Origin of the sequence: Thalassospira sp. GO-4, assembly GCF_023588965.1 — a bacterium.
In the GTDB taxonomy this organism is placed as follows: domain Bacteria; phylum Pseudomonadota; class Alphaproteobacteria; order Rhodospirillales; family Thalassospiraceae; genus Thalassospira; species Thalassospira povalilytica.
This window is the reverse complement of sequence record NZ_CP097807.1, coordinates 1,094,626-1,152,296: the sequence shown is the minus strand read 5'-3', so window position 1 is coordinate 1,152,296 and position 57,671 is coordinate 1,094,626. Positions and strand designations below refer to the sequence as shown.

Sequence of the window (57,671 nt, the reverse complement as noted above, 5' to 3'; positions counted from 1 at the left end):
TTCTGTTGCTTGATGAATTTTCTGATCTATTTGCGCGCACCGGCATGACCGCGGTTTATGTCACCCACAATCTGAACGAGGCGGTGCGTCTGGCCCATCGGGTGGTGGCGCTGCGCCGCCGTCCGGGCACGATCAAGGAAATCCACAGCATCGATATCCCGATCAGCGACCGGGCTGAGGGCATGGCCGAACTTGTTGCCCATGAACAGGCGCTTTGGAACCTGATCCGGGATGAGGCGATTGCCGCGGACAAGGAGCTTGAAAATGTCGCATGAGGTCGCAAACAGCACTTCTGATGGCGCGGATAACAAGGTCCGTTTTCGCGCCACCGGCTTTAATCCCAAGGCCAACCCGGTTGCCGCATGGGCAAGCTTTGTGGTGGTGATTGCCCTTTGGCAATTGGGATCAAGCACCGGGTTTATTTCCGAACTGGCAATGCCAAGCCCGGTCGCGGTGGCCCAGGCACTTTGGCAATTGATTGTGTCAGGTGATCTTTGGCGCCATCTGGCGGCATCGCTTCAGCGCCTTGTTGGCGGCTGGGTGATGGGGACGGTTGCGGGCCTGATCGTCGGGTTTATGGTCGGCATGTTTACCTGGGCGCGTTCGCCCGGTGTGGCATTGGTATCCGCCCTGTTCCCGATCCCGAAAATCGCGCTTTTGCCGCTGTTTATCATCTGGTTTGGCATTGGCGAGCCGTCAAAATTTGCCACCATTGCCTTTGGCGTGTTTTTCCCGACCGTGATCAACACCTTTGGCGGGGTCGATAACGTCCAGCGAAATCTGATCCGCATGGGGCAAAGCTTTGACATGCCGATGTGGTCGGTGATCCGCAAGATCATCCTGCCCGGTGCATTGCCAACCATCCTGTCGGGGTTTCGTATTTCCTCCTCGATCGCGATTATCCTTCTGATCGCAGCCGAGATGATTGGGGCACAATACGGGATTGGTGCACTTATTCTTGCGGCAGGCAACCTGTACCAAACCGATCAGCTGATTGCCGGTGTGGTGGTTTTGTCGCTGCTGGGATTGTGCGTATCCTGGCTGCTGGGGCGGCTGGATCGCTGGTTGCTTGGCTGGCGCTAGGTCCTTCACAAAACACAGAAAAGCCGGACAATTGTAACGATTGTCCGGCTTTTTTTATCTGTGATCGGCCCGGAACCTGGCCGGCGGCATGCCGGCCTTTTTGGCAAAGAAACGCGAAAAATATCCGGCATCGCGAAAGCCGAGTTCACCGGCGATTTGTTGAACCGCGATGTCGGTATAGATCAGGGTGCGCTTGGCCTCCAGCATCAGGCGGTTTTGCAACACCTCGCTTGCGGTCATGCCATAGATATCCTTGGCAATGCGGTTGAGCTGGGTGGTGGTGACGCCGATTTCGCGGGCATAGAATTCAAGCGGTTTGTGATGTTTGTAAAACCGTTCGACCAGCATCTGGAATTTGCGAAATTTCGCGGTTTTCTGTTCCTGACGCGACAGATGGGCCGGATCACCTTGTGGCGCGATCCGCCCGACATCAAGCAACAGCAATCCCAGAATATGACGAAGCGCAAACAGACGCCCGGTATTGTGGCTGTAATATTCGCGCGCCAACTGTGAAATCAGGAAATCAACCGGCCCGGATGGCTGGTTCTGATCGGGGTCAAGATTGGTATCAACACAGATCGCCTGATCAAGCCGGGCGAGCAGTTTGGGGGCCGGGGCCAGAATTTCCTGAAGATGATGATCGGTCAGGGAAATGACCCAGCCATCAATATCATCACTGAATTTGAAACCATGCACCGTGCCCGGCGGGACAGTAATCAGCTGCCCGGCCTGCATGGTCAGGTTCTGGTCATCAAAGCTGATTTCGGCTGTGCCCCGGGTGATGTAAAGCAACTGAAACAGATTGGTGTGACGGTGCGGCTTGATGTGTAAATCATGCAGGCGCGACCGTTCCGGGATGCTTTCAAGATGAAAGAATTCCGGTTCGGTGATCGGTTGCTGTTCGCTGGTTTCCGCGCCATCGGGAAAATCATCGGCGAAACCATCGGACACATCCCGGTCAAACGCGTCGATTGGCGATTGCGCGCGATGGGCGTCGCGTTCGCCATACAGTTTGTAAATCGGAATGCTGTTGCGCATGGGGATCCTGATGGAGTTCCAGACGATGGTGATCGGGCTTGAATGAAGTCTATCCGGTTTCAGACAGGACCAAAAGGGACCAAAAATGCCCAAAAGAAAAGCCCGCCACAGGGGTGTGGCGGGCTTTTATGATCAGTAATGTTTCGGCTATCCGCCCAGTATCGATGGGACGAACAATGTCAGGACCGGCACAAAGATCAAAAGCAGAATACGAATGATCTCGGCCCCGAAGAACGGCATCACCCCGCGGAAGGTCTGGCTCATGGGGACACCCTTGGCCAGCGCGTTGATGATAAAGACGTTCAGTCCGACCGGCGGGGTTATCAACCCCAGCTCCACGACAATGAGTGCAAGGATACCGAACCAGATTTTAAGGTCCTCGGTCCCCATGCCATAGGCCGCGGTCGCCGCCGTTGCCCAGTCGCCACCATTGATATCAACAAGGGCAGGCCAGAAGAACGGGATCACAACCACAATCATGGAAAGACTTTCCATGAAGCAGCCAAGCAGGATCAGCGCCATCAGCATCAGAACCATGATCAGCCACGGGTCAAGGCCACTGGTTGCGGCTGCTTCTGCCATATAGGCCGGAAGGTTGGCACGGCTGAAAAAGCCCTTGAGGATTTCCGCACCCAGCAGGATGAAGAAAATCATCGAAGATGTGATCGCCGTATCCTTAAGCGATTGGCGCAGGCCTTCCCATGACAGGCCGCCTTTGCCGCGCCAGCGCATATAGGCGCCGTAAACCAGGATCGCGAACACACCCACACCGGCGGCCGGGGTCGGCGTGAACAGACCGGCACCAAGACCCAGAATGATGGATCCGAAAATCACCATGACCGGGATCAGACGCAGCAACGCTTCCTTGCGTTCGGCGGGCGGCATCGGTTCGGGTTTCGGGGCCAGCGACGGGTTCAGACGGACCTGAATGGCGATTACGGCCATAAAGAACACAACGGCAATCAAACCCGGAATGATCGCGGCCTGGAACATCTGAATGATCGATGCTTCGACCGTGACCGCATAAATCACCAATGCGACCGATGGCGGGATCAGAATGCCAAGCGTGCCGCCAGCCGCCAGCGTGCCGGTTGCCAGACGCGGTGAATATTTCAGACGATCAAGTTCCGGAAGGGCAACCTTGCCCATGGTCGATGCGGTGGCAAGCGATGATCCGCATACCGCACCAAAACCGGCACAGGCCCCGATGGCTGCCATGGCAACACCACCACGGAACCGGCCCAGAATGGCATTCACCCCCTGGAACAGATCGCGTGACAGATTGGCCTGACTTGCCAGATATCCCATCAGAACAAACAGCGGAACGACCGACAATTCATAGTTCGACACAATCCCGTACAGCAGCGATTTGAACTGCTGAAGATAGGGGTCGAAACGCAGGAACGGGAAAAACAGGCTCAGCACATAGTTGCCGCCAATGCCAACGCCAACCATGGCAAGGCCGACGGGAACACGCAAAGCCAGAACGAAAAAGAGAACAGCAAGGCCACCAAGGCCGATCAATTCGCGCTCAGACATCGGCCTCTCTTTCGAAAATCTGACTTCCGGCAATGGCCGCCCACAGGAACATCGAAACGATGCCCGGGACATAGAACGGCCAGATGGTCCAGCCGAGAATTGCCGAAAGGGTATTGTCGCCACGAACCTCGATCAGGCCATTGACCATCATATAACCAAGGAACAGCGCCAGTCCGGTCATGAGAATGCTTGAAACCACGTCAATTACGCGGGCAAACCCGTCCGGGAACATTTTGATGAACACATCAACGGCAACGTGACCGCGATGTGCCTGGCAGTAGGGGAAGAACATCAGGGCAGCCGAGCTGACAATCATGCTGACGAAATCTTCATAGCCGATAATGGCCGGAAAGTTCGCGTCAAACAGCCGGGCGATCTTGTCCAGACCAAAGGCGGTAACGTTGACAATCGTTACAACGGCAATCAGCAGGGCAAGCAGGCCACCGATAACGGCGAACCATGATGCAGCCTTGTAGAGCACGTTTTTCATATGTCTTACAATCTAGAGGGCAATCTAGCGGGAAAAACAGGGTCACGCATCGGTATGATACGTGACCCCACAAGATTTTCCAGTAACTTGATATCGTTACTTGGTATGGGCCAGAACGGCTGCTTTTGCGTCTTCGACGAGTTTCGCGCCGTCGATGCCGTTGGATTTGGATTCTTCGATCCAGCGATCAACGACCGAGGCAGCGGCATCATCGAAGGTCGCTTTTTCAGCGGCAGTCAGTTTGACAACCTGACCCTTGCCTTCGTTGATCATTTTCTTGCCGACTTCTTCAACATTGTTGAAGACATCGCCAATTTCGGCTGCGAAGTCGCGGCCGGAGTTGCGATCGATGATTTCCTTGAGATCATCCGGAAGGCTTTCGTAACGATCCTTGTTCATTGCAAACAGGAAGGTCGAGGTGCCAAAGCGCGAATTCACGCCTTCGCCTTCAACAGAATAGGAAATCAGTTCAGCCAGTTTCAGCGGCGGAACAACTTCGAACGGAACCAGACCGCCATCGACCACGCCAAGCGACAGTGCCTGCGGCAGGGCCGGGACCGGCATGCCAACCGGCTCTGCGCCCCAGGATTCAATAACCCAGGAACCGGTACGGGTCGGGGTACGCAGTTTCAGACCTTTGACGTCATCAACCGTGCGGACTTCCTTTTCCGTCAGATGGATGGCCTGACCGGCATGGACGTGAACCGCCAGCGGGTGGATGTCTTTAAGGTCTTCGGCGAATTCGTCCTTGAGATCCCACATCGCAAGGTTGGTTGCGCGCGCGTCACCAAGATGCACGCCCGGCAGTTCGAAAACTTCGATGCGCGGGAATACGCCCGGGGTGTAACCCGGAAGGGTCCAGACGATGTCTGCAACGCCGTCACGAACCTGACGGTACAATTCCGGCGGGTTGCCGCCAAGCGACATGGACGGGAAGATTTCAAACTTGATACGGCCGTTTGATTCTTCTTCGATTTTCTTTGCCCACGGCTCAATCATTTTGGACTGTGCCGGTGCCTTCGGACCAAGGAAATGGTGGATCGTAAGCGTGACTTCCTGTGCGTGTGCGCCGAACGACACCATGGTCGCAACAGCTGCACCCGCAAGCAATTTGGTGATGTGTTTCATTCTTCCTCCTTTGAACGTCTTGTCGCGGTCATGACGCCGACAAACGTTTCAGCCATGATGCGCATCTAGCGTGCGAAGTTTTCCAAGATACTTGGTTGTTGTTTTTATTATTATTTTTGGAATGGCCTGCGTTTGGTGCAATTCTGCCATACCGAATTGGAACCAATCTAATGGGCACGTGATGGTTATGTATAATGATATGTCCGCACATTTGCATAACCAAACGATTATGTATTAAGGCCTGAATGGGTTGCGTGATGCAGTGCCGCTTCTTCGCGCACAGCATTGATCAGCATCTCGACAGGCGGTGAAATCGGCGAGTCAATCCGGGTCGTCAACCCGACGGGTCCAAAAGTGTCACTGGTATCTATCGGTAATTCAACAAGATGGCCCTCGGCGATGTCAGATGCAACAGCCCCGTTCGAGATGATCCAGATCGCATCGGTTTCGCGCGTAAAGGCGCGCCCGAACGATGTTGAAACCGTTTCGATCCGGTCGGGAAGGGCACCGATGCCATGGGCAATCAGCATTTTGTCGACCGTCGGATGAATGATCGCATGTTTGGGCGGCACCAGAACGGTGAATTCGCGGATACGCGTAATGTCGGGATTTTCATCGGTCAGCAACGGATGCCCCGGACGCGCCACCAGCGAAATATGTTCCGAATATAAATGTATGAATGACAGGCCCGACATCTGATCGGGTTCGGCCAGTCGTCCAACCACAAGATCAAGTTCACCAACGCGCAATTGTCCCATCAGCATCACGTTCGGCCCGGCAACCACCTTGACCGTTGTGTCGGGACTAAGGGATTTGAACCGGCGGATGGCATTGGGCATGACGCTGGCGGCAACGGTCGGCAATACACCAAGATTGATCGAAAGACCGCCCTGCATGCGGACCTGGCTGATGCTGTCGACACCCTGGCGAAGGGCGGTGACGCTGGCCCCAGCATATCGCAGGAAAACCTTGCCGAAATCGGTCAGGGTCACGCCGCGTTTGGACCGGTCAAACAGCCGCGCATCAAGATGTTCTTCAAGTTCGCGGATGGTCTTGGAAACGGCGGGCTGGGTGATGGACAGGGTGTCGGCGGCCTTGACAACGCTGCGCTGACGCGCGACTTCCAGAAAACAGGTCAGATGACGGAATTTAATGCGTTGATCAAGCATGTGTGCCTACGTCGCGTCGTTGTAGAATAAAGTAATCAGAACACAATGCATAATTATATAGTTATGCAAAATACGCAATTCCTCATTTTACATAACCAAAACCATCTGCGAAATTGTGCGCAAATAAGCAGGGTGGAAACGACATGAGTCTACAAGTCGCCCCGATCAACGGGACACATATCCATTACAGCCAGTCCGGGCCGAAAGACGCGCCTGTGCTGGTGTTTTCGAACTCGCTTGGTACCGATCTGCGCATCTGGGATGATGTTGTTGCGGCATTGTCTGACCGTTTCAATATTGTGACCTATGACAAGCGCGGTCATGGATTGTCAGGCATCGGTGATGCGCCATATGACATTGCGCTGCATGCCAATGACCTGATCGGGCTGCTTGATCATCTTGGCCTTGGCAAGGTGATCATTTGCGGTCTTTCGGTTGGCGGACTGATTGCCCAGAAAGTCACGCAAGTGCAGCCCGAACGCGTTCGCGGCCTGATCCTTTGTGATACCGCCCCCAAGCTTGGTGATTATAACGGCTGGAATACCCGGATCGAAGCCATCAAGGCTGACGGGATTGATGTTCTGGGCGATGCGATCATGGAACGCTGGTTGTCGCCGACGTTCCGCAAGGACCGTCCGCTTGAAACCGCGATGTATCGCGACATGCTCGTGCGCACGACAGAGGCCGGCTATATCGGCACCTGTGTGGCGCTGCGCGACGGTGATCTGCGCGAAGCCGCGGGCAAGATTGCGGTTCCGACCTTATGTATCTGTGGATCGGATGACCTGGCGACACCGCCCGATGTGGTGCGCGAAATGGCGACCATGATCCCGAATGCCGAATTTGAATTGATTGACGGGGTCGGGCATTTGCCCTGCATCGAAACCCCGGAATTGCTGACCCGGTTGATCGACCGATTTACCAAGGAGAAGAACCTTGTCTGAGAGCCGGTATGACATTGGCATGAAAACCCGCCGTTCCGTTCTGGGCGATGCGCATGTGGATCGTGCGTCAAAAAACATCACCGAAATTGATGAAGGTTTTCAGCGCTATATCACTGAAAATGTCTGGAATGGTGTCTGGACCAGCGACACATTCACCAAACGCGAACGGTCCATCGTTACCATCGCCCTTCTTGCGGGGCTTGGTCACGAAGAAGAACTCGCCATGCATATCCGGGCGACCCTGAATACCGGGGCGACACGCGATGATATCCGTGAAACCCTGATGCATGTTGCGGTCTATGCCGGCGTTCCCGCCGCCAATACGGCATTCCGCATCGCCAAACAAGCCTATGCCGAGATCGACGCGGCATCCAAGGGAGAGTAAGTTAAATGTCCGTTTTCAAACCGCGTGACTGGGGATCCCACGCCCCGTTCATTGCTCCGGGCTACAAGTCCACCATTCTGCGTGGCCCGTCGCGCCCGCCGCTGGCGATCAAGTCCGGCCTGACCGAAGGCACCGGACCGCGTTTTGCCCCGGCCAGTGTGCGTGCACTTGATTTTGATCTGACCAAAAACGGGATCACCAACGGCGAACCGCTTGGCGAACGCATTGTGGTGCATGGCCGTGTCATGGATACCGATGGTCGCCCGCAGCCGAACATTCTTGTCGAAATCTGGCAGGCGAACGCGGCAGGACGTTACGTGCACAAGGTTGATCAGCACGAAGCGCCGCTTGATCCGAACTTCCGCGGTTCGGGACGCTGCATGACCGATGAAAACGGAAATTACAAATTCTATACCATCAAGCCGGGCGCCTATCCGTGGGGCAACCATTTCAATGCCTGGCGTCCGAACCATATTCACCTGTCGCTGTTTGGTCCGGGCTTTGCCACCCGTCTGGTGACCCAGATGTATTTCCCGGGTGATCCGCTGCTTGAACTTGATCCGATTTTCCTGGGCACCGAAGACCCGGTCGCACGCGAACGTCTGATTGCCAAATTCTCGATCGACAAGACCGAGGAAAGCTTTGCGCTGGGTTATCAGTTTGACATTGTCCTGCGCGGACGCAACGGCACCCCGATGGAGAATTAAATCATGGCATATGGTGAAACCCCTTCACAGACGGTTGGTCCGTATTTCGCCTATGGCCTGACAGCAGGTCAGTATGGCTATGATTTTACCGATATCGCCGACCCGGTTGTTGCCGGTCCGGATGCCAAAGGTGAACATATCCGCATCACCGGCACTGTGTTCGATGCCGAAGGCAACCCGGTCAATGACGCGATGATCGAAATCTGGCAGGCCGATGCCGACGGCGTTTACAGCGAAAAGCCGGTCGATGTTGCTGATGCCGGTTTCCGTGGTCTTGGCCGGTGCGGCACGGGTACGGATGCCAAAAACCGTTTCTGGTTTGATACGGTCAAGCCGGGCGTCGTTGCCGATGCCCAGGCCCCGTTTGTCAATGTGATCGTGTTTATGCGCGGCATGCTTGTTCACGCCTTTACCCGTTTTTACTTCGACGACGAAGCTGAACTGAATGCCAGGGACACCGTCCTGCAATCGGTTCCGGCAGATCGTCGCGACACCTTGATCGCCAAGCGTGTCGAAACCCCAAGCGGGATCGAATACCGGATCGACATCCACATGCAGGGGGACGCGGAAACCGTGTTCTTCGACGTGTAGGCCGATCTGGTCCGATGGCTGCGTCCGCTGCTTTGGGGAAAGCCGGCGGTCGCAGCCATCGATCCGATTTCCCGCATGATGCGGGGCAGTTGCCCCGAATTTGTTTTGTTCTGTTTTGGTTTGATACCACAGGAGTTTTACCGTGGTTGCACGTTTCATGTCGCTTAAAGAGGCTGTCGCGTCCTGCGTTAAGGATGGCGACACCATTTCGATGGAAGGCTTCACCCATCTTATCCCGCATGCTGCCGGGCACGAGATCATCCGTCAGGGGATCAAGGATCTGACCCTGATCCGCATGACGCCCGATATGATCTATGATCAGCTGATCGGTGCCGGCTGTGCCAAAAAACTGATCTTCTCCTGGGGCGGTAACCCGGGTGTTGGTTCGCTGCATCGTTTGCGCGAAGCGGTTCAGGAAAGCTGGCCGCACAAGCTTGAGATCGAAGAACATTCCCACGCGGCGATGGCCAATGCCTATGACGCCGGTGCGGCCGGTCTGCCCTGTGCGGTGTTCAAGGGATATCGTGGTGCGGAACTGCCGCGCGTGAACCCGAACATCAAGTTCATCAAATGCCCGTTCACCGGCGAAAGCCTGGCTGCGGTTCCGTCGATCCGCCCGGATGTGACGGTTGTTCACGCCCAGAAAGCCAACAAAAAGGGCGATGTCCTGTTTGAAGGCATCGTTGGTGTTCAGAAAGAAGCGGTTCTGGCCGCCAAGAAATCCATCGTGACGGTCGAAGAGATCGTTGATGATTTCGGCGATATCTCGTCAAACGCTGTGATGCTGCCGAACTGGGCAGTTACCGCGATTGTTGAAATCCCGGGTGGGGCGCATCCGTCCTACGCACAGGGGTACTACAAGCGCGACAACGCGTTTTACAAGGCATGGGATCCGATTGCCCGCGATCGGGAGGCCTTCCTGGCCTGGATCGAAGAACATGTCATGAATGGCGGTCCCGAAGATTTCGCGGCCAAGCGTGAAGCAAACAAAGGCTAAGCGGAGAAAAGATCATGGTTGAATATACCCCGACTGAAATGATGACGGTATCCGCCGCACGCGCGCTTAAAAACGACGATGTGTGCTTTGTTGGTATCGGTATGCCGTCTGCGGCCTGTAACCTGGCCCGTCTGACCCATGCACCTGACATCACCCTGATTTATGAAAGTGGCACGATTGGCACCAAGCCGGACGTTCTGCCGCTGTCGATCGGTGATGGCGAACTGTGCGAAACCGCTGTGAACACGGTTCCGGTGCCCGAAATGTTCCGCTACTGGCTTCAGGGCGGCAAGATTTCGGTTGGTTTCCTTGGTGCAGCCCAGCTTGATAAATATGGCAACATCAACACCACCGTGATTGGTGATTACGACAATCCCAAAGTCCGTCTTCCGGGCGGTGGCGGTGCGCCGGAAATCGCAACCAGCTGTGGCGAAGTTTTCCTGGTGATGAAACAAAGCAAGCGTGGCTTTGTTGAAAAGATCGATTTCGTGACGTCGCTTGGTCATGGCAAGGGCGGTGATGACCGCGCGTCCTATGGTGTGGATACCAAAGGCCCGTCGCGTCTGATTACCGATCTTTGCATCATGGAACCGCATCCGGTCGGCAAACAGTTCATCGTGACGTCGATCCATCCGGGCGTAACCCGCGAAGAAATCATCGAAAATACCGGTTGGGATGTTGAGTTTGCCGACGAAGTCGCCGAAACTGCGATCCCGTCCGAGAAAGAATTGCAGGTTCTTCGTGAACTGCATGCTCGTACCGCCAAGGCCCATGCGGGTCAGCAGTAAGAGTAATAACAAGGATCTTAGAAATGGCTGACGCATATATTTGCGATTACATCCGTACCCCGATTGGCCGCTTTGGTGGCAGCCTGTCACAGGTACGTGCCGACGATCTTGGCGCGGTGCCGCTCAAGGCACTGGTTGAACGCAATCCCGATCTTGATTTTGGTGCTGTTGACGATGTGGTCTTTGGCTGTGCCAACCAGGCAGGTGAAGACAACCGCAACGTTGCACGCATGTCATCGCTTCTGGCCGGATTGCCCGAAACCGTGACCGGAACCACGGTCAACCGTCTGTGCGGTTCGGGCATGGATGCGATCATCATTGCCGCACGCGCGATCAAGGCGGGCGAAGCCGACCTGATGATTGCCGGTGGCGTTGAAAGCATGTCACGCGCACCGTTCGTTATGCCCAAGGCAACGTCGGCGTTTTCGCGCAATGCGGAAATCTATGACACCACCATTGGCTGGCGGTTCGTCAATCCGGTGATGAAAAAGCAGTACGGTGTGGATTCCATGCCCGAAACCGGTGAAAACGTTGCCGAAGATTTCAACATTTCGCGCGGGGATCAGGATGCCTTTGCCGTGCGCTCACAGGAAAAGGCCGTCGCTGCCCAGCAGAACGGGACCCTTGCCCAGGAAATCACCCCGGTGACCATTCCCCAGCGCAAAGGCGATCCGGTTGTGGTGGATACCGATGAACATCCGCGTGCGGGTACCACGGTTGAAACCCTTGCCAAATTGCCGACCCCGTTCCGCGAAGGCGGTTCGGTAACGGCGGGTAACGCATCGGGCGTCAATGACGGGGCGGCTGCCCTGATCGTGGCATCCGAAGCCGCGGTCAAGAAATATGGCCTGAAACCGATTGCCAAGGTTGTCGGCGGTGCGACGGCGGGTGTTGCCCCTCGTATCATGGGCTTTGGCCCGGCACCGGCATCGAAAAAGCTTCTGGCACGTCTGGGCTGGACCACTGATCAGCTTGATGTCATCGAACTGAACGAAGCATTCGCATCCCAGGGTCTTGCGACCCTTCGTGATCTTGGCATTGCCGATGATGACGCGCGTGTGAACCCGAATGGTGGGGCGATTGCCCTTGGTCATCCGTTGGGCATGTCGGGTGCACGTATTGCCGGTACGGCGGCCCTTCAGCTGAAACGCACGGGTGGCAAATACGCACTGGCGACCATGTGCATTGGTGTCGGTCAGGGGATTGCGATTGCGCTTGAAGCAGTCTGATCCCGGGAATGATTTGCCAATGAGTTGAAAGACGCCCCTGTGCGCTCAGATGTTTCTGAACGGGCAGGGGCTTCTTTTTGCGTTGTTGACCAACCCGTTGCACAGCGCGACACTATGAATTCGCACCTGATTACCATGGTGGATTTGACCTGATGACGATTTCGCCTTTTGACTCGGCCCTGCTTGGCGGGCTGTTTTCCGATCCGGAAATTGCGGCCCTGTTTGATGACCGGGCACAGATTGCCTCGATGTTGCTGTTTGAATCTGCCCTTGCCGCGGCAGAAGCCCGCGCAGGCGTCATTCCGGGGGAAAGTGCTGCACGGATTGCCGAAGTTTGCCGCGATTTCAATCCGGATCCGGCGTCGTTGGCGGCGGGAACGGCAAGTGCCGGTGTGCCGGTCCCGGCCCTGGTCAAGGCATTAAAGGCCGAAATTGGCGGTGAAGATGCCCGGTTCGCCCATTTCGGTGCCACCAGTCAGGATGTGGTTGATACCGCACTGGTATTGCGGTTGCGCGATGCAATCGGCATCATCCGTCGGCGCATTCGCAAACTGGCCAGATCGCTTGCGGCCCATGCAGATGCACATCGCAAGACCGTGATGATCGGGCGCACCCGTTCACAACAGGCTGTTCCGACAACATTCGGCCTGAAGGCAGCCGGTTGGCTGGCTCCGCTGGTGCGGATCGACCGGCGGATCGACAGCTTGGCGGCGGATTTGTTGCGGCTGTCCTTTGGCGGGGCGGCGGGCACGCTGGCATCAATCGGGGCAAAGGCCGCCGATGTCGAAAGCAACCTGGCCGAAGAACTTGATCTTCCGGCATCTGATATGCCCTGGCATGCGCAGCGTGATGTGCTGGTGGACTTCGCAAGCCAGTTAACAGCGTTAACCGGCGCGCTTGGCAAAATGGGTCAGGATCTTGTTTTGCTGGCGCAATCGGAAATCGCCGAAGTCCAGCCGGGCAAGGGCGGTGGGTCATCTACCATGCCCCATAAATCCAACCCGGTGCAGGCCGAAATGCTTGTGACACTGGCACGCTTCAATGCCGGGCAACTTGGCGTTTTCAGCCAGTCACAGCTTCATGATCATGAACGTTGCGGGTCAAGCTGGCTTTTGGAATGGCTGACCTTGCCGCAGATCATTATTGCGGCGGGAACGGCATTGGCGCAGGCCGTCGATATGGTGCCGGACCTTAAAATCAATACCGGGCGCATGGCCGAAAACCTTGAATTGTCGCGCGGGGCGATGCTGGCAGAAGCCGCGACCTTTGCCCTTGCCGACCATATCGGGCGTGATGCCGCGGACAAGCTGGTCAAGGACGCCATTGCCAAATCATCGGCAAACGGGTCGAACCTGTTTGATGAATTGCCCAAATTGACCGACGCGCCGGTAAACTGGGCACAGGTCGGTGATCCTGCAAACTATGTCGGGCAGGCGGATTTGTTCATCGATCGTGTTTTGGGGACAGCCAAACGCGGATTGCGCGACTGATCAAACCGGGCTCAAATTCAAAAGGCTGCCAGCGTTGGACCGTTGGCAGCCTTTTTTATGCGGGTTGGCCCGGTTTGCGCAGGCGCTTTTCAACAGCATAATTGTGGATCGGAACACCATTGATTTCAAAGTCGCGCCGCTCGACCACGGAAAACCCCTGTTTAAGCAGGAAGGATTTGGCAAGTTCGCTGGCCTCGGAATAGAGCTTGCCGATATTTTGCGCATTGGCGGCGTTTTCAAGTTCACCATAAAGGCTGGCAACCACCCCGGTTCCTGCCACATCGGGGCTGGCATATAAAAATCCGATATGGCCATCGGGTTCAACATCGCCAAAGGCAACCGCACGATCATTCTGATCAACCGCGACCAGGCAGTAACGCCCGTCGGTCATCAGTTTTTTGAACTGATCGGGATTTGGTTGCAGGCTGGCCCAGATCGCCACCTGTTCCGGGCCATATGATTTCGGGCCGAGTTCGGCGACCGCCCGGGTATATATGTCGGTCATTGTCGCGGCATCTTCGTCGCGAAACCGGCGAATGGTGATCATTGCGCTGATCCCCACGCGGTGTCAAAGAACCGGACTTCAAGTTCCGTTGCCCGCGCAAAGAACGAAAGGCAGCCGTTGCGGTCCGATGCCGACAGGGTGGGGCCAACCTGATCAAGCTGATCATTCAGATAGCCAACCACACTTTCAAAATACGCACCGACATGAAGATCAAGCCATTCGGCATACCAGAAATCCTTGGGACGTTCTGTCAGGGACCGGTTGACCCGGTCCGCCCAGCCAAGATAGGTGCCTTCGGCCACGGCAAGTACAGCCAGCATATCGGCATAGCTGGTGCCGTTGGCGGCATCGGCCATCAATTGTTTGAAATCGCTGGTGGCAGGCCAGTCGGGCTGTGTTGCACGGGCCTCATCGGTAACGCCAAGTGCGACAAAGCATCGCTCGAAATAGGTGTTTTCAGCCCCGGTCAGAAGAGCCAGAAACTGGCAGCCGGGAATGCGGTCCTTCAATGTCGGGGCGCGCGATACCGCAGCAGCCAGAAGGGCAACAAACCGGTCGATAAAGCGATGATCCTGAATAAGATAGTTTTCAAGATTGCGTTTGGGGATTGCCGCCTGACCCCAGGCATCCGTGAAGGGATGATGCGTGACGCGATGCCAGTTTTCAGCAACCGATGCCTTGAGCCAATCTGAAAATCTGCCGTCCGGGTTGGCGTGCTTCCATTCGGGATAATCCGGGGCGGATGAAGCCGCAGCAGGCTGGGGGATATCGATCGTCACGGCACGGTTCCTGATGTGTTTTGATGTGTTTTGATTTTTCCCCTTTTTACATGCTGCTCATATAAGGGCAATAATCCAAATCACATGTCTTCGAATTAGCCGCCAATTGATCATTATCAATGTAAATCAATACATAATGATATAATGATTGTGTGATCTTACAGCGACGGCCCAAGGAGGATGTCATGGCAAATGTCGGGATGATTGATCGCGTATTGCGTGCCTGTGTCGGTGCGTTTCTGATTGCCTTGCCGCTGATTATGGCAACACCCGAACAGGGGATGGTGGCCTATGGGACATTCGGCTGGGTGATGGTTGCCGCCGGGATTGTCATGTTATTGACGGCGGCCTTCCGGTTTTGCCCGCTTTATCTGTTGCTGGGTGTTCGGACCTGTCCGCTTTCGAAATAACGTGCGGGTTGCTGTCAGTCGTCTGCACATGACAATTTTCTGTTCAAGCGGTTGCAACGACCGCGCTATAGTGGCATCCGTATCAGTTAAGGTGTTCTGCGCATGTCCGTTTTGACGGGCAGATTGCGGTACGCCATCGGCAAGACATAACGGAACAGAAAAATGAAACGCCTGAGCGACGACCTGACGGTATCCCCGCAATTGCCACTTGATGCGATCAACGAGATTGCCAAGGCCGGTTACAAGACCATCATCTGTAACCGCCCGGATAATGAAGATCCGGGCCAGCCATCCTTTGCCGAGATTGCCGCCAAGGCCGAAGCCGCCGGCATCAAGGCAATTTTCCAGCCGGTCGCAAGCGGCAATGTCTCGGACGCCGATGCCGACGCATTTGCCGCCAATCTTGCCGCGGCGGAAAAGCCGATCTTTGCCTATTGCCGGACCGGCACGCGTTGCACGATCCTGTGGTCGCTGGCCAATGCCGGAAATCTGCCGGTTCAGGACATTATCAAATCGGCATCCGATGCCGGTTATGACATGTCGCCGCTATTGCCGCGCATTGCTGCGCGCGCCTAAGTGCGGCTGTCCGTTTATTGACCTTTATGCGATGGGAACGGTCCCCATCGCATAAATGCGCGGCACGCCTGCCAAAATTGCACTATCGCATTTTTGCAAATCATGTCGATATGACAGGACGGTATGATACCGTGTGTCAGATTTTCTGCTGTGGGTGTGACTTTGAATACGCGTGAAAAGGCCAAAATTGATATCCGGTTGGCCGTGCCTGGCGACATTGATGCGCTGTGCGAAATTGAAGATCAATCCTTTGAAATTGACCGGCTGAACCGGCGCGCATTCAAACGCTTTGTCGGAAGCGAAACCGCGCGTCTGTGCGTTGCCTGCACCGATGACGGCGTGGTTGGCTATGCGCTGGTGATTTTCCGGCGCAATGTCGCGCTTGCGCGTCTTTATTCCCTGGCGGTATCGCCGCACTGGCGCGGGCAGGGGATCGGGCAGCAATTGATCACCCGGGCCGAAGAACTCAGCCTTGATTTCGGTGCGCCAATCCTGCGTCTGGAAGTCAGTCAGAAAAATGATCGCGCCATTTCGCTGTTTCATGCGGCGGGCTACACTGAGTTTGCGCTTTATCCGGATTATTACCCCGATCATTCCGACGCGTTGCGCATGGAAAAGGTATTGGTGCCCAATGCCCTGCGTCTGCCATCCCCCATTCATTTCTATCACCAGACATTGCCATTCACCTGCGGCCCGGCGGCCCTGATGATGGCGATGAATGCGCTTGATCCGTCACTTGAACTTGATCGCAATCTGGAAATTGCCTTGTGGCGCGAAGCAACCACCGTGTTCATGACATCGGGCCACGGCGGATGTGGTCCGCTGGGACTGGCATTGGCGGCCAATCGTCGCGGATTTGGTGCCGAGGTGCTAAGCAGCCGCGACGGGCCGCTTTTTGTTGATACGGTGCGCAAACCCAAAAACCGCGAAGTGGTCGAACTGGTGCATTATGATTTTGCCCGTCAGGCCCAGGATGCCGGCATTGCCGTGACGACTGGACCGTTTGGTGTGGCCGAAATCGAAGAACGCGCCAAACAGGGCAAGATGGCGCTGGTCCTGATCAGCCAGTACCGCATTTACGGTGACAAGATCCCGCATTGGGTCGTGGTGTCGGGCTTTGACGACCGGTTTGTCTATGTGAGTGATCCCGATATCGGCGATGATCACGAACCGTTTAATGGCAGTGATTGTTTGTCGGTGCCGATCCTGCGCAACGAATTTGATCTGATGGCAAGATACGGGCGCGACAAACTGCAAGCCGCCGTCTTCATAGACAAAAAGGCCGGGTAAACCCGGCCTTTTTTTATTCTGCGATTGCGAATTCAGGGGCGGGCAATCTTGCCCAGAAGATGCGCAATGATGCGGCGATATAGCTCCATGCCCAGAACCACGTCCTCGACCCCGGCATCGACATTGGGGTTGTCATTCACCTCGATCACCATCGGGCCATGCGGGGTTTCCTTGACGTCCACACCATAAAGGCCATCGCCCATCAGGCGGGCCGCGGCAAGGGCGGTTGCAACGATATCGGCAGGCGCATCTTCAACCGCAAGCGTTTCAAACCCGCCTTCCTCGAAGCTTTTGCCGTCATCTTCATGTTTGACGATCTGCCAGTGGCCCGGCGCCATGAAATAGCGGCTGGCAAAGATCGGCTCGCCGCCCAAAACACCGATACGCCAGTCAAATGTCGTTTCGACATATTCCTGAATGACCAGAAGTTCCGAGTTCTTGAACATCTCGGTCGCGACTTCATTAAGATGTTCGGGTGATTTCACCTTGCGCACCCCGCGCGAGAAGCAGCCATCCGGCACTTTAAGAACCGACGGGAAGCTGAATTGCTGACCGATTTCGGCAATGCGGCGTTTGTCAAAAATCGCACTTTTCGGGGCCGGGATACGATGGGTGCGCAGCAACTCGGCCAGATAAACCTTGTTGGTACAACGCAGCATCGAGTCCGGATCATCAATCACCGGAATGCCTTCCTTTACCGCGCGTTTGGCAAATCGATAGGTATGGTGATCAAGGGCCGTTGTCTCGCGGATCAAAAGTGCATCAAATTCCGAAAGATGATGGAAATCCTTGGCCGTGATCAGTTCGGCCTTGGCACCAAGATCGGATGCGGCCTGAACAAAGTTTGCCAATGCTTTCTTGTCAGACGGCGGCAAAACTTCGTCCGGGTCATGCAGGATCGCGACCAGTGCGGTCGGCGGGGTGACGTTGCCCTGCTTGCGCACACGTCCGCGCAAATAGGCGCGAAGGGCTGCTTCAAATTCGGCAAGGTTGCTGTCATCAAGCTGACCCAGGGACGGGGCTTCGATTTCGCGCAAAATCTTGCGGTCCTGCTTGTTCAGATGCAGGCGCAGGATCGGGCAGCGGAACTGGTCAAACGCCCGTTCGGCGATCTGGCGGAACCGTTTGTCGGCTGTGCGTCCGAAATAAACGTCAATATGATCCGGTGCCTGTTCCGGGCCATGGCCGGATTTTGCAAGGGCATCAATGATCTGCGGGCTGAGTTCCGAACGCGCGGTTTTCTGAAGACGCTTCCAGTTAAGGTCCAGAAGCACATCGGCCTCGGGAATGACACGTTCGGCACGCGCAGCAGCCAGAAGACTGCAATAATAGCCGCGCGACAGATATTCATAGGATTGGCACAGGTTGATCACACGGCGGTTGCGCACCCCGTGATCAAGCGCAAGATAGTCACGCACCCGCATGACGCGCGCACCCGAAACAGCAAAACGCTGATCGGACAGGCGATCAACAAGGATCAGCGGCGCACCGGTGGCAACCGCCGGGGTAACATCGGTCTGACCGTCATAGAGCGCATGTTCAAGGCGAATGCCATCACCGCCATCTTCGTAATAGCCCGGAAGATCGGCAACCTTCTGATAGCCGTGGCGCTCATACAGATTGCGCGCGGTGTCGTTTTGAACCCGCACTTCAAGGCGCATACGATGGCAACCGGCATCCATTGCCAGATTCTCGAGCCCCGCCAGAAGCTGTGTGCCAAGACCTTTGCCGCGCCATTCCTGTGAAATCGCAAGCGAGTAAATCCGGGCGACGACCGCATTGGCCCGCAACAGCAGCAATCCGTATCCGACAATGGCCGGCTTGTCGGCATCGCCGGCATCCGCAACAAGCAGACGCGCAGATGCCTGACGCAAGAAGCGCGAAAAAGAGGCGCGCGAAATCAGGTCGCTTTGAAAATTGGCGGTCTCAAGGGCGCAAAGCCCATCAAGGTCGGCACGTACTGCGTTGCGAATAATGACGGTATTGGTCTGGGTCGAAGCCACGAGACGGACCTCCTGCGATTGGATGTGATGCATATGTTGCGCGCAACTCCCGGTACGCTCAAACCAAAAAGCTCACAAGTGCGAATATTGTTCACAGCCATGCCATTTTTTCATGGGAAGTGGCACAGGTGACACTCGACCTGTAAGATGAATGAAAATATGGTGTTTTCAGTTCGCTGTTTTGAAAATAACAACAATTCTGTTTGCAACAATCCCTGATGGGATCAAAGGGTATAAAAGAACGCCAAACGATGTTAACTGGCGTCACCTGACCGGACACAAAGCACAAGGGATATGACGTTTGACAAGCCGCATCCGCCGCAAATTTGGATCATATGGGCGATCTGCTGCGATCGTTCCGCTATTGATGGCGGGAACGATGCTGGCTGCGTGCTCATCTGACGAAGGAATTGGCGGGCTGGATTTCGGGTTTGGCAATGGCGAATCACAAGCCCCGGCTGATCTGCGCACCACCATCCCCTATGAGGTGGAACTGACCGGCATTGACGATCATGAAGAACAGCTGATCGAGGCATTGAACGCGGTCAGTACCGCGCGCCGGTTACAGTCACGCCCGACCGCATCGCGTGCCGGACTGCAACGCCGGGCCGAAGATGATGTTGAACGGTTCCAGGCGGTTCTGCGATCCAACGGATTCTATGACGGACAGATCACGTTCGAGATCACCGAAAAAACCGGTGATGACGCGCCCGTCGAAGAAAACGGCAATCCGGCGGGCAGCGAGAATAATGAAAATGACGATGTCACCGCAAATGACACGGTGAATGGCACCGCATCGCAAGACACGGTTGATGAAGCTGATAACCGCGACAATGGTGCAAACGGTGATAACGGTAATAATGGTGAGAATGGCGATGGCGCACCCACACCGCTTGTTCTGACCTATATGATTGATACCGGTGCGCCATATCTGATTGCGTCGGTTGACCTGGTGATTGTGCGCCCGGACGAAGTCGTCGAACGCCCGGCAACCGATGCCGAACTTGAAAGAACCCGCCTGCAAATCGGTCAGCGCGCCACGGCAGAACCGATCATTCTTGGTGAACAATTCGGTGTCGATATCCTGCGTGATCAGGGCTATCCGCTGGTCAAGGCGACCAAGCGCACGGTGATGGCCGATACCGCACAGAAAACCATTTCGATCAAATATGCCTTTGAAACCGGGCCAAAGGCCAATTTCGGCGCGGTCACGGTCAATGGTGCCGACGAGGTCGATCAGGATTTCATCGCGGGATATCGCAGCTGGCGGGCCGGCGAACAATACAGTCCCGAACGGGTGCGCGAAACGCGGCGCGATCTGGCGCAGACCAACCTGTTTGACAGTGTGATCGTCAAGGTCGCGGGCCCGGTAGGCGAAAGCGGCGAGATCCCGGTTGAAATCAATGTGGTCGAACGCAAAATGCGGTCAATCGGCGGCGGGGTTGATTTTTCGACTGCGGATGGCCCGGGCGCCAACGCATTCTGGGAACATCGAAATCTGTTCGGTGCCGGTGAACGGTTGCGGCTTGGTGCCGATGCCTCAAGCCTTGAACAGGGTCTAAGTGCGGAATTCAAAAAACCGCAATTCCTGCAACGCAAACAGGCCCTGGTGGCCGAGGCGAATGCAAAAAACAATGATACCGATGCCTATCAGGGTGCAACGGTTGACAGTTTTGTCGGTGTCGAACGCCCGCTTGGTGAAAACTGGTCGACGACCCTTGGCGTGACGGCGGAATATTCCGACCTGACCGGATCGGATTCCCCGAACGAGGAATTCTACCTTGCCGGTTTGCGCGGTATCCTGCGCCATGACAATACGGACAATCCGCTTGATCCAACGCGCGGAACGCGGTTTGAAATCAATGTGTCGCCCTATATGGGGCTGACCGATCATGATACCAATTTCACATCGGTGTCGCTGTCCGGGTCGCAATATCTTTCGATTGATGATGACGGGGATTATGTTTTGGCCGCAAGGGCGCGGACCGGGACAATCATTGGCGAGGAACGCGGCAATTTGCCGTCGAACAAACGCTATTATTCCGGTGGCGGCGGGTCGATCCGTGGTTATGAATATCAGAAAGTCGGCCCCCTTGATGATGATCATGATCCGCTTGGCGGGCGTTCGGTTCTTGAACTCGGTTTTGAATTCCGGGCCCGGGTCACCAAAAGTTTCGGCGTTGTGCCGTTTGTCGAAGGCGGCAATGTCTATGCGCGCAGCGAACCCGAAGACATTTCCCTGTTATGGGCGGCCGGTCTCGGTTTCCGGTATTACACCGCCGTCGGGCCATTGCGCTTTGACGTTGCCGTGCCACTTGATAAGCGTGAAAACGTCGATGATGACTATCAATTCTACATCAGTCTGGGGCAGGCATTTTGACCAGGTCTGAACTTCCGTCAGAGAATAAGCCGCATGAACATGAACGCCGTAAACCAGCCCTGAAATGGGCGCGTTACGGTGCGTTTGGTGTTGGCGGCACCGTCCTTGCGGTGGCTGCTGTTGTCGGGATTGCCGGGACCGGCCCGGTATTGCGCGCATTGACGCCGATGATCAATGAAACGGTTTCGGCTGCGACTGACAGTTCATTTGAGCTTGGCCGGATCGAGGGCAGCTTGTGGACCGGGCTGACACTTGACGGCCTGCGAATGGAACGCGCGGCAGACGGCTTTCACCTGGATCTTGACCAGGTCGATTTTGACTGGTCGCCACTGGCCCTTTTGGGCGGGAAATTGCAAATCAATCACGTCGGTTTGCAAACGGCCAGCATCGTGCTTCCTGATGGCAGTCTTCCCGATACCCCCGATGACGAAACCCCAGATGACGGTGGCGGGTTCAGTTTGCCGCTTGCTGTGTCGGTTGATGCGATTGATCTTCGCGAAATTGCGCTGGTTGATCCGGTTTCGGGCAAGGGATTTTTATACAGCCTTAAGGCCAATGGCGCGATCGGCACCAATCTTTCGGCGACAGCTGCGCTGAATTTGCAGCCACTTGATGGTGGCAGCGATCAGCTTGATGTCGATCTTGATTTTGATGGCCCCAAACAGCGACTGTCGGCCAGAATTGACGGGGAACTGGGCCGCGAAGGTGTGGTCATGACCTTTGCGGGGGTGACGCCCGATATTGCACCCGATGTGCGCATCAAGCTTGCCGGGGATGGCCCGGCCGATGACTGGAATGGTAAGCTTGAACTGACCGCAGGCGGTTATGCGGCGCTGACCAGCGATGTCGGTGTGCAATTGTCATCCGATATTCTGGCCTTTTCGCTGGATGGCGGGGTTCAGACATTTGACCGTATTTCCGGTGATTTGCCCGAACCGCTAAGGGGGGATATTGCCCTTGGCATTGGCGGGGCATTCAATGCGGATGATCAAAAACTTGCCTTTGATCGCATCACGGTTGCGATGGCAGATGTGCTTGATCTGTCGGCAAGTGCACATCTTGATCTGGCTGAAAATCTGATTGCCGCACGGCTGGATGGTGATATCGATCCGGCCTTGTCCGGGCTGCTTGATGATGCGGTACGCTGGGGGCAGGTTGCGCTGTCGGTCGAGGTCAATGGCGATCTTGCCATGCCCGGTCTTGTCGTTGCGATTGATGGTCAGGATGTTGCAACACCGGTTTCGACGATCGCACGCATGCAAGTGCGCGCCAATATGCCGGCATCTGATGGGGACGGGCCGGTTGCGGCAAGCCTTGATGCATCGACATCGGGCACCGTCTGGCAGGACAGCGACCTTGGCGCATTTTTGGGTGCGGATCAGGAACTTTCGCTCAATGCGCTGGTAAACCCGGATTTTTCGAGGATATCGGTCGGCAAACTGGTGCTGACTGCGCCGCAAATGGCGGTTAACGGGGCTGCTGAAATTGATGACACATTGTCGCTTAACGGCGCCAAGCTGGTCGGTGATGTTGCCGATCTGTCGATCTTTGCGCCGATTTCCGGTCTTGATCTTGGCGGGCAGGGGCAGGTTACGCTTGATAATCTAAGCTGGTCGGAACAGGACGGCATGAAAAGTGATGTGACGGTTTCGGGCACACAAACCGTGTTCGGGATTTCCGATCTTGACCGGATTGTCGGACCGTCCCCCACGATTTCGGGCAAGGTTGCACTTCTGCCCAACCTTGATCTGGCGGTTGATCTGGATGCGGTAAATGCGGCAACGCTCAAAGGACCGGTCAAAGTCGACATCACAAACGAATTCGAACGTCTTGCTGTTACGGCCGATTTTGATGTCGCGCCGGGTACGGTGCCACCCGATATCGGGGTGGCGATTGCACCGGCAAAGCTTTCGGTGCGTCTGGACGGGGATATTGCCGCCCCGCCCGGTCAGATCGACTTGCGGGTGCCAAATGTCAAAGCCGGCGGACAACGCATTGACAATGTGGTGTTATCGAGCCGCATGTCATGGTCTGATCAGGCGGTATTGGCGCTGCGCAATAGCGGTTCGTTCAATCTGGGCAAGCATGCCTATGACATCGCGGCGAATGTGCGCCTGCCGGAAAATGATCTGTTGATCAGCGACATTCTGTTGCGCGGTGAATTTCTGGATCTGGGCGGCGAACTTGTTCTGCCGGGGTATGCCGTCCCGATGAAGGGCAGTCTTGAGCTAACCAAGCTTGATGCCGAAATGTTTGGCGATTTCGGGGTGCCCTTTGCCAATGGAACGATCAGCGGCGATATCGGCTTTGTGCCGGAAGACGGGCGCCAAACCGTCACGCTGTCGGCCTTGGCCAAAGGGTTGCGTATTGATCAGCAGCCCGATGGCAATCCGGCAATGATCGAGAATGTGAATATTGCCGCGACAATCCGTGATGCCTTTGCCCAGCCCGATATCAAGGCCGATATTGATGGCAAGGATATCGTCTTTTCACCCATCGCCATTGATGACGTTACCATCGGGATTATGGGTGGGCTGGATGCCTTTGACGTCACGATGAACACGACCGGATTTTATCAGGGCAATGTTCCGATGTCGGCGGATTTGGCTGCGAATATCGGGTTGGGGGATGATATCCGTGTGGTCGCGGACAAGTTCGACTTTGCGCTTAGTGACCAGACCATCAAGCTGCGCAGTCCGTTGCAATTTGTCATGGCAGCAAACGGTCAGCAAAATCTGGATGCTGATATAACCGTCGGGTCCGGTCGTCTGGTGGCAACGGTTGCGCAGGAAGCAGGTCAGAAATCGATTGCCGGTGACCTCTCGCTTGATGATGTCGATCTGGGGCCATGGGGCCGAATTGCCGGGTATGACGGGCTAAGCGGTGTTGCAAATCTGTCGGCCAGCTTGCGCGAGACCAAGGGCGCTTTGCCCGTGGCTGCAGTCAAAGGCCGGATCAGTGGCATTACCGCAAACACGGTCAAGGATATGGAGCCGTTCGAAATGGTTCTTAACCTTGATCTTGCCAAGGGGATCCTTAACGGGACGGCCAATCTTGGCAATCGCGATGTCAAAATCCTGTCGGCGCAGGGAACAGTCCCGCTTGCGGTTTCGGTCCTTGCGCAGAATTTCAGTCCTGATCTTGCCGCACCGGTATCGGCAAGTGTGCGGATGAATGGCGAAATTGCCGAATTCTGGCCCTATGTGCCGGCGCCGGATCATCAGGTATCGGGCACGATTAATCTGGAACTTGATGTTGCCGGAACACTTGATGATATCGGCTGGAAAGGCAATCTCGGCCTGTCTGACGGGCATTACGAGAACCTTGTTTATGGTACGATCCTTGAACAGGTTACGCTTGCGGGCGAATTTGATCAGAACGGGCTTTCGATCCCGTCAATCACCGCAACTGATGGCGGCAACGGCAAACTTGATGCATCGGTTGACCTGACGATGAAGGATGGCGGCGAGGCGGCCTATGACGTAACCGCCACCTTGCGCAATTTCGCCCTGTCGCGGGTCGATGAATTGCAATTCTGGGCCGATGTTGACACCAAGGTTACCGGCAATCAGGAAAGTGCCGATATCGAAAGCACGGTTACCGTTCAGCGTGGCGAGGTGGATTTGTCGCTCGCGCTGCCGGAATCCGTTCCGACGATCGAAGTCGCCAATCTGCCCGACGAGGAAGAAAAGGAAGAAGCCCGCAAGGCAGCTGAAAAGGATAACGGTTTTTCCGGCAATCTTGACGTGACCGTTGATATTCCCGGCCGCCTGTTTGTGCGCGGCAAGGGGCTTGACTCCGAATGGGGCGGGCGCCTTGAAATTTCGGGCACCACCGATGACCCCAGCATTGTCGGTCAATTGTCCGCCTTGCGCGGGCAGCTTGATATCATCGGCAAGACATTCGTCATCAAGGATTCCAAAATCACCTTCGCCGGTGGATCACCACCCGATCCGATGCTTGATATCAAAGGCGTCTATACCACGGCCGATCTGGAAGTCACCGCCGGGTTCCAGGGGCCGTCAAGCGATCCGGAACTGGTTCTGACGTCGGTGCCGTCCTTGCCCGAAGATGAAATTCTGTCCCAGGTCCTGTTTGGCAAATCCCAGGGCAGCCTGAGTGCTGTCGAAGCCGTGCAGCTGGCCAGTGCCGTGAACGAGCTTTCAGGCGGGGGCAGTGGGCTTGATGTGGTCGGAAGTGTCCGGCGCTTTATCGGTGCCGATGTACTTCAGGTCGGTGGTGGTGAAAACGGGCCCGAGGTCAAGGTCGGCAAATACCTGACCGAGGGGGTCTATGTCGGCACCAAGGCCGGATCAACACCGGGATCAAGCGGGGTTGAAGTCGAAATTGAAGTCACGCCAAATATCAGCGTGACCAGCGAAACCACTGAAATCGACAGCAAGGCGGGTGTTCAGTACCGGCTGGATTACTAGGTCGGGGCGAACTTAGCCGAATTTCAGGTCGCTGATATCAACCAGCGCCCCGTGGCGGCAAATCACCATTCCTGCGACCTTTTGGGCGACGGCAATGGCGTTTTCGATGCTGTTGCCGTGTGACCGTGCTGCCAGAAACGCCCCGTTAAAGGAATCACCGGCCGATGTTGTATCGACAATGTCGGTGATCACGGGCGGGGTCACAAAGTCCGACTGTCCGTCACTATTGCACCAATAGGTCGGCGCACCGCCCGATTTGACCACAACTTCGCGCAGACCGGCATCAAGCCATCTTTGGCCCGTCTGTTGCGCGGATATATCCCCGAAAAGGGCAGCATCATCGTCAAAGGTCGGAAGTACTGTGTCACAATATGGCGCAATCGCCTGATAGATCTCGATTGCGGTTTTGGCATCAGGCCAAAGGCGTGGGCGATGGTTGGTATCAAAGTAAACCTTACCACCCTGATCGGCATATTCGGCGACAAGCCTGATCATGTTCTGGCGGTCAGCAGGCGACAGGATCGCAAGAGTGATCCCCGAAAGATAAAACCCGTCAAAGCGCGCAAAAGCATTTTTGATGGTCTGGTCATGTCCGCCCGCCAGAACCTGTTTGGCAGCGGCCTGATCGCGCCAATAGGAAAAGCTTCGTTCGCCGGTCGCATCGGTCTGGATGGTGTAAAGACCGGGCAGGGCGCCGTCGATCTGGCGGACAAGATCGGTCGCAATGCCATCGGCCTGCCAGGCTGCAATCATCGCATTGCTATAGGCATCGCGACCAAGTGCCGTGATATAGGCAGCCGACCCCGATTGTGCCGGATCAAGAAGGCGGCTGGTGTGCGCCATATAGGTCGCGGCATTTAACGTATCCCCGGCAAAGCCAAGCTTTGCAGCGCCGAAAACAGACCCGGGCTGTGCCCCGGAAAGTTCAAGCATACATTCACCGATAAATGCGATCTGGGGCATGGGGTAACCTTTGTGCGGGGCAAATAAATTTGGTAGGCGCGCCTAGTCCCCAATGGGCTGGCGCCCGGTCGGCAGATTGACCGTCAGAAGGGACGATCTGATACGGCGCAGCTTTTCTTTTGCCTGATCTGGCATGCGGCGCGCAACAGCGGTGGCAATGACATCGATGGTGGCCAGAAACGCATGGCGCGTTGCCGTGGGTTTATAGATATCGGGGTTTTCAGGCATCTCGATCCCGATGACAAGATCGCTTTCCGCAGCAAGCGGGCTGTCAGGATTGGTCAGCGAGATGACCTTGGCACCATATTGCCGGGCGATGGCGGCGGAATGGATCAGCTCGGTCGGGCGACCGCTGGTCGAAATGGCGAAAACCACATCGTCCGGTCCCAACGTTGACGACAGCATGCGTTGCAAATAGCCGTCACTTTGCGATTGTGCCGGAATGCCCAGACGGAAAAACCGGTTGGCAGCATCAAACGCCACCGTGGTCGAACCACCCCCGACGCCGAAAAACGCAATCTGGCGGGCCTTGACCAGAATATCGGCGGCCTGATCGACCTGGCTTGATGAAATCTGTTCGCGCAGAAGACGCAAATTGTCGATGATAACGCCCAGAACGTGACTTGAAAGAACGTCTGCATCTGTTGTGTCATCCGAAATGTCCTCGGATGTCAGATACTGCATACTGACCGCAAGGTTCTGCGCCAGACGCATTTTGAAATCACGGAACCCGTCGCAACCCAGTGTCCGGCAAAAACGAATGACCGTCGGTTCGCTGACGCCAACATTGTTGGCAAGATCGGAAAGGGCAATCGTGGTAACCGCTTCCAGATTTTCGCTGACATAATTGGCAACCAGCTGTTCCCGGTTGGGGAATTCACCCGACTGGTTACGCAGCAAACTGATAATGTCGGCCGTCGGTTGCATGGGTCTTGTCCGGTTCTGTTTCAAAGGTCGGGCAGGGGTGCCAAAATTGGCACCCCTTTGGGAAATATCACTTTTCCGGTTTGTAGGCGATAGCTTCAATTTCAATCTTTGCGTCAACCATCATCTGGGACTGTACCGTGGAACGTGCAGGACGCTCACCCGGGAAGAATTCGGCATAAACGCGGTTAAAGGTCCAGAAATCGCGGGTATCAGCCAGCCAGACATTGATCTTGAAGACATCATCAAGCGTGCAATCGGCCAGTGCCAGTGCGGCCTTGACGTTTTCCATGGTCAGACGGGTCTGGTCTTCGATACCGCCATAGGCGATTTCACCATTTTCCTTCATTGCGACCTGACCGGAAATATAGACGTAGTCGCCTGCGCGAACTGCGGGTGAAAACGGCAATTTCTGTCCGCCGGCACCGCTGCGTTCATTGCCATAATGTTTGATCGCCATTGAAAACTCCCTGCTTTGGCTGATGGATCGTTGTAAAAACAATATCCTGTTTAAAATGTAGTTTAACTACCTAAATCAGTTTCAAATTTCGGTCAATAGCCGAAAAATTGTGCTTTTAATGTCAAAAATGTGTAGACAAGCTACAAAATGATACTCAATATGTAGAAAAAATACACAAAAGATTCATCAGCGGAGAGTTTGGCGAAGATGGCATTACGCCGTGTTGAAACCATTGCAGCAATGTTAAGCCGTGGCCTGAACTGGGGTGTTGAACGCGTGATCGCGGTTCTGATGCTGGTTCTGGTTCTTGATGTGTGGCTTGGGGTTATTGACCGATACATTTTCCATTGGCAATTGCCATGGCCCGAAGAACTTGCCCGTTATCTGATGATCTGGGCGGCACTTCTGGCGATTTCGGCCGGGATTGCGCGCCGCGAACATATCGGGATCGGCATGTTTGTCTTAAGCCTGCCAATGCCGATCCAGCGCACCATCCTGTTTCTTGTCGATCTGATTGCGCTTGCAGCCTTCCTGTATCTGGCGATCTACGGATTTGGTTTTGCCGAAGGCGGCATGCGCCGACAGGCGATGATTTTCGGCATGTCGCTGGCACTTCCCTATGCCGCAGTGCCTGTTTCGGCACTTCTGGCAGCCATCCAGCTTCTTCTTGTTGCCTTGCGTGATCAGGGCCGTTTCATCCCGGTTGATCTTGCGGAGGGCGCAGAATGATCGTCGCCATTATCTTTGTTATTCTGATGGTTCTGGGCATGCCGATCGGCTTTGCCCTTGGTGTGGCGGGCGTTGTCGGCCTGTTTGACATGGGCGGGGGGATGTTCCTGTCCCAGGGCCCAAGTAAGGTATTTAACGGTCTGAACGTATTCCCGTTCCTTGCCATGCCGTTCTTTATTCTGGCTGGCGAAATCATGAACCATATCGGCATTACCAGCCGTCTGGTCAAATTCGCACAGGCCCTTGTCGGGCATATGCGCGGTGGTCTTGCCCATACCAACATGCTGGCATCCGTCTTTTTTGCCGGTCTGACCGGGGCGGCGACCGCGGATGCGGCGGCCTTTGGCAAGACGCTTGTGCCTGCGATGGTTGAACGCGGATATCGCCGCGACTATGCCTGTGCGGTTACTGCGGCCGGATCAATCATCGGCCCGACCATTCCGCCGTCAGGCCTGATGGTGGTTTATGGGTCGCTGATGGGGGTTTCGATCGGTGGTCTGTTTGCCGCAGGAATCTTGCCCGGTCTGATGATCTGTCTGATCTGCATGACCGTGATTGCCGTGACTGCGCGTGCCAAGAACCTGCCGAAAAATGAACGCCGGGCGACACTTCTGGAAATCTGGCAGATTTTCAAATCATCGATTACCGCCCTGATCATGCCGCTGATCATTCTTGGCGGCATTCTTGGCGGGGTTGTCACACCGACCGAGGCGGCATCGGTTGCTGTCGGCTATGCGCTGTTCATCGGGGTGTTCATCTATCGCGCGCTCAGCTTTGCGGATTTCTTCAAGATGCTGGTGCGCACGGCACGTGTGACCGGGGTGATCTTTGTGATCATTGCCTTTGCGTCGATTCTTGGCTGGTGGCTGAGTTTCAACCGCATCCCGCAAGAAGTCGCAAGCCTCGTTCTGGGCGTCTCGGAAAACCCCTATATCGTGATCTTTATGATTGTCGGGCTGCTTTTGATGATCGGCATGGTGATGGATATCAATGCCATTCTGATCATTCTGGCGCCGGTTCTGGTTCCGCTGACCCTTCAGATCGGGATGGACCCGATCCATGCCGGGATCATCTTTGTCCTTGCACTCAATATCTCGCTGATGACGCCGCCCGTCGGGGCCTGTCTGTTCGTGCTGTCATCAGTGACGGGTGAAAAGCTTGAAAAAATTGCAGCACAGCTTTGGCCGTTCCTTCTGGCCGAGTTGGGCGTGTTGTTCCTGTTTGCCTTCTGGTCGGATCTGGCACTCGCGATACCGCGACTGCTTGGCTTCCGCTAGGCCAGCAGGTTGAAGACAGCCCCGGTCAGTCCGGGCCGGGGCGCGCACCAAAACAAGATGCCGGACACCATAAAGTCGTTACATCAAGGAGAGGTAAGAATGAAAACCGTAAAGCGTTTGGGCGCTGCTGCCCTGGCCACTGCGATGCTGATGGGCAGCACCTCGATGGCGTTTGCCGAAACCAAGGTTCTGAAATTCGCGCATGACAACAAGGCCGACCCGTTTGAAAACCCGGCCCATGCCTGCACCGCGGTTTTTGCCAATATTGTCGAAGCTGACACCAATGGCGAAATCAAGGTCGAAGTCTATCCGTCCAACCAGCTTGGTTCGGCTGCCGAACATGTTCAGATGGTGCGCGATGACCTGATTCAGGCGACGCTGACCTCGACCGGTGCGCTGGCATCCTATTATCCGCGCATTGATGTTCTGAACCTTGCATTCGCGTTCGACAGCAACGCATCGACCTATGATGTGTTTGACGGTCCGTTCGGTTCGGCACTTGCATCGGATATCGAAGGCACCCTTGGTGACGTCAAGGTTCTTGGCTTCCCCGATACCGGCGGGTTCTTTGCGGTGACCAACTCCAAGCATTCCATCGCGACGCTTGAAGATTTCAAAGGCATCCGTATCCGTACCATGTCGCTGCCGTCGCATCAGAAAATCATGCAGGCGCTGGGTGCAGAAGCATACCCGATGGCCTGGGGTGAAGTTTATGCCGGCCTTCAGACCGGTGTGATCGATGGCCAGATGAACCCGGTTCCGACTGTGACCTTTGCCAAGTTCAACGAAGTCCAGGGCTACCTGACACTGACCAACCACCTGTTCTCGCCTTACACCATGATGCTGTCGAAAACCTTCTGGGATGGCCTGACCGCCGATCAGCAGAAAATCATCCGTTACGCTGCGCAGTCTTGCGTTGTTGCAAGCCGTGGTGTTTCGCGCGTGATCGAGGCATCTGATCGTGGCCTTGCCGGTCTTAAGGACAAAATGGAAATCACCGCACTGTCGGCTGAAGACCGTGAAAAGTTCAAAGAAGCAACCCAGCCGGTCGTGGTCAAACACGTTCAGGAAAGCCTCGGTGACGAAGGCGTCAAGCTTCTGAACCTGTTCCAGCAGGAAGTCGATAAGGCCAACGCCAGCCGTTACATGGAATAAGCCGTTCCATCTGCCGAAGGGGCAGGGTTCTGCCCCTTCGGATTCCATTTTCCAATTTCATAAGACCAATAACAAAGGCACGGGCCATGCGGATTTTTTGCGCCTCGATTGCAACCGAGACCAATACATTTTCCCCTTTAAGAACTGATTTTTCTGATTTTCAGGAAAGCTTTTATGCACCTCCCGGCCAACATCCGGTCACACCGACGCTGTGCAGTGCCGTCTTTACCGAAGGCCGTCTTCGCGCTGCCAAGGAAGGCTGGGAATTGATCGAAGGAACCGCAACCTGGGCCGAACCGGGCGGGTTGGTCAGCCGCGAGACATATGAACAGCTCCGTGACGAGGTTCTTGGTCAGTTGCGCGCGGCCATGCCGGTGGATGGCGTGATCCTTGGCCTGCACGGGGCAATGGTGGCGCAGGATTATCTTGATTGCGAAGGTGACCTGATTTCGCGCATTCGCGATCTGGTCGGTCCGGATGTCGTGATCGGCACCAGTTTCGATCCGCATAGTCATTTGACAGCACTTCGGGTCGACAATGCCGACATTATCGTGGCGTTCAAGGAATTCCCCCATACCGATTTTGTCGAAACCGGCCGGGCGGTTGTTGATCTTGTCCTGCGCACATTGCGTGGTGAAATCACCCCGACCAAGGCAGTGTTCGATTGCCACATGATCGAAGTTCTGCCGACATCGCGCGAACCGATGCGGTCCTTTATCGACCGGGCAAAGGATATGGAAGGCACGGGCGATATCCTGTCGATATCGTTCATTCACGGATTTATGGCCGGTGACGTTCCTGATCTTGGGGCCAAGGTCGTTGTCACCACCAACAATAACCCTGCGGAAGCCAAACAGATAGCACGAGACCTGGGGGTTGAGTTGTTTGGTTTCCGTGGGGCCACCCGTCCGACATTCCTTAAACCCGAAGTCGCCCTTGATCAGGCACTGGCATCCGATGCACAGCCGATTGTACTGACCGATGTCTGGGACAATCCGGGCGGCGGTGTTCCGGGCGACAGCACGATTTTGCTGCGTGCAGTGATGGAACGCGGGCTTTCCGATTATGCCTTTGGCACGCTTTGGGATCCGATGGCGGTAAAGACCTGTTTCTCGGCTGGCGAGGGCGCGACATTGCCGCTGCGCTTTGGCGGAAAAACCGGGGCTCATGCGGGCGCACCCATTGATGCCGAGGTGGTGGTCAAAAAGCTTGAACGCGATGCCTGGCAGTATTTCGGCCAAAGCATCGTGCCGCTTGGCGATTGCGCGGTGATTGAACTTCCGGGCGGCGGCCAGGTCATCTTGAACACCAACCGGTCACAAAGTTTCGATCCCAGCCTGTTTTCCAATATGGGCATCGATCCGAAATCAAAAAAATATCTGTTTATCAAATCGACCAATCACTTCTACGATGCCTTCGCCAAGATCGCGGGCGAGATCATCTATATCGATGTGCATGGTCCTTATCCGTCGGATCCGAAAACCAACGGATACCGTCATGTCAAACGTCCGCTTTGGCCAATTGTCGATGATCCGTTTGCCCAAAAGGCAGGCTGATTGTCGATTGCCACTGCACCCTTCGCGTCACCACCGAATATCAAAGGACGTTTTTCATGACCCGTTCACCGCAATATCCCGAACTTGATACGCCTTGTGCGGTGGTCAATCTTGATACGGTAGATCGGAATATCGATGCCTATCAGGCCTATTGCGACAAGCATGGGATTGCGCTGCGCCCTCATATCAAAACCCACAAACTTCCGGCCTTTGCCAAACAGCAACTTGATGCCGGGGCCAAGGGGATTACCTGTCAGAAAATCGGCGAAGCCGAAGTCATGGCCGATGCCGGCATGGATGACATTCTTCTGACCTATAACGTGTTGGGGGATCGCAAGCTTGCCCGTCTGCGGGCTTTGTTTGACCGGGTCAAAACCCTTCGCGTGGTGGCCGATAACCTGCCGGTGATCAATGGTCTGTCGCGTGCCTTTGCCGATAGTGCCAAGCCGCTTGAAATCCTGATTGAATGCGATACCGGTGGTGGGCGTTGCGGCGTTCAGACCCCGCAGGCGGCCCTGGAACTTGCGCAAAAGATCAAAGCCCTTCCGGGCATATCATTTGCCGGTCTGATGACCTATCCGGCGGCCGGGGGCGGTGACAAGGTTGCCGCATTCTTTGGGGATGCGATGACCAAACTTGCGGCCGCAGGCATTGACTGCCCGATCAGAAGTTCCGGCGGAACTCCGGACATGTGGAAGGCCCACGAGGTCGCCAATATCACCGAATACCGTATCGGCACCTATATCTATAATGACCGGTCGCTGATGGCGCGTGGTGTGTGTGCGGAAGATGATTGTGCGCTTCGTGTTTTGACCGAAATCGTGTCACTTCCGGCCCCGGGCCGCGCGATCATTGATGCCGGGTCCAAGGTTCTGACATCTGATCTTCTGGGGCTTGACGGGTATGGCTATGTCGTTGGTCATCCCGATGTTGCGGTGGTCGGGCTTTCCGAAGAACACGGCATTTTGCATTTTGACGCGGGTCTGACCCCGTTTGAAATTGGCGAACGGATTGAAATCATCCCCAACCATGTCTGCGTGGTCAGCAATATGCTTGATCAGGTGCATCTGGTACGCGGTGATGCAATCCAAACCGTCGATGTGGAAGCGCGCGGCAAGGTTCTGTAATCAAACGAAAATATGTTGGATGAACCCGGAACTTACGCCGGGTCATGGTTGGGCAGATAGCCGGTAAACCCGGTAATCAGCCATTTTCCATCCGGCTGCTTTTCGCAGTAATAATGGGTTTTCCAAAGCAGACGGTCTTCTGTGCCGTCTGCTTTTTTGATGCGCCCGTTGAAATGTTTGCGCACCAGTGCCCGGTTGCCGGTGATGTCGATCTTTTCCAGTCATCGGGATTATCGGATTTGCAGGCATCAATCGCGTAAAACCCGTCTGCCTTGAAATCATCCTCGACCATTGACCAGTCGGCGGCGACAAAGGCCGCAATATCACGCAAAACCAGCATTTCCCAGATACGGGTGCGGTCGGTATCCGTGGACGGAAACGGGCAGGAACGGGGCAGGGACATGGGGTGTTATCCGGTTGATATAAAAATTGTTTCCAGCAGTTTCGCATTCCGGTCCCGACCAATCAATCATCGGGTATGAAAACGCGTAAAAATACGCATCCCTTATGCGAAGTGATTGCAAACAGGGTAAAATTGAAGAAAGATCGAAACAGGACGTCAATTCCTGTGGCGTTCAGTCCCGCAATGTCCGAGGTGCCGATGGCTTGGGGTGGTTTCACATCTGCTGAACTTGAATGGCAATATAATCCGCGCGAAACCGTGCCGGAATTCATGACCCATTTCGAACGGTTTGTGAAACTGTCCGATGAAACGCGTGCCCAGCTTGGCGGCAAGATCGATGTCCGCTTTGGCGATGGTCCCAAGGAAACCATGGATGTTTTCATGGCATCGGAACCAGGGGCACCGGTTCATGTGTTTTTCCATGGCGGATATTGGCGCAGCCAGGACAAAAAGGATTACGCCTTTGTCGCCCGTGATCTGGTGGCGGCCGGGTTTACCGTGATTTGCCCGAATTATGATCTGTGCCCGGATGTGACGGTGGCTGATATCACCGACGAAGCCGTGCGCTGCATTGATTATATCTATCGCCATATCGAAGACTTTAACGGTGATCGCGACCGCATTTCGATTTCCGGCCATTCGGCGGGTGGTCAAATTGTTGCCCGTCTTGCCACCCATGACTGGGAAGAAACGCTTGGCGATCCGGCACCATTTTCCGCCGTTGTTCCGATATCGGGTGTGTTTGATCTCGAACCGGTCCGTCACACGACGCTGAATGAGGATATCCGACTTGATGCGGCGTCTGCGGCCGATAACTCGCCGATGCTTGATGCGGTGCCGGTGGATGTGCGGATGATGGTGATTGTCGGCGGCAATGAAAGCCCGGAATTCGTTCGTCAAAGTGATGCCTATGGCGCCTATTGCGGCAGTGCCGGGCACAAGGTCCCGGTCTATAAGGCATGGGGGGCAAACCACTTTACCGTGCTTGAAGAAGTCTTTTTGGGCACGGGGTCACTGTTTGGGCATCTCAAGCGGTTTCTGCTGCCCTAAACGACGGCAATTTCCATAAAAAACAGCATAAAAAACCGGTGCTCATCCTGTGACGGGGCGGTCCTGACGTGGTATAAAAAACGTCCGCTACCAAACTGAAATCAAAAATAATTCTACAGGAAGGCACATGCGTTTCATCACTGCTGAAGATATCGACAAATTTGTATCGCCCCGGGATCTGGTCGAAGCCCTGCGCAACGGATTTGCCCAAGGGTGCGAAGCCCCACTGCGCAGCCATTTCAACATGGAACGCAGCAACGAGGATGATGCGACTTTCCTGATCATGCCGGCCTGGCAAAAGGACGGGGCCGCGGGGGTGAAAATCGCCGCCGTGGTGCCGGGGAATTCGGCGCGCAATCTTCCGGCGGTTTCGGGGACCTATGTTCTTCTTGATACCGTAACCGGTCAGCCATCCGCCGTGATTGATGGCACCAAGCTGACCACGCGTCGCACGGCCGCGGCATCGGCCCTGGCGGCGGATTATCTGGCGCGCAAGGATGCGACTGACATGGTCATGGTCGGATCGGGTGCGATGGCCCCGCAATTGATCAAGGCCCATGCATCGGTGCGCCCGATCAAAAATATCACGATCTGGAACCGCAATGCCGATAAGGCGACAAAGCTTGCCGCGGAAATTGCCGAACTTGGTTTCAATGCGTCGGGTACAGATGATCTTGAAGCGGCCTGTAAGTCCGCAGACCTGATTTCATGCGCCACCCTTTCGACCGAACCGCTTGTGCGCGGTGACTGGCTGCGCGACGGCACCCATGTTGATCTGGTCGGTGCCTTCAAACCAACCATGCGCGAAACCGATGATGGCGTGATGGCAAAATGCCGGATCTTTGTCGACAGCTTCGAAGGGGCCAGCGCCGAAGGCGGCGATGTGGTTCAGGCGATCAATAGTGGTGCGATTGCAAAAACCGATATTCTGGGCGATCTGTTCGGTCTGACCCGCGGTGACGTTTCCGGACGCCAAAGCGACGGGGAATGCACCGTTTTCAAATCGGTCGGTCATTCGCTTGAAGATTTCTTTGCCGCCGTGGCCGTGGTAAAGGCGGTCGAAAAATGATCAGTGCCGATCTGTTCGCCCCGGAACCGCTCGAAGCGTTTCGCGGTAAAATCAAACCGGAATGGATTGATTTCAACGGCCATATGAATGTCGGCTATTACGTCGTTGCCTTTGATCTGGGATCAATGGCGTTTCTTGATGCGGTGGGGATGGGATATACCTATCCCGAACGGCGCGGCGGGTCGACTTTCGGGCTTGAAATGCATGTGACCTATGATCGGGAAATTCATCAGGATGACCCGTTCGTCATCTATACAAGGGTGCTTGATTGCGATCAGAAACGCATTCACATGTATCATGAAATGCGCCATGGTACCGAAGGCTGGCTGGCCTCGACCAACGAAATCATCACCATGCATATCAATATGGCGGAACGCCGGTCGGCCCCGTTTCCCGATGATATCATGACGACCCTTAACCGGATCCGCGAAGCCCATGCCGATCTTCCGATCCCGTCCGGGGTCGGACGCAAAATTGGCATTCGCCGCAAGTAAAATGGAAAACCCCGCAGTCATCGATGCGGGGTTTTCTTTTGGGCCTATGGGCGGGTTGCCATATAAAGCCGGCACATCTCACCCGACAGATTGACATCCTGATCACGCAGGAATGTCAGGCCAAGCTTTTCAAGCATGTGAATGGATGGGCCGTTGTCAGGCAGGCAATATCCGTAAACCTTGTCAAAGCCATAGACGTTCCAGCCATGATCAAGCAGGGCAGAACAAACTTCATAGGCATATCCCTTGCCCTGATGGGCCTCGGTCACGGCATAGCCGATATCAGGTGCATCAAGAGTATCGCGTTTGACAAAACCGATCAGTCCAATCGGGCTTTGAGTATCCTTTTCAACGGCAACACACATCCCGAAGCCAAGCTTTTCATAATTCTCGCGAAAGCGCAGATCGATGTAATCGCGCGCAGCGGCAAGATCATGGATATCGCGATCGCCGATAAACCGGATCCATCCCGGTTCGTTCAGAAGTTGCAGGATGAACGGGGCATCGTCATGGGTGGCTTCGCGCAGGATGGTACGCGGTGTTTCAAGAATGGTCATGATGTGGGGCGCTTGTTATGGTGGAAACTGTCGATCAAAACTGTAGCGTGAATTCCATGTAATCAAAGCCGTTTTTCGTTTGCAAATGCGGAGGAATCAATGCCGGTCAAGCCCATCAAACTGACATTCGAAGGTGCCCATGGCGCGCAACTGGCCGCAAGGCTTGATTTGCCGGTCGGGCCGGTGCGGGCCTATGCGCTGTTTGCCCATTGCTTTACCTGTAGCAAGGATTTGACTGCGGCGCGTAAAATTGCCCAGTCCCTGACCTTGCAGGGGATTGGCGTTTTGCGATTTGATTTTACCGGGCTTGGTGGATCGGGCGGGGATTTTTCATCGACCAATTTTACATCGAACCTTGAAGACCTGCGGCGCGCGGCGGATTTCATGCGTCATGAATTTGCCGCGCCCAAACTTTTGATCGGCCATTCGCTGGGCGGGGCGGCGGTTCTTGCCGTGGCCGATAGCGTGCCCGAGGCAACGGCAATTGCCACCATCGGTGCCCCGGCCGATGTCGAACACGTCACGCATAATTTTGACGATTACCTTGCCGATATCGACCGCGACGGGCAGGCGGAAGTATCACTTGGCGGGCGTCCCTTTGTGATCAGGCGGCAATTTGTCGATGATCTGCGCAATCACAGCATCGAAAAATCGGTGGCCAGGCTGCACAAGGCGTTGCTGGTTTTGCATGCGCCGATGGATCAGACGGTGGGGATTGAAAATGCCGGGCGGATTTATGATGCGGCCAAACATCCCAAAAGCTTTGTCTCCCTTGATGATGCGGATCATTTGCTGCGCAATCCCGATGATGCCCAATATGTGGCAACGGTAATTGCCGCATGGGCGACGCGTTATATTCCAAAAGCCGTGGAAGACATTCCGGAACCGGCCGAAGGCGTGGTGGTGCGCGAAACCGGTCTTGGCAAATTCCAGTCGATGGTCATTGCCGGGCAGCATCGCATGATTGCCGACGAGCCGGAAAATGTCGGCGGGTTTGACAGCGGTCCGTCACCCTATGATTTTCTTGCGGCTGGGCTTGGGGCCTGCACGGTCATGACGCTTCGCATGTATGCCGATCACAAACAAATACCGGTTGATGGCATCCGGGTCGAAATCCGCCATCAGAAAGTTCACGCGGATGATTGCGCGGAATGTGCGTCGGAAAAAATCGGCAAGTCGGGCAAGATTGACCGGTTTGAACGCCTGATCACCCTGCATGGTGATTTTACCGATGACGTGCGCAAACGGCTGCTTGAAATCGCTGATAAATGCCCGGTCCACCGGACACTAGAAGCCAGTTCCGTGATTGTGACCCGGGAACACGGGGCCTGACCCAAAGCATCCCAAACAAAAAGCCCGGCATATGGGGATATGCCGGGCTTTTGTGTTCGGATCGATCCGATTACGGTTTTGCCGCAACCACGATGAATTCGACAAGGTATTCCGGGGTGGCAAGCTTTGCCTCGCCGCATGCACGTGCCGGGGTGTGGCCCTGCGGTACCCATGCATCCCAGATTTCGTTCATGGCAGCGAAATCTTTCATGTCAGCCAGCCAGATGGTGGTCGACAGGATGTTTTCCTTGCTCGAACCGCATTCGGCCAGAAGCGCGTCAACCTTTGCCAGGCATTCTTTGGTCTGGTTGGTCACGTCGCTTTTGGGATCGCCAACCTGGCCTGCAAGATAGATGGTGTTGCCGTGAACAACGGCCTGGCTCATACGCGGGCCGGTGTGGAAACGTTGAACGCTCATGAAGCTCTCCTTTGGTGACAAAATTGAATAATTTATTCGGGTTTAGCTACCACGCTTTTGCACACCGCACCAGTCTGCAATGAACAGCGCAAGGACCTCGGTGACTTCCATCATCGATGCGATTGAAACCCGTTCATCAATGCCGTGAATCCGTTCGGCTTTGGGCCCGTAACAGGTGGCCGGGATATTGCCGTAAATCTGGAAGAAACGGGCATCCGTGGTCGCGGTCGAGGCATAGTTTTTGATCGCGTCTCCGGTCACTTCCTGATGGATATCGCCAATCATCGTCATCATCGGATGATTGATATCCATCTCGCATCCTTCGGCCTGAAAACCGCGATAGGTGATCTCGATCTTTGCACCCTTGCATGCCGGATGATTATCAAGTGCACTTTGCTTAACCATCTCGATGGTTTCGCGCACTTTTGCAAGCTCCATCCCCGGATAGAAACCAACACGGATATCGGCCGTGCATACCGGTGGCACGGTCGATGCCCATTCACCGCCTTCGATCTTGCCAAGGTTGAAGTTCACGGGGTGAACATGCGCCCCGTATGCACAATGCCGGTCGGTCGGATGGTTCCAGATATCCTCGACTTCTTTGAGAACTTCAAAGAAGCCAAAGGCCGCTTCAATCGCGTTGCTCCCGGCCGAGGTATCGAGAACGTGCGCCGGGCTTCCCGAAACATGGATCTGGAACCACATCACGCCAAGCTGTGCGGTCATAAGCGTCTGGTTGAACGGTTCGGGAATGATCGCGCAATCGGCACGATACCCGGCATGAAGACAGGCAAGCGCACCGTTGCCGGTGCATTCTTCCTCGATCACCGATTGCAGAGTAACCGGGGCAGCCGGTTCAAGCCCGATATCATGAAGTGCCCGAAGGGCATGGCAATAGGCAATGATACCGGCCTTCATGTCACCGGCACCGCGACCGTAAAGCCAGTCACCATCGACATGCGGATCAAACGGACCGCGACGCCATTGATCAACCGGTCCGGTCGGCACAACATCCATATGCCCGTTCAGGATCAGGCTGCGACCGGTCGGATTTTTCGGGCGGTGCAAGCCGACAACATTTTCGCGTCCGTCATAGGTGTCAATAACCGGCGGCGAAAAGCCCGGCTGATCGCGCAATGCGTCGATGTCGATCGTCACACGTTCAACATCCAGTCCCATTTTGGCAAACTGATCGGCGATCCAGTCTTGCGCCGATGCTTCATTGCCCAAAAGACTGTCATGACGCACCAATGCGCAAAGATCATCAATCGCCTGTGATGTGCGGTCGGCTACCGCCTTGCGAAGGGCGGCGCGATCAAAACCGGTCATGCTGTTTTCTCCATCAGGCAGGGGGCTTTTATCCCTGCCGGTATTTGATCATTTGCCAGATGCAAGTGTCGGGCGGCTTACCGACAGGGCATCTTCGCGTATGCCAAGCTTTTCCATATGGGCCGGAATGCCGTTACCACAGATCAGGCTTGCGGCATATTCACCCATGGCGGGGGCTGTCTGAATGCCATAGCCACCCTGGCCGGCCAGCCAATAGAAGCTGTCATCTTGCGGATCAAAGCTTGAAACAGGATCGCCATCGGCAAAGAAGCTGCGCAACCCGGCCCAGGATTCACCCGGGCGACGGACCACAACGCTGGTCGCGGTCATCAGACGGTCAATCGCAATGGCGATATCAAGTTCTTCGGGCTGGACATCATGGGGTTCGGTCGGGGTTTTATCGGCGGGCGATACGAGTAACCGGCCTGCGTCTTCCTTGAAATACAGGCTTTCATCAAGGGCCGCGACCATCGGAAGACCATGAATATCCATGCCATCGGGCGCATCCACCATCACGGCAGTCCGGCGTTTTGGCACAATGCCAAGCGGTTTGACACCGGCCTTGGTGGCGATGTCATCGGCCCAGGCACCTGCGGCATTCACAAGGATTGCACCGCTATGCACATCGCCATTGGCAAGGGTGACCTGCCAGTTATCACCGGCTTTGGCAATCGCACTGACATCGGCCTTGATGACAAGGTTGCCACCCACGGCCTTGAACTGACGGATAAAGCCCCAGTGAAGGGCATGAACATCAATGTCCATCGCATCGGGTTCATGCGCACCCTTGGCGATCAGATCGGTATTGAGGATCGGTACGATTTCCTTAAGCGCATCCGGGGTCAGTTCGGTAAAATTCGCGCCGTTTGCCCGGCCTTCGGAAATCAGGGCATCAAGTTCGGCTTCTTCGCCCGGCCCGGCATACATGATGATCCCGCGCGGGGTCAGGATCGGGTTTTCGGTAAAACCGGCTGGCGGGTTCAAAAAGAAATCGCGACTTGCCGTCGACATCTTGCGGATGATTTTCGGGCCATAGGTTTCACTATAAAGGGCGGCGGACCGACCGGTGCTGTGATAGCCCGGCTGATCTTCGCGCTCCAGAACGGTGACGGATTTTCCCGCCTTGGCCAGAAAATATGCGGCCGACATACCGGCGATGCCGCCGCCAATAATCAGGATGTCTGAATGGGTCATTTGGGGCCTTCTGATATCGAAATGTTTTTGGTGGTGGCGCCAAAGGCGCTTAGAAACTGATACAGGTTTTCCGCCAGCGTGACGCTAACATAACCACCTTCCTGCACTATCACGGTTGGGCAGGTAAGGGTGCCAATTTTTTCACCGATCCGGGAAAAACCATCCGGGCTGACAGCAAGGCCGCCAAACGGATCATCGCGCGATGCATCAAGACCAAGTGCAACCACCACCGCATCGGCCCCGAATTCGTCAATCGCGACCATCGCCCGATCTAGTGCGGCAAGGAACACGTCATCGCCACTGCCCAGTGCCAATGGATAGTTCTTGTTAAAACCAATTCCGTCCTTGGCCCCGGTTTCTTCGGCATTGCCCCAGAAGAACGGATAAAAATCCATCGGGTCGGCATGGATCGAAAGGGTCAGGATATCGGACCGTTCATAGAAAATATGCTGGGTGCCGTTACCATGATGCAGATCGACATCAAGGATCGCCACCCGGTCATATTTTTCGCGCAATTCCTGTGCGGCAATCGCACTGTTATTCAGATAACAGAACCCGCCGGCAAGGTTGGAACTGGCGTGATGTCCGGGCGGACGACACAACGCATAGGCCGATTGCGCGCCGCCATCGCGGACATGACGGGCGGCTGAAATCGCGGTTTGCGCACTGGCATAGGCCGATTGCCACGTGGTTTCCGATATCGGGCAGGACGTATCGCCCAGATGAAAACCGGCCTTGCCGGCATGGTGGCGCGGGTAGGGGCCATTACGATCAAACGGGTGAATGTTGGGGATCACCAGTTCCGACCCGCCCGCAGCAATCCATTCCGGGTAAATGGTTTGCAAGAAATCCAGATATTGATTGTCGTGAATGGCAGCAATCGGGGCCATACCGGCATCTGATGGTGCACAGACCTCAAGCCCCAGCCGCGCAATCGCCGTATGCAGGATTTCGGCGCGTTCAGGGACTTCGGGGATCGGTTTTTTCTCGCCCGCGACAATGAATGTCTTGCCGTGGTGGCGTAACTGATCGTCTGAGAAATAGGCACGCATCATCGCTGCCGCCTTTCACTGTTACGTGGATAAACGGTTGTCGTATCAACTGGTTCGTCGTTTCAGGCGGGCTAGAAGGCGACCTTGTCAGCCCCTTTAAGCCCCAAAATCGCACGCGCCTCGTCCGGTGTTGCGATTTCAAGTGACAACCCGTCCAGGATTTCGCGGATTTTGCGAACCTGTGATGCGTTGTCCGGCGCAAGTTCGCCCTTGCGCAGATAAAGATTGTCTTCAAGTCCGACCCGGACATTGCCGCCCATCGCGGCCGCCATGCTGGCAAGCGGAATCTGATGACGACCGGCCCCCAGAACCGAGAACTGGTATTGATCACCAAACAGCTTGTCAGCGGTGCGTTTCAGATGGGCCAGGTTGTCGGGGTCAGCCCCGATGCCGCCCAGAACACCCAGCACAAACTGGATAAAGATCGGACCCTTGATCAGGCCACGGTCAACGAAATGGGCAAGGGTATAAAGATGGCCGACGTCATAGCATTCAAATTCGAACCGCGTTCCGTTGGCTTCGCCAAGATCGGCCAGAATGGTCTCGATGTCGGAAAACGTGTTTTTGAAAACAAAGTCGCGGCTGCTTTCAAGAAATTCCGGTTCCCAGTCATGTTTCCATTCGCTGCGTCCCGCAAGGGCAGGAAACAGTCCGAAATTCATCGTCCCCATATTGAGCGACGCCATTTCCGGTGATGCATGGGTGGCGGCACGAATGCGGTCCTTGACCGTCATGGTCATGCCGCCGCCGGTCGAGATATTGATCACTGCATCGGTTGCGGCCTTGATCTTGGGCAGGAAATCCATGAACAGGTCGGGATCCGGGCTTGGAAAGCCGGTCTTGGGATCACGGGCATGCAGATGCAGGATCGATGCACCGGCATTGGCCGCATCAATCGCCTGCTTGGCGATTTCATCGGGTGTGATGGGCAAATGCGGGCTCATGGACGGGGTGTGAACCGATCCGGTAACCGCACAGGTGATGATAACTTTCCGGCTCATGAAAAGGCTCCGGCGACGAGAAGTTCATCCTGAAGTTCGGCAAGGGCGGCACGCAATGGCACCATAATGTCGTCGAACTGTTCGGGCTTGATGGTCATGGGCGGGCAGACCATCACGTGATCGCCCCGATATCCGCCGCGTGTGCGACGCCAGTAAATGATCAATCCCTTGTCATAGGCGATATCGACCAGCCGGGCGGCCGCCATATGTTTGGGATCAAGCGGTTCCATGGATTTGCGATCCTTGACCAGCTCAACCGCAAGCAACAATCCCTTGCCGCGTACATCGCCGATCATGGTGAATTCATCTGACAGCTTGGAAAGTTCGGCTTTTAGGGCCGCACCGCTTGTTGCGGCATTTTCAAGAAGGCCGTCTTCGTCAATCACATCAAGAACCGCATTCCCCGCCGCACAGGCAAGCGGGTTCCCGGCATAGGTATAGCCATGGATAAACCCGCCATGATCAAGAACCGGGCCGACGATACGATCGGGCGCAATCATCGCGCCAAGCGGCGCATAACCCGCGGCCAACCCCTTGGAAACGGCAAGGATATCGGGCGTGATGCCCCAATGTTCGCAGGCAAAATATTTGCCGGTCCGACCGGCCCCGGTCATGACCTCGTCATAGATCAGAAGAATGCCGTATTGATCGCAAATCTCGCGGATGCGGCCATAATAGCTGTCCGGGGCAACCAGCGCCCCGGTGGCCGCCCCGCCAACCGGTTCCATGATGAACCCAAGAACGGTTTCCGGACCCTGTTTGATGATCTCTGCTTCGAGCATGTTGGCATATTTGATGCCGCGATCATGATCGGACAAATCATCACGATCCAGATAACAGGTCGGGGCAGGGATTTTGGGTTGATCGACCATCATCGGCGCGAATGGCGCATGCATCGGCGTATAGCCGGTCAGGGCAAGCGCACCAAGGGTGGAACCATGATAGCTTGGGAACCGTGAAATGACTTTGGTGCGCTGGGGTTCACCCTTGGCCAGTGCGTATTGGCGGGCAAGCTTGATGCAGCTTTCAACCGCCTCGGACCCGCCCGAAACAAAGAACACCCGTTCAAGGTCACCCGGTGCACGTTCGGCCAACCGCCAGGCAAGGTCTTCGGCCGCGTCATTTTCAAAATGCAGGCGATAGGCGAAACTTGCCTTTTCAAGCTGTGCATTCATTGCGGCAATCACGCGCGGGTCACTATGGCCGATATTGCTGACCATCGCCCCGCTGGAGGCATCGATATAGCGTTTGCCATCAACGTCCCACATGTAAACGCCTTCGGCGCGGTCAATCAGCGGGCGGCGCGACCGGCTTTGATAAAACAGGCGGGATTCCCGGTTATGACCGACCGGATTTTTCATATCATGCGTCATTTATGGTGGCTCTCCTGAACCGGTATCAGCGATCCTTAGTCCTGATGACCGGGCAACAACACACAATTACGTGCCGCGATATGCATAAAGATATCGGCACCTTCCTGATGGGGGCGGGCATCAATCGGATTGATCACCTGCCAGTCACGGCCATTGGCCGTAACGAAATATCGGGCCTGCTGGCCAAGATAATCGACTGTCTTGATCTTGCCGGGAATGGCGATGCTGCCATCCTTGGCGCCGTTTTGATCTGACAGTTCAATCTTTTCCGCACGGATGACCGCACGGACATCCTTTGATCCGTTGGCCTTGGCGGTTTGTTCCGCTGTGGTCAAAAGCGTTTCACCACTTTGCAGATTAACACTGGTAAAGGCCGCATCCGGGCTACCAAGGTTTGCGGCAATAATGTTGGAATGTCCCAGGAAGTCTGCAACGAATGCGGATGCCGGATTGTTATAAACATCTTCCGGGGCGCCTTCCTGTTCGACGATGCCGTTATTCATCACCACCAGCTTGTCAGACATGGCAAGGGCCTCTGACTGGTCATGGGTGACAAAGACGGTCGCAACGCCCAGTTCGCGCTGAATGCGTTTAAGCTCGACCCGCATTTCTTCGCGCAGGTTCGCATCAAGTGCGGATAGCGGTTCATCAAGCAACAGCACATCGGGTTCGATCACAATCGCACGCGCAAGCGCAATACGCTGTTGCTGGCCGCCGGAAAGCTGATTGGGATAACGGTCCGCGACATGGGGAAGCTGCACCAGTTCAAGCGCGTCGGTAACTTTCTTGGCAATGTCGGCCTTGGCGACTTTGCGGTATTTCAGGCCAAAGGCGATATTGTCGAAAATCGTCTTGTGCGGGAACAGGGCGTAGTTCTGAAACACAAGGCCAAGATTGCGCTTATGGATCGGAAGACTGTTGACCCGTTTGCCCCGGATCAGCAAATCACCCTCGGTAACGTCGGTCAGACCTGCAATCATGCGCAAGGTTGTCGTCTTGCCACAGCCCGACGGGCCAAGGAAGGTGACAAAGCTGTTATCAGGTACGGTCAGATCCATGCGTTTGACCGCGGTGAACTCCCCGTAACGTTTCACGACATTTTGCAGTTCAACAGCGTTGGTTGTGTCTGCCATTGTTAGATACCCTGTCAGAATAAATGTGCCTGCCGCCATTACGGGGCAGATGTGTCCTGGCCGGTTGTGCGAAGGCCAGGACACAGGTTCAGGTGTGCAATCAGGCCTTAATAGCCGCGCTGCACACGAGAGAAGGTTTTCGACCAGTCCGCTTCGTTTTCGTTCCAGTATGCCGGATCAAAGAAGCTAAGCGATGCAAGCGTGCCTTTCGGGTCGAACGCTGGCAGGGTCGGGATGATTTTGCCAAGATCGACCTTGTTCGGGTCAAGGGCCGGCGGGTAGCTCTGACCTTCGGCAACTGCAATCGCCACTTCGGGTTCAAGCATGAAGTTCAGAAGTTCTTCACAGGCGGCCATCGGACTGCCGCGCAGAACAAACAGACATTCCTGCCAGCCAAGACCACCCGCCGGATCAAGATAACCGATGTCATGGCCCTGATCCTGAAGCGCCTTGATACGGCCCGACCAGCCTTCGGTGACATAGATTTCTTCTTCGGCCAGAAGGCTCATCAATTCCGCGCCCGAACTCCAGTATTTAAGCGCCAGATCACGGTGCGAACGGATCATGTCCCAAACCGCATCGATATCCTTGATGTTGTTCGGGTCCTGATCGGACTGAAGCGCGCCGTACCAGATGCGGGTTTTCCATTCACCCCAACCGCCGATCTTGCCTTTATAGGCTTCATCGACCATCAGCTTGGCACCCTTGGCCTTGGCTTCGTCGTCGCTGATATATTTGCGGTTATAGGCAATGCCCGTGGTGCCGTAATCATACGGAACCGCCGAAAGCGTGCCGCCACTGATCTTGCGCAGCGGATCAATCAGGGTCGGGATCACGTTTTTAAGGTTCGGGATATTGGCTTCGTTCAATTCCGAAGTCAGTTCCAGACCGTGATAGCGCGCATAGTCAAACACACCCGACAGGTGGGCAAGGTTGAATTCGCCCGGCTGGCCGGCCTTGACGCGTGCGATATATTCATCGGCCCCGCCAAAGGTGCCGGAAATGACCTTGATGCCGGTTTTCTGGGTATAGGGCGCGAAAGCATATTTTTCGAATGCCTCGGAAACGACGCCGCCCCAACCGTCAAAGCGGACCTGTTCCGGGGTGGCGGCGCGCGCATTTTTGGCAAGCATGCCCATCGGGCCGCCGGTGACACCGGCAACAACACCGGCCGCGCCAAGGGCGGTCAGGAATGTGCGGCGGCTGATATCGCCGTCACGGTAACGATTAAGCAGGCGTTCATAGCGTTTCGTATCGTCCATTTAAGGCCTCCTGATAAAACAATTTGTTCCGTTATCGGTTTTGTTCTTGGTCGTTGGTCTTTTGGTCTTGTTGTTGGTTTTGGCGGTTACCCGCGATATTCGAAATCCACTAGGCAGTCTGTGTCTTGCGGTTTGATGCCCGAAGCTTGCGCGCGGACATCACCCGCGCAATCGATGCGGCAATCAGCGGAAGGGCGATGGTAAAGATCACCATGACCGCACCAAGCGCGTTGATTTCCGGGCTGATGGAATTGCGCAGCATGGCAAAAATCTGGGTCGGGACTGTTTCCACACCACCCGGTTTCCAGAACAGGGTGCCGGTGATGTCATCAAAGGAAATCGTAAAGGAAAACAGCATCCCGGCCATCACGGCCGGCAGCATCAGCGGCAGGGTGATTTCAAAGAATGTCTGAACCGGGGTGGCCCCCAGGCTCATGGCTGCTTCTTCGACGTCGCGGCGGATGGATACCAGGCGCGCCTGAACCACCAGCACCACAAAGGGCAGGGTAAAGACAACATGCCCCATCAAAAGCAGGCCAAAGCTTTTGGGCATGGAAAGCGCCTGAAGGAACAACAGCAACGCAACCGCAAGAACCACTTCGGGGATCAGGATCGGCGCAACCAGCAAGGTCGAGATCGTCCGTTTTCCGGGGAAGTCATAGCGCACCATGGCAAGGGCGGCCATGGTGCCAAGCGTTGTTGACACCGCACTGGTCAAAAGGCCCAGCAACAGGGATGTTTTAAACGCCCTTACGATGGCATCATTGTTCCAAAGCGCTTCGAACCAGCGCAGTGAAAACCCTTCGATCGGAAATCCGCCAAACTGATTGGCGTTGAATGCCAGAAGGATCACCACGGCAACAGGGGCGAACAGGAACAGATAAACAAGGATCGTGGCAATACGGATCATCGACCAGCCGGACATTGTCATATACCTCCCTTACTTGAAGCTCTTGGCGATCTGATCGATGCCGAGATAGCGGGTGTAAATGACGACCAGCGCGCCCAGAAGGGCCAGCAGGACGAGTGAAAGTGCCGATCCAAGCGGCCAGTTCAACTGGGTGACGATGGCTTCAAACACCAGATTGGCAAACATCGCATCGCGTGGGCCGCCCAGAACAATCGGGGTGATATAGGTGCCTGCCGCCAGCACAAAGCACAGAAGCGATCCCGCCGCCAGACCGGGAAGCGAGAGTGGCAAGGTGACTTCGCGAAAGGCCTGAAACCCGGTGCAGCCAAGGCTTTGGGCCGCTTCGGTCAGGTTCTTGTCAATGCCATCAAGGCTGACATAGACATTCAGGATCATGAAAGGCAGCAGATAATGCACCAGACCCAGCACAACCGTGGTCTGGTTATAGAGCATCTGGATCGGCTCATCGATGATGCCAATTGACAGCATCACGGTATTAAGCGCGCCCGACGTGCCCAGAATATTGATCCATGACATGGTGCGGATGATGTAGCTGATCCAGAATGGCAGCATCAGCATCAAAAGAAGAAACGCCTTGGATTTCATCGGGGTGTTGGCCACGAAATAGGCCGGGATATACCCAGCCAGGGCACAGATCACCGTGGTGTAAAAGGCAATGGCAAAGGTTTGAAACAGAATATCGCGATAGAACCGGTCGCCAAGGACCTCGATCCAGTTATCAAGATAAAAGCCGACCTGATCGGCCCCGGTCGCCGTGCGCAACCAGAACGAATAGACGACGATAAACAGCATCGGGATGATCAAAAGCAGCCCGACTGTTGCCAGTGATGGCGATAACAGCATCCAGGGTGCGCGACGCGCCCCGGCGATATCTGCGGCCATTTATGCCTCCCGTTATTGTGCTCCGGCGATGCCGTGCGCGGTTATTTGGCCGTTGAAATATTTTCTGAAACCATTTCACCCCAGACTTGCGCATAGCGCAAATAGATAAGTAGAATAGATCCCATAGCCAATAACTATGGGATGGTTGGCCATACCGGTCCGGGGGATGAAATGAACGAATTGATGCGCCGCCAGTTTGACTGGAACCTGTTGCACACATTCACCGTCATTGTCGAAGAACGCTCGATAACCGGGGCGGCCAACCGGCTTTTATTGCGACAGCCCAGTGTCAGTAACGCCCTGAAACGGCTTGAAGATCAAATCGGTGCGCGCCTGATTGACCGCGAACGCGGGCGGTTTGAAGTCACCGAGCAGGGCTTGGCGCTTTATCATGAATGCCGGGAAATTTGCGGGGCGATCGGGCGGTTGTCCGATGTGATGTCTGATAGCGGCAATCAATTGACCGGGCATCTGCATTTGTGGCTGGCCAGTCATGTGGTGTTTCCGCCTCTTGATGATGCGCTGTTTGATTTCAACCGGTCCCATCCCGAAGTGACCTATGAAATCAATGTCGCGACCTCGATGCATGTGATTGATCAGGTGCTTTCACAACAGGCAAGTTTTGGCATCTGTCTGGTCAAGGAACAGCACCCCAGGCTTGAATATCGCAGGCTGTACCGCGAACATTTCGGCTTTTTCTGTGGTCCGACCCATCACTTGTTCGGAAAAAGCGACCTGACACTTGCCGATTTGCGCAGCGAAGCATTCGTGTCGTTTTCCACCGACCAGTTGACGGATGCGCTGGCCCCGGTGGCCATTCTGCGCGCCCAGCAGGGGATGAAGGGGAAGGTCGTTGCGGTAAGTCCCCATCTTGAAGAAGTCCGGCGTCTGATCAATGCGGGGCTTGGTATCGGGCCACTGCCGATCCATGTGGTGCAAAACGCCACCGAACGCGGCCAGTTGTGGCGTTTACCCCCTTATGACGCGCCGCCTGCTATTGATATCTATCTTGTAACCAACCCGCGCATGTCGCTCAGCCGGGCAGAACGGTTTTTCATCGATAACCTGACCGCGCGCCTTGAAAATGCCCCCGATGGATATTTTGTCTATCCCTGACGGGATCGTTCACGGCTTCGGGACTTGCGTCTTGGGGACGATTGCGCAAGCATGGCGCCAAATTCAATCTTGCCATCAGGAACACTTATGAAACTGGTCTATTTTTCGTGGGTCAAGGACCGCATCGGTTTTGGCGAAGAAGACATTGATCTGCCTGATCATGTCAAAACCGTTGACGGGCTTTTGACCTGGCTTCCCGAACGTGGCGAAAATTTTGCCAATGCCCTTGCCGATCCCGCAATCATCCGTGTTGCGGTCGATCAGGAATATGCAACATCCGATGCCGATGTGACCAAAGCCCGCGAGATCGCGCTGTTTCCGCCGGTCACGGGCGGCTAATCATCATACAAAAAGGGCGCCGCAAATTTGCGACGCCCTTTTATCATCATACTATTTCCTGACGTCAGTCCGCGACCGATGCCGTCTGCGTCAGGCTGTCAAAGAATTCCTTGCGGCCAAGCGTTCCGGAAATCTTGCCCTCGCGGGTCAGAATGACCGGGTTCTGGGTGATGGACCGCATATCAATCAGATCCTTGAGCAGCACCTCATCCTTGGCGACAAAGATGATCGTATTGTCGGTCGGATCCAGATCGGCCGGAAGGCTGCCATCATAATTGATCAGCTTAAGCTCCCCGCGTGCACCATTGGTTGCAGCACGCACAACACCGTTTTCAAGGGTGATCCGGATGTTTTCGTCTTCGATCTGAAGATCACCCGAACCGTTGCGCTGATCCTTGGCGACACGCTGCATGATGGCGCGACCGCGCAGGATATTGACCGGGTTCATATGCGCGACAAAGTCGGCAACATATTCATTGGCCGGGCGCAATGCGATGTCTTCGGGGGTGCCATGCTGAACCACATAGCCGCCTTCCATGATCGCGATCGAATTGCCAAGTTTCATGGCTTCGTCAAGATCATGACTGACAAACAGAATGGTCTTGTTGAGCTTTTCCTGAAGATCAAGCAATTCGTCCTGAAGCCGGTTACGGATCAGCGGATCCAGGGCCGAAAACGGTTCATCCATCAAAAGGATCGGTGCATCGGTCGCAAAGGCGCGGGCAAGGCCGACACGCTGTTGCATGCCACCGGACAATTCATGGGCATATTTGTCCGCCCATTCATCAAGCCCGACCAGTGCCAGCTTTTCATTGACGATGTCACGGCGTTCCTTGCTGCCCATACCGCGCAGCTCAAGCCCGAAGCCGACATTTTCCGCAACCGTGCGCCATGGCAGCAGCCCGAATTGCTGGAACACCATGGCAACGCATTCGCGGCGCAATTTGCGCAATGTCGGACCATCGCATTTTGTGACATCGGCCATCCAGTCGCCATCGCGCACCCGCAACGATCCGCGCGACACGGTGTTCAGTCCGTTCACACAGCGCAGAAGCGATGATTTGCCTGACCCCGAAAGCCCCATAAGAACGCAAATCTCGCCTTCGGGAACGTTGAAGCTGACATCGGCGACGCCAAGAACGTTGTTGGTTGCCTCGGCGATTTCAGCACGCGTTTTGCCTTCGTCCAGCAGTCTGAGCGATTCAGCCTGACGGTCGCCAAAGATCACATCAATATTATCGAATTCAACAGCATTGGTCATGATCATTGCCCCGTTGTTTCGGTGTTTTCGCGACGGCAAATGCGATCAAGCACAATGGCCAGAATCACAATCGCAAGGCCCGCTTCGAAACCCTGGGCGACATTCACGGTGTTAAGTGCGCGCACCACCGGTTTGCCAAGGCCGTCGGCACCGACCAGGGCTGCGATCACAACCATGGAAAGCGACAGCATGATGCACTGGGTCAGGCCCGCCATGATTGACGGCATCGCTGATGGCAATTCGACCTTGAACAGAAGCTGGCGCGGGGTGCAGCCGAAACTTTCACCGGCTTCAAGCAATGCCTTGGGCGTGCTTGAAATACCCAGATGGGTCAGGCGGATCGGGGCGGCGATGGCAAAGATCACCGTTGAAATCAGACCCGGAACAACCCCCAGACCAAACAGAATAAGGGTCGGTATCAGATACACGAAAGTCGGGATCGTCTGCATAAGATCAAGAACCGGGCGCATCGCCTGATAAAGCCACGGCCGATGGGCTGATGCCACGCCAAGCGGCACGCCGATCACCATGCAGAACAGCGACGCATAAATCACCAGTGCCAGCGTCTCCATCGTTTCTTCCCAATAGCCCAGATTGACAATCAAAAGCAGGGACAGAACGGTGAAAGCCGTCAGCTTCCAGGATTTGTGCAAAACAGCCGCCAGGGCGCCAAAACCGGCAATAATCAACAGCGGCGGCAACCACACCAGAAAATCGATGGTGTTTTCAATAATGAATTCAAGAACATCCGAGATGGTATAAAAAACGAAATCAGCATGTTCGTTCAGACCATCCATCAAGGACGATATCCACTGTCCCAGCGGAATCTTTGTTTCCGTGAGCCATTCCATGGGAAAATTTCCGTTGTTTTCAAAGTAAATAAAGATGCGATACGCCCGCGCAAAGCCCATGCGGGGCGCGGGCGTATCAGCATTATAGCAAAATCGGGCAGGGCCCGGTCATTTGCCGGACTTAAAGGCCAAGTTCGCTTTTGAGCGCGGCCTTTGCATCGCCACCGTCAAAGGTGGTGACGCCGTCAAGCCATGCATAGGCAGCATCCGGATTGGCTTTGATCCAGGTTGCGGCTGCTTTTGCCGGGTCGGTGCCTTCGTTCAGGATCGCATCCATGATTTCGTTTTCCATGGCGAGGCTGAATTTCAGGTTGGTGACGAATTTGCCGGCATTCGGGCAGTCGTCGGTGTAACCGGCACGCAGGTTGGTGTGAACCGTCGCACCGCCAAAGTTCGGGCCAAATACATCATCGCCACCATCAAGATAGGCCATGTCGTATTTCGCGTTCATCGGATGGGGTTCCCAGCCAAGGAAGACGATGAACTGATCGCGTGCGGACTTGCGTTTGACTTCGGCCAGCATGCCCTGTTCGGAGGATTCAACAAGTTCGAATTCGCCCAGACCGAACTGGTCGCCATCGATCATGTCCTGGATCAGGCGGTTGCCGTCATTGCCCGGCTCGATGCCGTAAATTTCGCCATCAAGTTCGTCCTTGAATTTGGCGATGTCAGCGAAATCTTTCAGGCCTGCATCATAGGCATTCTTGCTGACCGCAAGGGTGTATTTCGCACCTTCAAGATTGGCACCGGTCGAAACAACCGTTCCCTTGTCGAGATAGGGCTGAATGTCTGCTGCCATGGTCGGCATCCAGTTGCCAAGGAAGACGTCCACGTCGCCATTGGCAAGGCTGGTATAGGTGACCGGAACAGACAGCAATTCGGTTTCTGCGTCATAGCCCAGTGCTTCAAGAATGACAGATGCGGTTGCCGTGGTGGCCGTAATGTCGGTCCAGCCAACATCGGAAAATGTCACGGTTTTGCAGGCTTCGCTATCGGCGGCCTTGGCAGATGCGGCACCCAGAAGGGTGGTGGCAACGATGGAGCTGCCAAGAAGGCGGCCGAAAGTGGAAAGTTTGGTCATGTTTCTGGTTCTCCCTTGTGTGGACCTAACGGTTACTAATGACTGCGAACAAGCGGTCATCAGACTCTCGGTTCCGGAGGCCAGACGAACATCAACGTAATGTAAAAGGTCGCTAACACTCGCCCAGAGCCACGCCATCAGGCTCCCTCGAACCTGTTGGTATGGACCGGAATAATCACAAAAACGGTCGCAATGCTGCGCAACAAGGGATCCTGTCCTTTGCTGAACGCGCCGCGAAAGACGACGTGTTTTTATTGATTGATTGTTCAATTAAAATACAGCATATTCGTCAGACGTCAATTGCGAAGGGTTAAAAACTGCATCGCAGCTTGTTGTGATCGTGCTTAACCCTTTGGATCGCTTTGAATTGGATGATGTGAATGCCCAAGGTTGGTATGCAGCCTGTGCGCCGCAGGCAGTTGATCGACGCGACGATTGAAACCATTCATCGTCACGGATTTGCCGATACGACAATTGCGCGTATCGCCAATGCGGCGGGTATGTCGTCGGGCATCATTTCGCATTATTTCGGGGGCAAAAACGCACTTCTCGAAGCCACCATGCGGTTTTTGATGCAGGAATTGCGCAAGGATTACCTGTCGCGCCTGGCCAAGGCAAAGACCCCGCATGAACGGCTCGAAGCGATCGTGAACACCAACTTCAACGAAGAACAGTTCACCCCGCAGGTCACTGTGGCGTGGTTGTCCTTCTGGGCGCAGGTGCCGTTTTCAAAGGCACTGAGCCGTATCAACAATATCTATTTTCAGCGACTGGCGTCCAATCTGCGCCACGAGCTGCGCCAGCTGACCACTGTGCAGCGGGCAGATGAAATCGCGACTGCAATCGCGGCAATGATTGATGGCATCTGGGTGCGTTCCGGTCTGTCGGACGGACGTGCCGATGTCAAAGCGGCGCGCGAAATGGTGCTCGATATGATGCGCCTTTATCTGGCCAATTCGCCCGCGCGCTGAAGCCAAGCAAACACACAAAGTTTTGGGCTGCCCGGATCCGGTGCGGCCCGCAGGAGTTTTGAAATGAGCCTTTACCAGATTCAGAATTTCATCAATGGCAAGAAAACCAACGGTTCCGGTGCCGAAATGGTGACCCTGAACCCGGCAACCAATACGGTTCTTGCCAAGGGACATGAAAGCACGGCGGGTGACGTGGATGCTGCCGTAAAGGCGGCGCGCGCCGGGTTTGAAATCTGGAAAAATACCCCGGCTGCCGAACGGGCCCGCATTCTGTTCAAGGCCGCCCAGATTTTGCGTGATCGTAATGATGAACTGGCCTTGCTTGAAACCCGTGATACCGGTCGCGTCATCCAGGAAACCGAAATTGTCGATGTGATTTCCGGTGTCGAATGCCTGGAATATTTTGCCGGTGTCGCCGGAAGCCTTGCCGGGGAACATATCGATCTTGCCGGGAACTTTGCCTATACACGGCGGGAGGCCGTTGGTGTTTGTGCTGCCATTGGTGCCTGGAACTATCCGATCCAGATCGCCTGCTGGAAGGCAGCACCGGCTTTGGCCTGTGGCAATGCGGTTGTCTACAAACCATCCGAGGTAACGCCGCTTTCGGCGATTGCGGTGGCAGAAGCCTTGCAGGAGGCCGGTCTTCCCGACGGGGTTTATAACGTTGTGCAAGGTGCGCGCGAATGTGGTGCGTCGCTTGTCGAACATCCGGGGGTGGACAAGGTGTCGCTGACCGGTTCGGCTGCGACCGGGGCAAAGGTTGCATCGGTTGCGGCAGGCGGCATGAAGGCCGTGACCATGGAGCTTGGCGGCAAATCGCCAATGATCGTGTTTGAAGATGCCAATCTTGATAACGCGGTTTCCGGTGCGCAGATGGCGAATTTCTATTCGTCAGGTCAGATTTGCTCGAACGGGACGCGGGTTTTTGTCCATGAAAGCGTTGCCGATGCCTTCATTGAAAAACTGATCGCGCGGTCGAAAAACCTTGTTCTTGGCGATCCGGAAAAACCGGAAACCCAGGTTGGTCCGATTGTGACCAAAACCCAGTTCGATCAGGTCATGTCCTATATCGAAAAGGGCAAGCAGGAAGGGGCAAAATGCGTTCTGGGCGGCCATGCTGTTTCCGATGGCATGCCCGAAGGCGGGCTTTTTGTTGCCCCGACGATCTTTACCGACTGCCGCGACGATATGACCATCGTGCGCGAGGAAATCTTTGGCCCGGTCATGTCGGTCCTGACATTTAGTGACGAGGACGAAGTCATCAAGCGCGCCAACGATACCCAGTATGGCCTTGCTGCGGGGGTGTTCACCAAGGACCTGTCGCGTGGTCACCGCGTTGTTGCCCGCCTTGAGGCCGGTACCTGCTGGATCAACACCTATAACATCACGCCGATCGAAATGCCGTTTGGCGGGGTAAAGAAATCCGGTGTCGGACGTGAAAACGGCCGGGCGGCAATCGAACATTACACCCGTATCAAGTCGGTTTATGTCGAAACCGGCGATGTCGAGGCGCCTTATTGATCACCATCATTGCTGATGTGACGGGCTGCCCACACTGCTTGAAGAAACAAGGGATCAGATATGACGACCCCAACGACGACTGAAAAATTCGATTACGTGATTGTCGGTTCCGGTTCAGCCGGTGCCGTGCTTGCCAACCGGCTGACCGAAGATGCCGACGTCAAGGTGCTGGTGGTTGAAGCTGGACCCAAGGATCACTGGTGGGATTGGCGTATTCATATGCCGACCGCACTTTCCTATCCGATGCAGTCGGAAACCTATAACTGGGCCTATTGGACAACGCCGCAGCCCAACCTGAACAATCGCCGGATGGAAACCCCGCGCGGGCGGGTGTTTGGCGGTTCAAGTTCGATCAATGGCATGGCCTATGTGCGTGGTCATGCGCTCGATTATAATCGCTGGGCCGAAGAGGACCCGGCGCTCAAGGACTGGGACTATGCGCGGTGTCTGCCCTATTTCCGCAAGGCCGATACCCGCAATGAAGACCCGGGCGGCGACGAGTATCACGGCAACGGGCCACTTCATGTGACCACCGGTGCGTGCCGGAACGATTTGCACAAAGCCTGGATCAAGGCCGGGCAACAGGCCGGGTACGAATTCACCCCGGATCAGAACGGCTATCGCCAGGAAGGTTTGGGAACCATGGATATGACGGTCTATAAAGGCCGGCGCTGGTCCACGGCACGGGCCTATTTGCATCCGGCAATGAAACGCCCGAACCTGACCGTCTATCACAAGGCCTTTGCCCAAAGCATTGTTTTTGAAGGAAAGCGTGCGATCGGACTTGATTTCGTCCATCAGGGTGAACTCAAACGCGTACTTGTTGACCGTGAAGTCATCGTATCTGCCGGATCGATCAATTCGCCGAAACTTTTGATGCTGTCTGGTGTTGGTCCGGCAGCCCAT

Annotated in this window: 55 protein-coding genes (2 of these 55 only partly in view); 29 read left to right on the top strand and 26 right to left on the bottom strand. The window is 55.4% G+C overall.

Translation table 11 applies throughout. From position 1 onward, the window contains the following. Together M9H61_RS05515 and M9H61_RS05510 are read left to right on the top strand one after the other, a co-directional pair. Nucleotides 1-275, top strand: partial view of an ABC transporter ATP-binding protein gene (locus tag M9H61_RS05515; protein WP_228195639.1) — the final stretch only. The gene continues 499 nt to the left of window position 1, outside the view; 275 of the gene's 774 nt are visible here — the last part of the coding sequence; its start codon lies off the left edge, out of view; its stop codon occupies nt 273-275. Further along, nucleotides 265-1,083 carry an ABC transporter permease gene (locus M9H61_RS05510; protein WP_212733778.1) on the top strand — a complete coding sequence of 273 codons (819 nt, stop codon included), beginning with the start codon at nt 265-267 and terminating at the stop codon, nt 1,081-1,083. The genes M9H61_RS05515 and M9H61_RS05510 overlap by 11 nt, the downstream gene beginning before the upstream one ends. A gap of 54 nt (nt 1,084-1,137) precedes the next feature. On the opposite strand, the gene M9H61_RS05505 is transcribed toward M9H61_RS05510, so the two are convergent. The 5 genes from M9H61_RS05505 to pcaQ all read right to left on the bottom strand — a co-directional run bounded on the left by M9H61_RS05505 (nt 1,138) and on the right by pcaQ (nt 6,447). Further along, nucleotides 1,138-2,121 carry a helix-turn-helix domain-containing protein gene (locus M9H61_RS05505; RefSeq protein WP_228195637.1) on the bottom strand — a complete coding sequence of 328 codons (984 nt, stop codon included), beginning with the start codon at nt 2,119-2,121 and terminating at the stop codon, nt 1,138-1,140. Nucleotides 2,122-2,268: 147 nt separating this feature from the next. Next, nucleotides 2,269-3,660: a TRAP transporter large permease gene (locus M9H61_RS05500; RefSeq protein WP_250283823.1), complete on the bottom strand. Its 1,392-nt coding sequence runs from the start codon at nt 3,658-3,660 to the stop codon at nt 2,269-2,271. After that, nucleotides 3,653-4,150, bottom strand: a complete 498-nt coding sequence (locus tag M9H61_RS05495) for a TRAP transporter small permease (protein ID WP_250283821.1) — start codon at nt 4,148-4,150, stop codon at nt 3,653-3,655. The genes M9H61_RS05500 and M9H61_RS05495 overlap by 8 nt, the downstream gene beginning before the upstream one ends. A gap of 96 nt (nt 4,151-4,246) precedes the next feature. After that, nucleotides 4,247-5,278 (bottom strand): TRAP transporter substrate-binding protein, encoded by a 1,032-nt coding sequence (locus M9H61_RS05490; RefSeq protein WP_068517361.1) that lies wholly within the window; start codon nt 5,276-5,278, stop codon nt 4,247-4,249. Between the two features lie 227 nt (nt 5,279-5,505). Beyond that, nucleotides 5,506-6,447, bottom strand: coding sequence for a pca operon transcription factor PcaQ (pcaQ, locus tag M9H61_RS05485; protein ID WP_068517362.1), 942 nt, complete (start codon nt 6,445-6,447; stop codon nt 5,506-5,508). A gap of 143 nt (nt 6,448-6,590) precedes the next feature. Here pcaQ and pcaD point away from each other — a divergent pair, with 143 nt between their 5' ends. The 8 genes from pcaD to M9H61_RS05445 all read left to right on the top strand — a co-directional run bounded on the left by pcaD (nt 6,591) and on the right by M9H61_RS05445 (nt 13,578). Next, on the top strand, nt 6,591-7,391 hold the full coding sequence (gene pcaD, locus M9H61_RS05480) for a 3-oxoadipate enol-lactonase (RefSeq protein WP_250283819.1): 801 nt from the start codon (nt 6,591-6,593) through the stop codon (nt 7,389-7,391). Next, the gene (pcaC, locus tag M9H61_RS05475) at nt 7,384-7,776 is read left to right on the top strand and encodes a 4-carboxymuconolactone decarboxylase (RefSeq protein WP_101246371.1); all 393 of its coding nucleotides are present in this window, start codon (nt 7,384-7,386) and stop codon (nt 7,774-7,776) included. The genes pcaD and pcaC overlap by 8 nt, the downstream gene beginning before the upstream one ends. A 5-nt stretch (nt 7,777-7,781) precedes the next feature. Beyond that, nucleotides 7,782-8,483, top strand: coding sequence for a protocatechuate 3,4-dioxygenase subunit beta (pcaH, locus tag M9H61_RS05470; protein WP_068517365.1), 702 nt, complete (start codon nt 7,782-7,784; stop codon nt 8,481-8,483). A 3-nt stretch (nt 8,484-8,486) separates the two neighbouring features. Then, entirely contained in the window at nt 8,487-9,074 is a 588-nt protein-coding gene (gene pcaG, locus M9H61_RS05465; RefSeq protein WP_206927720.1) for a protocatechuate 3,4-dioxygenase subunit alpha, read from the top strand. Between the two features lie 142 nt (nt 9,075-9,216). Next, on the top strand, nt 9,217-10,071 hold the full coding sequence (locus M9H61_RS05460; protein WP_068517367.1) for a CoA transferase subunit A: 855 nt from the start codon (nt 9,217-9,219) through the stop codon (nt 10,069-10,071). A 14-nt stretch (nt 10,072-10,085) separates the two neighbouring features. Next, nucleotides 10,086-10,859: a CoA-transferase subunit beta gene (locus tag M9H61_RS05455; RefSeq protein WP_068517368.1), complete on the top strand. Its 774-nt coding sequence runs from the start codon at nt 10,086-10,088 to the stop codon at nt 10,857-10,859. Between the two features lie 23 nt (nt 10,860-10,882). Then, nucleotides 10,883-12,088 carry a 3-oxoadipyl-CoA thiolase gene (gene pcaF / locus M9H61_RS05450; RefSeq protein WP_250283817.1) on the top strand — a complete coding sequence of 402 codons (1,206 nt, stop codon included), beginning with the start codon at nt 10,883-10,885 and terminating at the stop codon, nt 12,086-12,088. Between the two features lie 152 nt (nt 12,089-12,240). Further along, nucleotides 12,241-13,578, top strand: coding sequence for a 3-carboxy-cis,cis-muconate cycloisomerase (locus M9H61_RS05445; protein WP_068517370.1), 1,338 nt, complete (start codon nt 12,241-12,243; stop codon nt 13,576-13,578). Nucleotides 13,579-13,633: 55 nt separating this feature from the next. On the opposite strand, the gene M9H61_RS05440 is transcribed toward M9H61_RS05445, so the two are convergent. Then, nucleotides 13,634-14,125: a GNAT family N-acetyltransferase gene (locus M9H61_RS05440; protein WP_250283814.1), complete on the bottom strand. Its 492-nt coding sequence runs from the start codon at nt 14,123-14,125 to the stop codon at nt 13,634-13,636. Continuing rightward, nucleotides 14,122-14,862, bottom strand: coding sequence for a TenA family protein (locus M9H61_RS05435; RefSeq protein WP_250283812.1), 741 nt, complete (start codon nt 14,860-14,862; stop codon nt 14,122-14,124). The genes M9H61_RS05440 and M9H61_RS05435 overlap by 4 nt, the downstream gene beginning before the upstream one ends. Nucleotides 14,863-15,047: 185 nt before the next feature. Between M9H61_RS05435 and M9H61_RS05430 the strand changes: the two genes are divergently transcribed. From M9H61_RS05430 to M9H61_RS05420, 3 genes are all read left to right on the top strand, one after another. Further along, a complete protein-coding gene (locus M9H61_RS05430) occupies nt 15,048-15,272 on the top strand; it encodes a DUF2892 domain-containing protein (RefSeq protein ID WP_068517372.1) in 225 nt (74 codons plus the stop codon). Between the two features lie 162 nt (nt 15,273-15,434). Then, nucleotides 15,435-15,848, top strand: coding sequence for a TIGR01244 family sulfur transferase (locus M9H61_RS05425; RefSeq protein WP_250283810.1), 414 nt, complete (start codon nt 15,435-15,437; stop codon nt 15,846-15,848). Nucleotides 15,849-16,010: 162 nt separating this feature from the next. Further along, nucleotides 16,011-17,138 carry a GNAT family N-acetyltransferase/peptidase C39 family protein gene (locus M9H61_RS05420; RefSeq protein WP_250283807.1) on the top strand — a complete coding sequence of 376 codons (1,128 nt, stop codon included), beginning with the start codon at nt 16,011-16,013 and terminating at the stop codon, nt 17,136-17,138. 32 nt (nt 17,139-17,170) lie between these two features. Here M9H61_RS05420 and M9H61_RS05415 read toward each other — a convergent pair whose 3' ends face one another. Further along, entirely contained in the window at nt 17,171-19,141 is a 1,971-nt protein-coding gene (locus M9H61_RS05415) for a GNAT family N-acetyltransferase (RefSeq protein ID WP_250283805.1), read from the bottom strand. Between the two features lie 301 nt (nt 19,142-19,442). On the opposite strand from M9H61_RS05415, the gene M9H61_RS05410 reads away from it, so the two are divergent. Together M9H61_RS05410 and M9H61_RS05405 are read left to right on the top strand one after the other, a co-directional pair. After that, the gene (locus tag M9H61_RS05410; protein ID WP_250283803.1) at nt 19,443-21,521 is read left to right on the top strand and encodes an autotransporter assembly complex family protein; all 2,079 of its coding nucleotides are present in this window, start codon (nt 19,443-19,445) and stop codon (nt 21,519-21,521) included. Further along, nucleotides 21,518-25,954, top strand: a complete 4,437-nt coding sequence (locus tag M9H61_RS05405; RefSeq protein WP_250283799.1) for a translocation/assembly module TamB domain-containing protein — start codon at nt 21,518-21,520, stop codon at nt 25,952-25,954. Before M9H61_RS05410 ends, M9H61_RS05405 begins: the two co-directional genes overlap by 4 nt. A 12-nt stretch (nt 25,955-25,966) precedes the next feature. Here the strand turns inward: M9H61_RS05405 and M9H61_RS05400 are convergent, their stop codons facing one another. The 3 genes from M9H61_RS05400 to M9H61_RS05390 form a co-directional block, all read right to left on the bottom strand. Beyond that, a complete protein-coding gene (locus M9H61_RS05400) occupies nt 25,967-26,917 on the bottom strand; it encodes a sugar kinase (protein ID WP_250283797.1) in 951 nt (316 codons plus the stop codon). 42 nt (nt 26,918-26,959) lie between these two features. Further along, nucleotides 26,960-27,844 (bottom strand): MurR/RpiR family transcriptional regulator, encoded by an 885-nt coding sequence (locus M9H61_RS05395; protein ID WP_068517377.1) that lies wholly within the window; start codon nt 27,842-27,844, stop codon nt 26,960-26,962. 67 nt (nt 27,845-27,911) lie between these two features. Beyond that, nucleotides 27,912-28,301, bottom strand: coding sequence for a RidA family protein (locus M9H61_RS05390; RefSeq protein ID WP_068517378.1), 390 nt, complete (start codon nt 28,299-28,301; stop codon nt 27,912-27,914). A gap of 207 nt (nt 28,302-28,508) precedes the next feature. Between M9H61_RS05390 and M9H61_RS05385 the strand changes: the two genes are divergently transcribed. The 5 genes from M9H61_RS05385 to M9H61_RS05365 all read left to right on the top strand — a co-directional run bounded on the left by M9H61_RS05385 (nt 28,509) and on the right by M9H61_RS05365 (nt 34,145). Continuing rightward, on the top strand, nt 28,509-29,030 hold the full coding sequence (locus M9H61_RS05385) for a TRAP transporter small permease (protein WP_068517379.1): 522 nt from the start codon (nt 28,509-28,511) through the stop codon (nt 29,028-29,030). Then, nucleotides 29,027-30,307 carry a TRAP transporter large permease gene (locus M9H61_RS05380; RefSeq protein ID WP_068517380.1) on the top strand — a complete coding sequence of 427 codons (1,281 nt, stop codon included), beginning with the start codon at nt 29,027-29,029 and terminating at the stop codon, nt 30,305-30,307. The genes M9H61_RS05385 and M9H61_RS05380 overlap by 4 nt, the downstream gene beginning before the upstream one ends. 99 nt (nt 30,308-30,406) lie before the next feature. Next, nucleotides 30,407-31,462 carry a DctP family TRAP transporter solute-binding subunit gene (locus M9H61_RS05375; RefSeq protein WP_068517381.1) on the top strand — a complete coding sequence of 352 codons (1,056 nt, stop codon included), beginning with the start codon at nt 30,407-30,409 and terminating at the stop codon, nt 31,460-31,462. An 86-nt stretch (nt 31,463-31,548) separates the two neighbouring features. Next, the gene (locus M9H61_RS05370; RefSeq protein ID WP_250283795.1) at nt 31,549-33,018 is read left to right on the top strand and encodes a M81 family metallopeptidase; all 1,470 of its coding nucleotides are present in this window, start codon (nt 31,549-31,551) and stop codon (nt 33,016-33,018) included. 56 nt (nt 33,019-33,074) lie between these two features. Next, the gene (locus M9H61_RS05365) at nt 33,075-34,145 is read left to right on the top strand and encodes a D-TA family PLP-dependent enzyme (RefSeq protein WP_250283793.1); all 1,071 of its coding nucleotides are present in this window, start codon (nt 33,075-33,077) and stop codon (nt 34,143-34,145) included. Between the two features lie 76 nt (nt 34,146-34,221). Here M9H61_RS05365 and M9H61_RS05360 read toward each other — a convergent pair whose 3' ends face one another. Beyond that, nucleotides 34,222-34,548 (bottom strand): hypothetical protein, encoded by a 327-nt coding sequence (locus M9H61_RS05360; protein WP_250283791.1) that lies wholly within the window; start codon nt 34,546-34,548, stop codon nt 34,222-34,224. Nucleotides 34,549-34,713: 165 nt separating this feature from the next. On the opposite strand from M9H61_RS05360, the gene M9H61_RS05355 reads away from it, so the two are divergent. From M9H61_RS05355 to M9H61_RS05345, 3 genes are all read left to right on the top strand, one after another. Beyond that, a complete protein-coding gene (locus tag M9H61_RS05355) occupies nt 34,714-35,598 on the top strand; it encodes an alpha/beta hydrolase (protein ID WP_231856663.1) in 885 nt (294 codons plus the stop codon). A gap of 127 nt (nt 35,599-35,725) precedes the next feature. After that, nucleotides 35,726-36,667 (top strand): ornithine cyclodeaminase family protein, encoded by a 942-nt coding sequence (locus M9H61_RS05350; RefSeq protein ID WP_250283789.1) that lies wholly within the window; start codon nt 35,726-35,728, stop codon nt 36,665-36,667. Further along, a complete protein-coding gene (locus M9H61_RS05345) occupies nt 36,664-37,161 on the top strand; it encodes a thioesterase family protein (RefSeq protein ID WP_206927710.1) in 498 nt (165 codons plus the stop codon). Before M9H61_RS05350 ends, M9H61_RS05345 begins: the two co-directional genes overlap by 4 nt. A gap of 44 nt (nt 37,162-37,205) precedes the next feature. Here the strand turns inward: M9H61_RS05345 and M9H61_RS05340 are convergent, their stop codons facing one another. Next, nucleotides 37,206-37,718, bottom strand: coding sequence for a GNAT family N-acetyltransferase (locus M9H61_RS05340; protein WP_250283787.1), 513 nt, complete (start codon nt 37,716-37,718; stop codon nt 37,206-37,208). A 99-nt stretch (nt 37,719-37,817) separates the two neighbouring features. Here M9H61_RS05340 and M9H61_RS05335 point away from each other — a divergent pair, with 99 nt between their 5' ends. Beyond that, nucleotides 37,818-39,050, top strand: a complete 1,233-nt coding sequence (locus M9H61_RS05335) for a bifunctional alpha/beta hydrolase/OsmC family protein (RefSeq protein WP_250283785.1) — start codon at nt 37,818-37,820, stop codon at nt 39,048-39,050. Nucleotides 39,051-39,120: 70 nt separating this feature from the next. Here M9H61_RS05335 and M9H61_RS05330 read toward each other — a convergent pair whose 3' ends face one another. The 10 genes from M9H61_RS05330 to M9H61_RS05285 all read right to left on the bottom strand — a co-directional run bounded on the left by M9H61_RS05330 (nt 39,121) and on the right by M9H61_RS05285 (nt 49,625). After that, on the bottom strand, nt 39,121-39,468 hold the full coding sequence (locus M9H61_RS05330) for a RidA family protein (RefSeq protein WP_068517389.1): 348 nt from the start codon (nt 39,466-39,468) through the stop codon (nt 39,121-39,123). Nucleotides 39,469-39,510: 42 nt separating this feature from the next. Then, a complete protein-coding gene (locus M9H61_RS05325) occupies nt 39,511-40,797 on the bottom strand; it encodes an ArgE/DapE family deacylase (protein ID WP_250283783.1) in 1,287 nt (428 codons plus the stop codon). Nucleotides 40,798-40,845: 48 nt separating this feature from the next. Continuing rightward, nucleotides 40,846-41,991, bottom strand: coding sequence for an FAD-binding oxidoreductase (locus M9H61_RS05320; protein ID WP_250283781.1), 1,146 nt, complete (start codon nt 41,989-41,991; stop codon nt 40,846-40,848). Then, entirely contained in the window at nt 41,988-43,046 is a 1,059-nt protein-coding gene (locus M9H61_RS05315) for a histone deacetylase family protein (protein ID WP_250283779.1), read from the bottom strand. The genes M9H61_RS05320 and M9H61_RS05315 overlap by 4 nt, the downstream gene beginning before the upstream one ends. Nucleotides 43,047-43,114: 68 nt before the next feature. Next, entirely contained in the window at nt 43,115-44,044 is a 930-nt protein-coding gene (locus M9H61_RS05310; RefSeq protein ID WP_250283777.1) for a 3-keto-5-aminohexanoate cleavage protein, read from the bottom strand. Continuing rightward, nucleotides 44,041-45,417, bottom strand: coding sequence for an aspartate aminotransferase family protein (locus tag M9H61_RS05305; RefSeq protein WP_250283775.1), 1,377 nt, complete (start codon nt 45,415-45,417; stop codon nt 44,041-44,043). The genes M9H61_RS05310 and M9H61_RS05305 overlap by 4 nt, the downstream gene beginning before the upstream one ends. Nucleotides 45,418-45,452: 35 nt before the next feature. Next, nucleotides 45,453-46,550, bottom strand: a complete 1,098-nt coding sequence (locus tag M9H61_RS05300) for an ABC transporter ATP-binding protein (RefSeq protein ID WP_206927702.1) — start codon at nt 46,548-46,550, stop codon at nt 45,453-45,455. Nucleotides 46,551-46,657: 107 nt separating this feature from the next. Beyond that, the gene (locus M9H61_RS05295) at nt 46,658-47,812 is read right to left on the bottom strand and encodes a PotD/PotF family extracellular solute-binding protein (RefSeq protein ID WP_101246351.1); all 1,155 of its coding nucleotides are present in this window, start codon (nt 47,810-47,812) and stop codon (nt 46,658-46,660) included. Between the two features lie 109 nt (nt 47,813-47,921). Further along, entirely contained in the window at nt 47,922-48,737 is an 816-nt protein-coding gene (locus M9H61_RS05290) for an ABC transporter permease (RefSeq protein WP_101246350.1), read from the bottom strand. A gap of 15 nt (nt 48,738-48,752) precedes the next feature. Then, complete coding sequence (locus tag M9H61_RS05285) at nt 48,753-49,625, bottom strand: ABC transporter permease (protein ID WP_250283772.1); 873 nt, start codon at nt 49,623-49,625, stop codon at nt 48,753-48,755. 171 nt (nt 49,626-49,796) lie between these two features. Here M9H61_RS05285 and M9H61_RS05280 point away from each other — a divergent pair, with 171 nt between their 5' ends. Further along, entirely contained in the window at nt 49,797-50,741 is a 945-nt protein-coding gene (locus tag M9H61_RS05280; RefSeq protein ID WP_242512869.1) for a LysR family transcriptional regulator, read from the top strand. An 87-nt stretch (nt 50,742-50,828) separates the two neighbouring features. Further along, nucleotides 50,829-51,080: a molybdopterin converting factor subunit 1 gene (gene moaD / locus M9H61_RS05275; protein ID WP_114113935.1), complete on the top strand. Its 252-nt coding sequence runs from the start codon at nt 50,829-50,831 to the stop codon at nt 51,078-51,080. A 64-nt stretch (nt 51,081-51,144) separates the two neighbouring features. Here the strand turns inward: moaD and choV are convergent, their stop codons facing one another. The 3 genes from choV to M9H61_RS05260 all read right to left on the bottom strand — a co-directional run bounded on the left by choV (nt 51,145) and on the right by M9H61_RS05260 (nt 54,273). Further along, nucleotides 51,145-52,341, bottom strand: coding sequence for a choline ABC transporter ATP-binding protein (choV, locus tag M9H61_RS05270; protein WP_206927701.1), 1,197 nt, complete (start codon nt 52,339-52,341; stop codon nt 51,145-51,147). Between the two features lie 2 nt (nt 52,342-52,343). Then, nucleotides 52,344-53,192, bottom strand: coding sequence for a choline ABC transporter permease subunit (gene choW / locus M9H61_RS05265; protein ID WP_068517433.1), 849 nt, complete (start codon nt 53,190-53,192; stop codon nt 52,344-52,346). Nucleotides 53,193-53,313: 121 nt separating this feature from the next. Beyond that, nucleotides 53,314-54,273: a choline ABC transporter substrate-binding protein gene (locus M9H61_RS05260; protein WP_250283771.1), complete on the bottom strand. Its 960-nt coding sequence runs from the start codon at nt 54,271-54,273 to the stop codon at nt 53,314-53,316. A gap of 380 nt (nt 54,274-54,653) precedes the next feature. On the opposite strand from M9H61_RS05260, the gene betI reads away from it, so the two are divergent. From betI to betA, 3 genes are all read left to right on the top strand, one after another. Further along, nucleotides 54,654-55,244, top strand: a complete 591-nt coding sequence (gene betI, locus M9H61_RS05255; protein WP_250283768.1) for a transcriptional regulator BetI — start codon at nt 54,654-54,656, stop codon at nt 55,242-55,244. Nucleotides 55,245-55,307: 63 nt separating this feature from the next. After that, complete coding sequence (betB, locus tag M9H61_RS05250) at nt 55,308-56,765, top strand: betaine-aldehyde dehydrogenase (RefSeq protein ID WP_250283767.1); 1,458 nt, start codon at nt 55,308-55,310, stop codon at nt 56,763-56,765. Nucleotides 56,766-56,825: 60 nt separating this feature from the next. After that, nucleotides 56,826-57,671, top strand: partial view of a choline dehydrogenase gene (gene betA, locus M9H61_RS05245; RefSeq protein ID WP_250283765.1) — the 5' portion only. The gene runs 837 nt beyond the window's last position; the window shows 846 of its 1,683 coding nt (coding positions 1-846); it begins with the start codon at nt 56,826-56,828; the stop codon falls past the right edge of the window.

Coding starts and splice junctions, on each gene's coding strand:
- M9H61_RS05330 (WP_068517389.1), bottom strand. CDS start 39,468: ATGAGCGTTCAACGTTTCCACACCGGCCCGCGTATGAGCCAGGCCGTT.
- pcaH (WP_068517365.1), top strand. CDS start 7,782: ATGTCCGTTTTCAAACCGCGTGACTGGGGATCCCACGCCCCGTTCATT.
- M9H61_RS05290 (WP_101246350.1), bottom strand. CDS start 48,737: ATGTCCGGCTGGTCGATGATCCGTATTGCCACGATCCTTGTTTATCTG.
- moaD (WP_114113935.1), top strand. CDS start 50,829: ATGAAACTGGTCTATTTTTCGTGGGTCAAGGACCGCATCGGTTTTGGC.
- betB (WP_250283767.1), top strand. CDS start 55,308: ATGAGCCTTTACCAGATTCAGAATTTCATCAATGGCAAGAAAACCAAC.
- M9H61_RS05360 (WP_250283791.1), bottom strand. CDS start 34,548: ATGTCCCTGCCCCGTTCCTGCCCGTTTCCGTCCACGGATACCGACCGC.
- M9H61_RS05505 (WP_228195637.1), bottom strand. CDS start 2,121: ATGCGCAACAGCATTCCGATTTACAAACTGTATGGCGAACGCGACGCC.
- M9H61_RS05310 (WP_250283777.1), bottom strand. CDS start 44,044: ATGAGCCGGAAAGTTATCATCACCTGTGCGGTTACCGGATCGGTTCAC.
- M9H61_RS05400 (WP_250283797.1), bottom strand. CDS start 26,917: ATGCCCCAGATCGCATTTATCGGTGAATGTATGCTTGAACTTTCCGGG.
- betI (WP_250283768.1), top strand. CDS start 54,654: ATGCCCAAGGTTGGTATGCAGCCTGTGCGCCGCAGGCAGTTGATCGAC.
- M9H61_RS05375 (WP_068517381.1), top strand. CDS start 30,407: ATGAAAACCGTAAAGCGTTTGGGCGCTGCTGCCCTGGCCACTGCGATG.
- M9H61_RS05280 (WP_242512869.1), top strand. CDS start 49,797: ATGAACGAATTGATGCGCCGCCAGTTTGACTGGAACCTGTTGCACACA.
- M9H61_RS05440 (WP_250283814.1), bottom strand. CDS start 14,125: ATGATCACCATTCGCCGGTTTCGCGACGAAGATGCCGCGACAATGACC.
- M9H61_RS05385 (WP_068517379.1), top strand. CDS start 28,509: ATGGCATTACGCCGTGTTGAAACCATTGCAGCAATGTTAAGCCGTGGC.
- pcaD (WP_250283819.1), top strand. CDS start 6,591: ATGAGTCTACAAGTCGCCCCGATCAACGGGACACATATCCATTACAGC.
- M9H61_RS05345 (WP_206927710.1), top strand. CDS start 36,664: ATGATCAGTGCCGATCTGTTCGCCCCGGAACCGCTCGAAGCGTTTCGC.
- M9H61_RS05390 (WP_068517378.1), bottom strand. CDS start 28,301: ATGGCGATCAAACATTATGGCAATGAACGCAGCGGTGCCGGCGGACAG.
- M9H61_RS05490 (WP_068517361.1), bottom strand. CDS start 5,278: ATGAAACACATCACCAAATTGCTTGCGGGTGCAGCTGTTGCGACCATG.
- M9H61_RS05510 (WP_212733778.1), top strand. CDS start 265: ATGTCGCATGAGGTCGCAAACAGCACTTCTGATGGCGCGGATAACAAG.
- M9H61_RS05260 (WP_250283771.1), bottom strand. CDS start 54,273: ATGACCAAACTTTCCACTTTCGGCCGCCTTCTTGGCAGCTCCATCGTT.
- M9H61_RS05365 (WP_250283793.1), top strand. CDS start 33,075: ATGACCCGTTCACCGCAATATCCCGAACTTGATACGCCTTGTGCGGTG.
- pcaG (WP_206927720.1), top strand. CDS start 8,487: ATGGCATATGGTGAAACCCCTTCACAGACGGTTGGTCCGTATTTCGCC.
- choV (WP_206927701.1), bottom strand. CDS start 52,341: ATGACCAATGCTGTTGAATTCGATAATATTGATGTGATCTTTGGCGAC.
- M9H61_RS05455 (WP_068517368.1), top strand. CDS start 10,086: ATGGTTGAATATACCCCGACTGAAATGATGACGGTATCCGCCGCACGC.
- M9H61_RS05305 (WP_250283775.1), bottom strand. CDS start 45,417: ATGACGCATGATATGAAAAATCCGGTCGGTCATAACCGGGAATCCCGC.
- M9H61_RS05335 (WP_250283785.1), top strand. CDS start 37,818: ATGCCGGTCAAGCCCATCAAACTGACATTCGAAGGTGCCCATGGCGCG.
- M9H61_RS05325 (WP_250283783.1), bottom strand. CDS start 40,797: ATGACCGGTTTTGATCGCGCCGCCCTTCGCAAGGCGGTAGCCGACCGC.
- M9H61_RS05500 (WP_250283823.1), bottom strand. CDS start 3,660: ATGTCTGAGCGCGAATTGATCGGCCTTGGTGGCCTTGCTGTTCTCTTT.
- M9H61_RS05285 (WP_250283772.1), bottom strand. CDS start 49,625: ATGGCCGCAGATATCGCCGGGGCGCGTCGCGCACCCTGGATGCTGTTA.
- M9H61_RS05370 (WP_250283795.1), top strand. CDS start 31,549: ATGCGGATTTTTTGCGCCTCGATTGCAACCGAGACCAATACATTTTCC.
- M9H61_RS05430 (WP_068517372.1), top strand. CDS start 15,048: ATGGCAAATGTCGGGATGATTGATCGCGTATTGCGTGCCTGTGTCGGT.
- choW (WP_068517433.1), bottom strand. CDS start 53,192: ATGGAATGGCTCACGGAAACAAAGATTCCGCTGGGACAGTGGATATCG.
- M9H61_RS05495 (WP_250283821.1), bottom strand. CDS start 4,150: ATGAAAAACGTGCTCTACAAGGCTGCATCATGGTTCGCCGTTATCGGT.
- M9H61_RS05445 (WP_068517370.1), top strand. CDS start 12,241: ATGACGATTTCGCCTTTTGACTCGGCCCTGCTTGGCGGGCTGTTTTCC.
- pcaF (WP_250283817.1), top strand. CDS start 10,883: ATGGCTGACGCATATATTTGCGATTACATCCGTACCCCGATTGGCCGC.
- M9H61_RS05295 (WP_101246351.1), bottom strand. CDS start 47,812: ATGGACGATACGAAACGCTATGAACGCCTGCTTAATCGTTACCGTGAC.
- M9H61_RS05340 (WP_250283787.1), bottom strand. CDS start 37,718: ATGACCATTCTTGAAACACCGCGTACCATCCTGCGCGAAGCCACCCAT.
- M9H61_RS05315 (WP_250283779.1), bottom strand. CDS start 43,046: ATGATGCGTGCCTATTTCTCAGACGATCAGTTACGCCACCACGGCAAG.
- M9H61_RS05380 (WP_068517380.1), top strand. CDS start 29,027: ATGATCGTCGCCATTATCTTTGTTATTCTGATGGTTCTGGGCATGCCG.
- M9H61_RS05425 (WP_250283810.1), top strand. CDS start 15,435: ATGAAACGCCTGAGCGACGACCTGACGGTATCCCCGCAATTGCCACTT.
- M9H61_RS05350 (WP_250283789.1), top strand. CDS start 35,726: ATGCGTTTCATCACTGCTGAAGATATCGACAAATTTGTATCGCCCCGG.
- M9H61_RS05300 (WP_206927702.1), bottom strand. CDS start 46,550: ATGGCAGACACAACCAACGCTGTTGAACTGCAAAATGTCGTGAAACGT.
- M9H61_RS05395 (WP_068517377.1), bottom strand. CDS start 27,844: ATGCAACCGACGGCCGACATTATCAGTTTGCTGCGTAACCAGTCGGGT.
- M9H61_RS05320 (WP_250283781.1), bottom strand. CDS start 41,991: ATGACCCATTCAGACATCCTGATTATTGGCGGCGGCATCGCCGGTATG.
- pcaQ (WP_068517362.1), bottom strand. CDS start 6,447: ATGCTTGATCAACGCATTAAATTCCGTCATCTGACCTGTTTTCTGGAA.